This window comes from Streptomyces sp. NPDC048288, assembly GCF_043201555.1.
In the GTDB taxonomy this organism is placed as follows: Bacteria; Actinomycetota; Actinomycetes; order Streptomycetales; family Streptomycetaceae; genus Streptomyces.
On record NZ_JBICZD010000004.1, the window covers coordinates 397,825 to 452,890 of the forward strand.

The following is a 55,066-nucleotide window of genomic DNA, read 5'->3' on the forward strand; positions in this document are numbered from 1 at the left end:
GACCGCCGGGTCGCCCTGCTCGGCCTCGACGACCCCGAGCACCAGACCCAGCGCCGGATGATGATCCCGGCCTTCACCGTCAAACGCGCGAGCCTGCTGCGGCCGTCGATCCAGCGGATCGTCGACGAACTGCTCGACGCGATGATCTCCCAGGGGCCGCCCGCCGACCTGGTGAGCGCCTTCGCCCTGCCCGTGCCGTCCATGGTCATCTGCGACCTGCTCGGCGTCCCCTACGCCGACCACGAGTTCTTCGAGGCGCAGTCCAGGCGGCTGCTGCGCGGTCCGACGGCCGCCGACTCCCAGGAGGCCCGCGCGCAGCTGGAGGGCTACCTCGGCGACCTGGTCGACAGCAAGCAACGGGACGCGGTCCCGGGCGACGCCGTCCTCGACGAACTCGTCCACCAGCGGCTGCGCGACGGCGAACTGAGCCGGTCCGAGGTCCTCTCGCTGGCGATGATCCTGCTGGTCGCCGGCCACGAGACCACCGCCAACATGATCTCGCTCGGCACCTTCACCCTGCTCCAGAACCCCGAGCGGCTCGCCGAACTGCGCGCCGACCCCGCGCTGATGCCCGCCGCCGTGGAGGAGCTGATGCGGATGCTGTCCATCGCCGACGGCCTGCTGCGGGTCGCCCTGGAGGACATCGAGGTGGCCGGCGAGACCATCCGCGAGGGCGACGGCGTGGTCTTCGCGACCTCGGTCATCAACCGCGACGAGTCCGTCTACGAGGACCCCGACGCCCTCGACTGGAACCGTCCGGCACGGCACCACGTCGGCTTCGGCTTCGGCATCCACCAGTGCCTGGGCCAGAACCTCGCCCGCGCCGAGCTGGAGATCGCCCTCACCACCCTCTGGGGGCGGCTGCCGGACCTGCGGCTCGCCGCGCCGCCGGAGAAGATCCCCTTCAAACCCGGCGACACGATCCAGGGGATGCTGGAACTCCCCGTGACCTGGTAAGAGGCTCCTGCCATGCACATCGAGATCGACAGGGACGTCTGCATCGGGGCCGGCCAGTGCGCCCTGACCGCCCCGAACGTGTTCACCCAGGACGACGACGGCTACAGCACCCTGCTGCCCGGGAAGGAGGACGGCGGCGGCGACCCGCTGGTCAAGGACGCGGCCCGGGCCTGCCCGGTGCACGCCATCACCGTCAAGGAACCGACGGGCTAGCCGGCGCGTCCAGCACCGCCAGCTCCAGCCCCCGCAGCCGCGCCGGGTCGGCGACCACCTCGTAGGCCGCCACCCGGTCGCCCTCGACGCTCACCCGCAGGACGTACAGCAGCCGTCCGCACGGGGCGACGACCAGCCCGACCCGGCCGTCCACCAGGGCCGGTACGGCGGACCGGGCGCGCCGGCGCAGCAGCACGGTGCCCTCGGCGACCGCCCGGGCACCGCGCAGCTCCGTCGCCATGCCCGGCGGCAGCACCGCGGGGTCGGCGCGGCGGACCACGTCCGGGGCGAGCACGTCGAGCAGTGCGCCCAGGTCACCGCCCCGGGCGGCGGCCAGGAACGCCTCCACCACCCCGCGGTGCCGGTCCAGCTCGGCGGCCGGCAGCGCGGGCGTGCCCCGCACCTTGTGCCGGGCCCGGCTGGCGAGCTTCTTCGCGGCCGGCAGCGAACGGTCGGTGATCGCGGCGATCCGCTCGAACGGCACCGCGAACAGGTCGTGCAGCACGAACGCCACCCGCTCCGCCGGGCTCAGCGTCTCGAGCACCACCAGCAGGGCGAGCCCCACCGAGTCGGCCAGCACGGCCTCCTCCTCGGGGCCGTCCCCGGCGGCGACCGCACGCTCCGGCGGCTCCTCGCCGTAGGGCAGCTCGCGACGGGCGCGCAGCATGTCCAGGCAGATCCGGGAGACGACGGTGGTCAGCCACGCGCTCAGGTTCCCGACCCCGGCGCCGCCCGCGCGGCTCAGCCGCAGCCAGGCCTCCTGGACCGCGTCCTCGGCGTCCCCCGCTGAGCCCAGCATCCGGTACGCGATCGCCCGCAACCGCCCGCGCCGCGCCTCGAACTCCGCCGCCAGCTCCTCGTGCCCGTCCATGGGTCACCTTTCCGTTCCGTGCTCCGTCACCCCCTCGACGAACCCGAACCGACCGAGGTGACCACCCCATGCTGCTGCACATCGACTCCAGCGCCGACGCGACCGCCGACTCCGTCACCAGGCGCCTCACCGCGGCCTTCGCCCGGAGCTGGCGCGAGCGGCATCCGGCGGCGGAGTACCGCCACCGCGACCTGGCCGCCGTGCCGGTGCCGCCGCTCACGGCCGCCTATCCCGCCCTGGGCCGCCGGGTGGAGCGCGCGGGCCTGGTGCCGCCCGCCAAGGTACCCGCGCTGGTCGAGAGCCCGGCCGAGGCCCGCGAGTGGGAGCTGACCCTGCCGCTGGTCACCGAGCTGGCCGCCGCGCACACGGTCGTGCTCGGCGTCCCGATGTACAACTTCGCGCCACCCGCGGCCCTGAAGGCGTGGATCGACCGGGTGACCTTCCCCGGCGCCTTCGCCCACCCGGACACGGGGGAGAGCCTGCTGGCCGACACCCGCGTGGTCGCCGTCATGGCACGAGGCGGCGCCTACGGCCCGGAGACCGGCCGGGAGGCGCTGGACTTCCAGACCCCCTACCTGAGGGCGTGGTGGGGCCGGCTCGGCGTCCGGCCGGAGCACTTCCACCCGGTCGCCGCCGAGCTGACCCGCGTCGACGTACTGCCCTACCTGGCCGGTCTGGAGGAAGCCGCCGCCGGTTCCCTCGCCGAGGCCCGCGCCGCGCTCGCGGCACTCGCCGCCGGCTGAGGTCACCCGGCGCGCAGCAGCACCCGGGCCGCCTCGCGCGCCTCGGCCGCGGGTTCCGTGCTCCCGTCGATGCCCGCCGTCACCATCGCCCCCTCGGCGAGCAGGAACAGCGGCCCGGTGAGCGCGGCGTCCAGCCCGGCGGCGGCCACCAGTCCCGCCAGATAGTCCCGGAACGCCCGCTTGTGGTCCCGGACCTGGGCCACCACCGGTTCGGAGGTGGCGCCGAGCTCGCCGTACGCGTTGATCCACGCGCACCCCCGGAAGTCCTCCTCGCCGAACCACCGCTCCAGCCAGCCGAAGACGGCGAGCAGCCGCTCCCCGGGATCCGGGTGCCCCTCCACGTACTGTGCGAGCCGCTGCCGCCAGCGCACGTCCCGCCGCTCCAGATAGGCCACCACCAGCTGTTCCTTCGCGGGGAAGAGCTGGTAGAGGCGCTTGAGGGAGACCCCGGAGGCGCCGCGTATGTCGTCCATGCCGACGGACTGCACCCCGCGCCCGTAGAACAGCCGCTCGGCGGCGTCCAGTGCCTGCTCACGCGCGACCGCGCTGTCCATGGGCCACTCCTTGACGAGAGAACGTGCGTTCTCATACGGTAGCAGCGACCGGGAGAACGTACGTTCTCCGATCTGAGGAGGAGACCATGGCCGACCGCCCGCCCCTGCCGCCCTTCACCCACGAGACCGCCGTCCAGAAGGTCCAGGCCGCCGAGGACGCCTGGAACACCCGCGATCCCGAACGGGTGGCGCTCGCCTACTCCGAGGACTCGGTCTGGCGCAACCGCGACACCTTCGTCACCGGCCGCGCCGAGATCGTCGCCCTCCTCACCGCCAAGTGGGAGCGGGAACGGGACTACGCCCTGCGCAAGGACCTGTGGGCCTTCGACGGCAACCGCATCGCGGTCCGCTTCCAGTACGAGTGCCGGGACGCGGCCGGACAGTGGTGGCGGTCGTACGGCAACGAACTCTGGGACTTCGACGAGCACGGACTGATGACCCGGCGCGAGGCGAGCATCAACGACGTCCCGATCGAGGAGCACGAGCGCCGCATCCACGGCCCGCGCCCCGAGTCCGAGCGGGGCCTCACCTTCCCGCTCCGCTAGCACCCGCATAGGGTTCCCGGATGACCGACGCCACCGCGAAACCCTTCCTCTACCTCGTCGTCTGCGCGGCGGGCGTGGCCGCCGGCGCCGGAAAACTGGTCGCGGCGGCCCAGGAGCGCGGCTGGGAGGTCGGGGTCATCGCCACCCCGGTCGCCATGAACGGCTTCTTCGACACCGCCGAGGCCGAGGCACGCACCGGCCGCCCGGTCCGCTCGGCCTGGCGCAGCCCCGCCGACCCGCGCCCCTTCCCGCCGCCGGACGCGGTGGCCGTCGCCCCCGCCACCTTCAACACCGTCAACAAATGGGCCGCCGGGTTCGCCGACACCCTCGCCGTCGGCACCCTGTGCGAGGCCCTCGGCCTGGGCGTCCCGATCGCCGTCCTGCCCTGTGTCGCCGACGCGCTGGCCGCCCACCCCGCCTACCGGGAGAGCCTGACCCGGCTGCGCGGGCTGGGCGTCCGCTTCGGCGCCCGGTACACCGGCGACCCCGAAGCCGACGGCAGGCGCCCCGAGTTCGCCTGGGAACGTGCCCTGGACCTCCTGGACGGGACCTGACGCCGTCCGGTTACCGCCACGCGGCGAGAGACCGGACGCCGAACCGACGTACGCTCGGCTCTGTACGGCATGATCTCGACGGCGGGAGACGACGATGGAGTACGTGAAGCTCGGCCGCACCGGTCTGGACGTGTCCCGGATCTGCCTCGGCTGCATGACCTACGGCCTGCCCGACCGCGGCACCCACGAGTGGACCCTCGACGAGGAGGCGTCCCGCCCGCTGATCCGGCAGGCACTGGACGCGGGCATCAACTTCTTCGACACCGCCAACGTCTACTCGGACGGCACCAGCGAGGAGATCGTCGGCAGGGCGCTCGGCGACTTCGCCCGCCGCGACGAGATCGTCCTCGCCACCAAGGTGCACGGCCGGATGCGCCCCGGCCCCAACGGCGGCGGACTCTCCCGCAAGGCGATCCTCTCCGAGATCGACCACAGCCTCACCCGCCTCGGCACCGACTACGTCGACCTCTACCAGATCCACCGCTACGACCACACCACCCCGATCGAGGAGACGATGGAGGCGCTGCACGACGTCGTCAAGGCGGGCAAGGCGCGCTACATCGGGGCGAGTTCGATGTACGCCTGGGAGTTCTCCAAGGCCCAGTTCACCGCCGAGCGGCACGGCTGGACCAAGTTCGTCTCCATGCAGAACCACTACAACCTCCTCTACCGCGAGGAGGAACGCGAGATGCTGCCGCTCTGCGCCGACCAGGGCGTGGGCGTCCTGCCCTGGAGCCCGCTGGCCCGGGGCCGCCTCACCCGTGACTGGGGCACCGTCACCGAACGCAGCGCCAGCGACAACTTCGGCAACCGCCTCTACCAGGACGGCGACCGCGCCATCGTCGAGGCGGTCACCCGCATCGCCGACGACCGAGCCGTCCCCCGCGCCCAGGTGGCCCTCTCCTGGCTCCTCCACCAGACCACGGTGACGGCCCCGATCATCGGCGCCTCCAAGCCCCACCACATCGACGACGCGGTGGCAGCCGTAGAACTACAGCTCAGCGACAAGGAGTTGGAAGAACTCCAGCAGCCCTACGGCCCCCATCCCATCTCCGGCCACTGAAGCGCCCCTCCAGGGGCGCGGGGAACTGCGCGAGCAACCACATCCGGCCCGCAGCCAGATCACAACCGCTCCGTCCCGCACGGACCGGCCCCCTCACTCTCCAGCAAGGGAACCCTTTCCCCACCCATGCTCAACGTCCGGTAGAACTCCCCGATCCGCACCGCCGACCGCCCCACATAGTGACCGATGAACGACCTCCGGAACCGCCCGGCGGAGCGATTCGGCTGCGACCCGTGCACCAGACTCCCGTTGAAGAACAGCACATCCCCCGCCGCCATATCGACCGGCACCGCCGCCAGCCCCTCCGGCGGTGCCACGTACTCCCGCGCGAACGACAGCTCCGCGTCCGACTCCTCCGGGCAGAACAAGTCCATCCGATGCGTCCCCGGCACCACCTCCAGACCGCCGTTCTCCCGGTCGATCGCCTCACAGGCGACCCACGCGGCGACGCACGTCCCCGGCTCCACCCGCAGATAGAAGTTGTCCTGGTGCAGCGCCTGCCCCCGGGCCCCCGGCGGCTTGAAGTAGAACATGCTCTGCGCGGCCAGCACCTCCTCCCCGAACAGCCCCTCCAGGATCACCCGCAGCCGGGCGTCAAGGAGGAACTCCCGCGCCAGGGAGCTGATCTCGTGCGGCTGCATCACCCGGGGATACCGGTGCAGCGGATCCGCCGTCGGCCCCGGCACGAAGTGCCCCGGCACCGGCCGCCCCGCCGCGTGCAGCGCCGCGAACTCCGCGCACAGCCGGTCGATCTCCTCGTCCCCGAACAACCCCCGTACGACGGTGAACCCGTCCTGCTCGAACTCCCGCAGGACGGTGCTGTCGATGCCCGTGACTGTCATCCCCGCTCCTCGGTCCGGTCTTCCTGTGTCCGTGCCTGTCACGCTAGGCCGACGCACCGGGGGAGAGGATGCCCATGACCACTGACGGACTGCCCGAGAGCGCTGCCCCCGCCCCGCCGCCGGGCATGGTCGTCACCGGCCGGTACGACCAGGGCCCCGGCTACGGGGTCAACCGCCCCCAGGGGTCGGGCAGTTGGCTGTTCACCTGGACCACCGAGGGCCGCGGCCTGCTGCGGCAGGGCGCCGCCCGCACCCATGCCACGCCCGGCGACCTCGTGGTCCTCGCCCCGGGTGTCGCGCACGGCTACGCGCTCGCGCCCGGCGCCGGCCGCTGGCGGTTCTGGTGGGCGCACTGCCAGGCGCGTCCGGCCTGGGCCGCGTGGCTGGGCCCGGGCGCCCTCGGGGACGGGGTGTACGCCGTCGCCGCCCCGGGCGGCACGCACGGCCGGATCGAGGCCGCGTTCCACCGCATGCTCGCCGACTCCCGCTGGACCGGCACCGGCGCGCCGCCCGTCCCGGCACCCGGCGACGACCCGGTCGCCGTGGCGCACGGCAGCGCGGCACGCGAACTCGCCCTGTGCGCACTGGAGGAGGTCGTCCTGCTCGCGACGGCCGGCGCCCGCCGGACCCCGCCGGGGCCGGACGACCGGGTGCGCCGCGCAGAGGAACTGATCGCCGCCGACCCCGGCGCCCCGCACACCGTCGGCTCGCTCGCCGCGCGTGTCGCGCTGTCGCCGTCCCGGTTCGCCCACCTCTTCACCCGGCAGACCGGCGTGCCGCCGATGCGCGCGCTGCGCGAGGCGCGGCTGCGACACGCCGCGCGGCTGCTGGAGAGCACCGACCTGACCGTGGAGCGGGTCGCCGCCGCGTCCGGATTTCCCAGCCCGTTCCACTTCAACCGGGTTTTCCGCGAAAGCTACGGTGTCCCGCCCGGCGCCTACCGATCGGGAGAACGCCCTTAATGGCGAAGGCTATTGGTTCGGGGGAGGCGGTCGGCCGGACGGGACGCGCAGGTCGGGCCGTGGTTCAATGGTTGGTGCCGAGGCCGGGGCGGCCGGTTCTGAATCCCCGCGCCAATTGCGATGTCGATACGGCGACAAAGCGCGGACTCGCTCATTGACGTTTCGTCAAAATAACGCAACCGCCGGGCAATGCGCAAAACCCCGAGATCCCTTGTTCTGCCCTGCTGGCCTGTGCAAAGGTGTGCCGTGTCGGCGTGCGGGCCATTGTTTTTCGCCCCGCATGCGCGAGGTCGCTCCCGTTCACCCCCCACGCTTCAAAAGAGCTGCCGACGGCGGACGCCGGAGCACCGAACCCCCAACAAGCCCATCCGATCTTGGCGTCGGCCGGGTCGCATACCGGTCACATACCAGATGGTATGGACCGAATCCCGCGTTGCGGATGGAAGGAATGCCGCCGTGAATGACGCAGGCCTGGGGAATTCCCCTACCCCCGACCGGCCGTTCGACGTCACCGACGAGCAGCTCAGCGCCGAGCTCAAGCAGTGGACGGGCACCGCGCCCGCGCTGCACCCGGTCGGAGAACTCCTCGACCGGCACTGGGAAGCGGCCTTCGCCTATGCCCGTTTGTGCACCGACAGCACGCGCGGCGCGGGAATGCTCACCACCGCCGCATTCACCCGTCTCTTCGGTGAATCCCTTCGCCAGGCCGGCCCCACCGCCGCCTGGCGTCCCCAACTCCTGGTCACCGTCCGGCGTATCGCCGCCGAATGGGACAACGACGGCCGCGGTGAACTCCTGCACCCCGAACTCCGCGCCGGAAAAGGCGAGCGGGCCGCCTCCCGGCTGCTGCCGCCCGCGAACCGGCGACTGCTCTCCCGGGCCTTCCAGCGGCTGACCCAGTCCGCGCGCGCCGTGCTGTGGCACACCGAGGTCGAGTCCGAGCCCCTGTCGACGCCCGCCGGGCTGCTCGGCCTCGACGAGCAGGACGCGCGGGTCGAACTGCGCCGGGCCCGTGAGCGGCTGCGCGAGGAGTGCCTCCAGGTGCACCGCGAACTCGCCCACGAGGACGAGTGCCAGCGCTACGTCCGGATGATCGACGTGACCTTCCGGCGCGGCGGGATCGACGTCGACCGGGACCTCCAGCAGCACCTGAACACCTGCAAGCACTGCCGGTACACCGCCGACCAGCTCCAGCAGTTCAACGGCGGCCTCGGCCTCGCCCTCGCCGAGGCCGTGCTCGGCTGGGGCGCCCGCGCCTATCTGGAGTACCGGGTCGGCCTCGCCCAGGAGCCCGCCGAACACCGGGCCGCACCCGCCCGCGGGCTCCTGGGCGGCGAGGCCTTCGCGCCGACGGCCGCCCGGCCGGGCAAGGACCTGGAGGTGCACCCCGCCGCCTCCCGCCGCGCCAAGCAGCGGGCCGCCCGCCGGGTGCGCCGCCGCAACCTCACCGTGGCCGTGGGCACCGTGAGCGGTCTGGTCGTGCTGCCGCTGGTGCTGTGGTCGGTGCTCGGCTCCGGCGACGGCGGCGGCTCCTCCGCCACCGCCAAGCCGTCCGCCACGCCCGGCGCGGGCCGGTCCACCTCGGGCCCGTCCTGGATCGGCACCAGCCAGACCACCCAGGGCACCCTGCGCGGACGGCTGCACAACATCGCCTCGGGCCTGTGCATCGGTGTGGTCGGCAAGAAGGCCGTCAAGGGCGCCGAGACCGAACTCGCCGAGTGCTCCTCGGTCGCCAGCCAGCAGTGGACGTACGAGAGCGACGGAGTGCTGCGCAACGGCGCCGACCCCGGTCTGTGCCTCGACTCGCACCTCGGCTACTCCGTCCAGCTGGCCCCGTGCACGGGCGCCACCGGGTCGGCCGGCCGGAGCATCCGCTACGACTTCACCCTCCAGGGCGCCCTGGTGCCCCGCTGGGACCAGGACCTGGCGCTCGCCCCGGCCGCCACCGACGGCGGCGGCGCCCTGGTCGTCAAGACCCGGGCGACCGTCGCCGCGCAGCGCTGGGTGATGGACACCTCCCAGCCCGACCTGCAGATGCAGATCGTCAACTGGGACGCCGAGACCAGCCCGACACCGACCCCGGCCGCGTCCACCCCCACGACCAAGTCCGCGCCGGCCACGACCCCGACGCCCACCCCGTCGGCGTCGACGACGACCGCCGATCCGACCCCGTCCAGCACCCCCAGCTACAACCCGTGCGAGGCCTACCCGGGCTACTGCTACGGCAGCGGCGGCCAGTACGGCGGCGGTTACGGCGGCGGCTGGGGCGGAGGGTACGACGGCGGCGGCCACCACGGCCGCTGAGCCGACGCGCGCTCAGTGACGGTGCGGCGGCGGGGGCGGGATCGTCGTCAGGTCCGGCGCCCCCTCCGGCCACACCAGCAGCACCGGGCAGGGCGCGTGGTCCACGACGAACCGCGCCGCCTTGCCCAAGCTGTGCGGCCCGAGCCGGGACCGGTCGCCGTCCCGGGCCACGACCAGCAGACCGGCCCCCTCGGCGGCGGCCACCACCTCCCGCTCGACGCGTCCGGTCCGCTCCACCCGGGTGCACGGCCGGCCCAGCCGCGCCGCGGCCGCGTCGAGCAGCTCCGCCGCCGACGTATCGCCCAGCTCCACCAGCCGCCGCTCCGGGTCCGGTTCCGAACCCGCCCGGCCGAGCAGTCCGGCGAACGCCCCGTGCGCGAGCCCCGCCACCCCCGGCTCGGCCACATGCAGCAGCACCACCTCGGACGCGTCCCGCGCCCGGCCGCGCGCCGCGTCCACACAGGCGGGCCAGGTCCCCTCGACCAGCCAGACGATCACCCGCATGCCCATGGCCTCCCGTCTAGATCCCGACCACCTGGAGCGCCCCCCACAGTGCCACCACCGCGCCGCACAGGGCGGTCGGCACGGCGAGGAGCCCCAGCCGGGTGAACTCGCCGAGGTCCACGCCGTGGTCGTGCTGGTGCACGATCCTGCGCCACAGCAGCGTCGCGAGGGAACCGGCGTAGGTGAGGTTCGGGCCGATGTTCACCCCGAGCAGCACGGCCAGCACCGCACCGGGACCGGCCGGCGCGGCCAGCGGCAGCAGCACCAGCACCGCCGGCAGGTTGTTGACGATGTTCGCCAGTACGGCGGCGAGCGCGGCGATCCCCAGCAGCGCGGGCAGTCCGGTCCCGCTCGGCAGCACCTTCCCGAGCGCGTCGGCGAGCCCGTTGTCGACGACCGCCCGCACCACGATCCCCAGCGCGAGCACGAACGCCAGGAACGCGGGCGCGGCCGCCTTCACGACCGACAGCGCGGTCGCCTGCCGCCTTACCAGCGCCCGCCCGGCCATGACCAGCGCCCCCGCGCAGGCGGCCCACGCCGGATCGATCCCGACCGCCGAGGTGAGCACGAACCCGGCCAGCGTGCAGCCCACCGTGACCAGGGCGAACAGCGGCAGCTCGGGCGGCTCGCCGGTGTCCTTCGCGCCCGGGGCCGCCGAGGACAGGTCCCGGGCGAAGAACCGCCGGAACACCAGGTACTCGGCGCCGATCGCCACCAGCCAGGGCAGCACCATCAGCGCCGCGAACCGGGTGAAGCTCAGCCCGCTCGCCGCGAACGCCAGCAGGTTCGTCAGATTGGACACCGGCAGCAGCAGCGAGGCGGTGTTCGACAGATGCGTGCAGGCGTACACATGCGGTTTCGCCCGCACCCCGGACCGGGCCGCTGTCGCGAACACCACCGGCGTCAGCAGCACCACCGTGGCGTCCAGGCTCAGTACGGCCGTGATCACCGAGGCCAGCGCGAACACCGCGGTCAGCAGCCGCACCGGCCGCCCGCCCGACCAGCGGGCCATCCACGCCCCGCAGGCCTGGAACAGCCCCTCCACGTCGCAGAAGTGGGCGAGCACCAGGACGGCGGCGAGAAAGCCGACCACCGGTCCCAGCTGTTCGGCCTCCGCCCGGGCGTGGTCGAGGGAGATCGCGCCGGTGGCGATCACCACCCCCGCCGCCGGCACGGCCAGCACCGCCTCCGGCCAGCCGCGCGGCCGGATCACGGCCCAGGCGAGCACGGCGGCGAGCAGGAGGACGGACAGGGTCTCGGCGAGCGGGGTGTTCAGGGCGCGTTCCTCAGAGGCGTGATCAAGTGCGGTCCGCCCATGAAAGCAGACCGGCGCGACTACGAGGCCGGGGTACCCGCCGCGCCGAGGAACTCTCCCCAGCCGCCCGCCGGCTCCTGCCCGGGGTTCAGCGTACGCAGCGTGCGCAGCACCGCCGGGTCCTGCGCCTCCAGCCACGCCACCAGCTGCTTGAAGGACACGAAGCGCACGTCGTCGTGCTCGGCCATCTTGCCGATCGCCTCCTCGACGGCGTCCATGTAGATGCCGCCGTTCCAGCGCTCGAAGTGGTTGCCGATGAAGAACGGCGCCCGGTTGGTGGAGTACGCCCGCTCGAAGCCGGCCAGGTAGCTGTCCCGGGCCTGGGTGCGCCAGGCGTCGTACTGGGTCTTGTCGCCCAGCGGGTTTCCGGCGGACTGGTTGTACATCATGTTGTAGTCCATCGACAGGACCTGGAAGGAGTGCCCGGGGAAGGGTATGGACTGCAGGGGGAAGTCCCAGATGCGGTTGCCCTGCACCTTTCCGGGCCAGATCTGCAGGCCGCCGGGGGAGGAGGCGTCGTACTTCCAGCCGAGCGCGGCGGCGGTGGGCAGCAGGTTGGCCTGGCCCTCCAGGCACGGGGTGCGGCCCCCGATCAGCTCCTTGCGGTAGTCGAAGGGCAGCGGCTCCAGGTCGGTGAAGCCGGTGTTCGTCTTCCACCGGGTGACGAAGTCCATGGCCTGGTCGATCTCGCTGCGCCACTCGGCGGGGGACCAGTTGCGCACACCGTCGGAGCCGCAGAAGTGGCCGTTGAAGTGGGTGCCTATCTCGTGGCCCTCCAGCCAGGCGGCGCGCACCTGCTGGAGCGTGGCGTGGATGTGCCGGTCGGAGAGGTAGCCGATCGCCGAGGCGCCGACCTGGTGCTGCGGCGGGTGGTAGAGGTCCTTCTTGGACTCGGGCAGCGTGTAGATGCCGGACAGGAAGAACGTCATCTTCGCGCCGTGGTCGGCGGCCACCTTGCGGAAGCGGGAGAACAGCTGGTTGCTGAGCTCGCCCGCGCCGTCCCAGGAGAACACCACGAACTGCGGCGGCTTGCTGCCGGGCGCCATCCGGGCGGCCTTCGGCTGGTGCGGCTGCGCGCCGGTGTCCGCGGTGGAGCCGTCGCCGATCAGCTTCAGCGGCCTGGCCGGTACGGCGCTGCCCTTGCCGCCGTCGGCCGAACTGCCGCCGCCCAGCGTCAAGCTGCCGTGGGAGCACGCGGAGAGGGCGCCCAGGGCCCCCGCCGCCGCGCCCGCCGTCAGCACCCGCCTGCGAGAGATACCGCTCATGTCCGTCCCCGATTCCGTCGTCCCGGCCCCTGGCGGAGCCTTCCTGTTGCGTGGTCGACGGGTTCGATGCCGGGTCCGGCGGAAAAGATCGGGTCCGGCGGCGCGTGTTGCACGTCTGTGACAGTTGTGCTCCGGACATGAAGAACCCCGCTGCCCGGGGGAGTCGGCAGCGGGGTTCGGCTCGGGGAAGGGTCAGGCGCCGGTACCGGCGCTGAACACGGTCAGCCGTACCGAGGAGGCGTTCCCGGACACCGGGACCACGCCGCCCGTCCAGGTGACCTTCAGCGAGTCCCGCTCGTCCGGCGGGGTCACCAGCAGGGCGGCCGGGGTCGCGGTCTTGGCGCCGCTGATCTCCGGGTTGGAGAAGGTCAGCCCCGCCCAGGCGCTCTGGCCCGGCTTGAGGGTGACCGTCCCGGCGGTGCCGCCGGACTCGCGCTTCGGGTCGGGACCGAGCTGGGTGCCGGAGGAGTCCACGAAGGCGGCGCCCGGGTAGCCGCGCACGGTGCAGGTGGCGCCCGACTTGTTGGTGAGCACGATCGGGAAGTTCTCCTGGCCGGCCCCCGGGTTGTTGCCGCCCACCGAGGCGCTCAGCTCCGAGGTGTGGCAGCGACTGCCCGCCGCGGCGGCCGTCGTCGCGGTGGAACCGGTCGTCGAGGCGCCGCCCGTCGTGGCGCCGCCGGTGCCCGACGCCGGTGAGGAGTCGCTGCCGGACGGGACCGAAGCGGTGCCCGAGGTGTCCGTACTCGCCGAGTTGCCGGTCGCGGGCGCGGCCGTGCCCGACACCGACTCCGGGGACTTGCCCTGACCGCCGTCGCCGCAGGCGGTCAGGAGGCCCAGGGCGGCGACCGTGCTCACGAGCAGGGCCGCCCCGCGCCGCAAGGACTGGGACGTGTGCGCCATGTCTCTCCACACTCCTGATGTCAGGGCACGCCCGCCGGGCCTGCCCGAGGCGCTCCGTGCGCCGTCACTCTCATCCGATGCGATGAGCGGCGGAAAAGTTCGCGGACGCGCCGAAATTCATCGGGTCAGGTGACCCGAAGGGACCGGAGTATGCCGTCCGTGGCCGCCTTGTCGACGGCACCCTTCTGCCGTACCTGCGCGTACACCTGAGGCTGGCTGTCCCCGCCGGCCGGGGTCAGGGCCGCCTCCTGGATCGAGCCGCCCGCGCCGGAACAGTCGGTCCAGGTGCGGATCCGGCCCTTCCAGTCGTCACTCGTGAACGCGCGGCTGCCGTCGTAGTGGCATCCCGAGTGGGACAGGGCGTTCACCTTGGCGGTGACGTCGCCGTGCTCGCTCACCCCGATGAACACGCCGTTCACCGCGGCCGTCAGGTCCTGCCACTCGGACACGTCGTCGGCGACCTCGAGACCGGGCTCGTGTCCGGACGCCAGCCCCAGCGCCTGCGGGTTCCAGCCGGAGTTCCGCAGCTCGCCCGCCCACCCGGACGGCACCCGCGCCACCACCCGCCCGGTGGAGTCGGCGACCCGGGTCCCGTCGGCCGACGCCGATCCGTGCCGGTCGACCAGCGTCACCGCGAGGGCCGTGCCGCCGGCCGCCAGGACCGCGGCGACCGTCAGCGTGACCACGTTGAGCCGCCTGCGGACCCGGTCCAGCCGCCGCGGCCGGCGCGCCGCCGCGACCGCGGCCAGCCGGTCCAGCTCGTCCGCGAAGGCCTGCGCGGACGGCCAGCGCCGCTGCCGGTCCGGCTCCAGGGCCCGCAGCAGCGCCCGCTGCACATCGTCCCCGAGGTCGGGGCGCAGCCGCTCCGGCCGGACGATCTCCCCGGGTGCCCCCGGCACCGTCCCGGTGACCAGCTCGTAGCCCACCGCGCCCAGCGCGTACACGTCGGCACGGGCGTCGATGCCCTCACCCGGCCGGGCCTGCTCCGGCGGCTGGTACCCCGCCGAACCGGCCGCCAGCGTCAGCCCCGAAGCCTGCGCCAGGCTCTTCGCCAGCCCCAGGTCGGCGAGGAGCACCCGCCGGGTGCCGTCCTGCGCGGTGCGCAGCAGCACATTGGTCGGCTTGATGTCCCGGTGCACGATCCCCGCCCCGTGCAGGTCCGCCGCGCCGCGCGCCGCCAGCGCGGTCAGCCGCAGCGCGTCCACGACCGGCAGCGGACCGTCGGCCAGCACATCGGCGAGGGTGCCCGCGTCGGCGTACTCCATCACGAAGTACGGCCGCCCGTCCGGGAGTTCGCCGATGTCGTAGACCTGCACCACCCGCTTGGAGTCGGCCCGCCGCAGCAGCCGCGCCTCGGACAGGAACCGGTCGTGGATGTCGAGCCGGTGGGACCAGTTGTCGGCGAGCACCTTCACCGCGACCGGGGCGTCCAGCTGGTCGTCATGGGCGAGCCAGACCGTTCCGAAGGCGCCGGTGCCCAGGCGCCGTTCGAGGCGATAGCGGCCGATCCGCTCAAGGGGTTGCATACGACTATCATGCCTGGCCTGAGATCGACTTCGAGGGGGACCTCCCGTGCCGGACGCCGCGCTGACCGAAGACCTCGCCCGGCGGGCCGCCGCCGGCGATCAGGTGGCCCTGAACCAGCTCCTGTCCGAGGTCTGGCCCGACGTCGTACGGCGCTGCGGCCGGTTCCTGCCGTGCCGGGAGGACGCCGAGGAAGCGGCCCAGGACGTGCTCCTCCAGGTCTCCCGGAAGATCTCCACCTTCGAGGGCCGCAGCCGCTTCAGCACCTGGCTCTACACGGTCGTCGCCAACTGCTCCCGGCAGAAGTACCGGGACCTGAAGCGGCGGGCGGCCGAGCAGCCGGCCACCATCGAACCCGCCGAGCACGTCGACCCGCGCACGACCAGCGTGATCGCGGGCTCCCGGATCGATCTGCTGGAGGCGCTGGACCGCCTGGAGCGGGAGCACCCGCAGCTGGTCGCGCCGCTGGTCTACCGGGACATCTGCCAGCTGGACTACGCCGAGGTCGCCGAGCGGGTGGGGATTCCGCTGGGGACGCTGAAGTCCCGGCTGCACGAGGCCCGCAAGCAGGTCCGGCCCTGGCTGAGCGCGCCGTAGAAACACCGATGGCCGCGCATCGGCGGCCCGGGAAACACATGAGGCAAGGAGTTCGTCCACTCCTTGCCACTCTCAACTTATAGCGCACTGGGGGGCTTGCGGCAAGGCCCCCCTCGTCCCGCAGAATCGCAGGCCGAAGCCAGGAACCGCGGTATTTGGGGGATGTGCCACATGCGTGTGCTGTTGATGGGATACGGGTCGCGCGGGGACGTCGAACCGCTGGCCGGGCTCGCGCGGGCGCTGCGGGAACGCGGCGCCGGGGTACGGGTCTGCGCGCCGCCCGACGAGGAGTACGCGGAGCTGCTGGCCCGGGCCGGTGCGGAGCACGTGCCGTTCGGGCCGTCCGTGCGGGCGCTGGTGACCCGGCCGAACCCCTCGCCCGAGGACGCCTTCAAGCTCGCGCCCGAGCTGGTCGCCGCGCACTTCGAGACGGTCGCCCCGGCGGCCGAGGGCTGCGACGCGCTGGTGGCGACCGGCCTGATGCCGGCCGGCGCCCGCTCGGTCGCCGAGAAACTCGGCATCCGCTACGTCCCGGCCTTCTTCCATCCGTTCGGACTGCCCTCCTCGCACTTCCCCCCTGCGGGCCGTCCGGGCCGCCCCGCACCGCCCGACGCCGACCTGCGCACACTCTGGAAGGTGGACGCCGAGCGGGTGAACGCGCTCTACGGCGAGGCCCTCAACACCCACCGGACCGCGCTCGGCCTGCCACCGGTGACCAACGTCCGCGACCACGTCCTCACCGGCCGCCCATGGCTCGCGGCCGACCCGGTCCTCGCCCCCTGGCAGCACCTGACCGATCTCGACCTCCTGCAGACCGGCGCATGGCTCCTGCCGGACGAACGCCCGCTCCCGGCCGACCTGCTGGCGTTCCTGGAGGCGGGCACACCACCCGTGTACGTCGGCTTCGGCAGCATGGCGATGCGCGGCGCGCCCGACGCCGCCCGGGTCGCCGTCGAGGCGGTCCGCGCCCAGGGCCGGCGCGTGCTCGTCGGCCGCGGCTGGGCCGACCTCGCCCCGACCGACGACCACGACGACTGCTTCGCCATCGGCGAGGTCAACCACCAGGCACTCTTCCCCCGGGTGGCCGCCGTCGTCCACCACGGAGGCGCCGGCACCACGACCACCGCCGCCGTGGCCGGTACCCCCCAGGTGATCGTCCCCCAGATCGTCGACCAGCCCCACTGGGCCACCCGCGTCGCCACCCTCGGCATCGGCGCCGCCCACCTCGGCCCCACCCCCACCCTCGACTCCCTCTCACCCCCACTCACCACCGCCCTCACCCCCGAAACCCACACCCGCGCGACCACCGTGTCCACCACCATCCGCACCGACGGCGCGACGACCGCTGCCCAGCTGCTCCTCGCCGGTGAGTGAAGCCCGGCCCGACGGCCCCTGTGAAACCCCGTAAGGGCAGCGCCCCTTTAGGGGCGCGGGGAACGGCGCGACCAGCCACGACGAGCCCGCACTCCTCCACACAACGCAACCCACTACGAATCCGGCCCGACGGCCACGGTGAAGCCCCGTAAGGGCAGCGCCCTTCTAGGGGCGCGGGGAACTGCGCGACCAGCCACAACGGACCCCGCACCCCACCACGCACCGCAACCCACCGCGAACCCCCCGGCCTCCCCACGGAGTTAATGCATTGACGCCCCTCACCACCCACGCCTTCAACCTCCCCGACCGCCTCTCCGCCAAGGCCACCCCCGCCCTGATCGCCGACGACGAGCGGCACTTCGGCGCCATCGCGCGCTGTCTCGACGAGACGATCGCCGAGCTGTCCGACCGCCTCGACGCCGAGCTGAGGGCGCCCGGCGGCACGGGCAGGGCGGCGATGGACCGGGACATCGAGGTGCACCGGCTGACCGGACGGCTGCGCACCCTGCGCCGCTTCGGCCTGGACCTCTGTCTGGGCCGCATGGTCGGCACGGACGCCCCCGAGCCCGTGTACGTCGGCCGCCTCGGCCTCACCGACAGCGAGGGCCGCCGGCTGCTGCTCGACTGGCGGTCACCCGCGGCCGAACCCTTCTTCGCCGCGACCCGCGCCGACCCGATGGGCCTGCGCAGCCGCCGCCGGTACCGCTGGACGGACGGCCGGATCGGCGACTACTGGGACGAGGTGTTCACCGCCGACGCCCTGGAAGGGCACGCGGCGCTCGACGACCAGTCCGCCTTCGTCGCCAGCCTCGGCGCCGACAGGTCGGAGCGGATGCGCGACGTGCTCGCCACGATCCAGGCCGACCAGGACGCCATCATCCGCGCCGGCTCCCGGGGCGCCCTGGTCGTCGACGGCGGCCCGGGCACCGGCAAGACGGTCGTCGCCCTGCACCGCACCGCCCACCTGCTGTACTCCGACCCCCGCCTGGGCCACCGCCGGGGCGGAGTGCTGTTCGTCGGCCCGCACCGGCCGTACCTGAACTACGTCTCCGACGTCCTGCCCAGCCTCGGCGAGGAGGGCGTGCAGACCTGCGTCCTGCGCGACCTCGTGGACGAGGGGGCCGACGCCGGGCCCGAGGCCGACCCGGACGTGGCCCGGCTGAAGTCCTCCGCGGAGCTGGTGCGGGCGATCGACACCGCCGTCCGCTTCTACGAGGAGCCGCCCGCCGAGGCCATGACCGTCGGCACCGAATGGGCCACCTTCCGGCTGAGCGCCGACGACTGGGCCGACGCGTTCCGGGCCCCGGCTCCGGGCACCCCCCACAACGAGGCCCGGGACCAGATCTGGGACGAGCTGACCGCCATCCTGCTGGACAGGTACGACGGCGACGACGTCACCCCCGAGCAGTTCCGCCGGTCCCTGCTGCGGAACCGGGAGCTGGTCGGCACCCTGCACGGGGCGTGGCCGCTGCTGGAGGCGACCGACCTGGTCGGAGACCTGTGGTCGGTGCCCGCCTATCTGCGGATGTGCGCCCCCTGGCTCGACCGCGACGAGGTCCGCACGCTGCAGCGCGCGGACGCTCAGGCCTGGACGGTGTCCGACCTGCCGCTCCTGGACGCGGCCCGGCAGCGGCTCGGCGACCCGGAGGCGGCCCGGCGCGGACAGCGCCAGGCGGCCGTCCTCGCCGCCCAGCGCGAGCGGATGGCGCAGGTCGTCGACAACCTGATCGGGGCCGTCGCCGACTCCGGCGCCGACGGGGACGAGGGCGAGGGCCTGGTGCGGATGCTGCGCGGGGCGGACGCCGAGGTCAGCCTGGTCGACGAGTCCGAACTGGGCGCCGTCACCCCGGACCTCCTCGCCGGCCCGTTCGCGCACATCGTCGTCGACGAGGCGCAGGAACTGACCGACGCGGAGTGGCAGATGCTGCTGCCGCGCTGCCCGTCCCGCAGCTTCACCATCGTCGGGGACCGCGCCCAGGCCCGGCACGGGTTCCCCGAGAGCTGGCGGGAGCGGCTGGAGCGGATCGGGCTGGACCGGATCACCCTGGCCTCGCTCACCGTCAACTACCGCACCCCGGAAGAGATCATGGCGGAGGCCGAGCCGGTCATCCGGGCCGTGCTGCCGGACGCCAACGTGCCGACCTCGATCCGCGCCGGCGGCCTGCCCGTCCTGCACGGCTCGGTCGCCGAGCTGCGGCCGTTCCTCGACGGCTGGCTCGCCGCGCACACCGAAGGCATCGCCTGTGTGATCGGCGACCCCGCCTTCGCACCGACGCCCCGGGTCCGCTCGCTGACCCCGGAACTGTCGAAGGGACTCGAATTCGACCTGGTGGTCCTCGTCGACCCGCAGGACTTCGGCGAGGGCGTCGAGGGCGGGGTCGACCGGTATGTGGCCATGACCCGGGCGACCCGGCAGCTCGTCGTCCTGACCAGCGGCTAGTCCGCCTCCGCGAGGGACAGCTCGGCCCAGATCGTCTTGCCCTCGGGCGTGTGCCGGCTGCCCCAGCGCTGGGTCAGCTGGGCCACCAGCAGCAGGCCGCGGCCGCCCTCGTCCCAGGTCTTGGCCCGGCGCAGGTGCGGGGCGGTGTGGTTGGTGTCGGAGACCTCGCAGATGAGGGTGGTGGTGTCGTGGATCAGCCGGAGCCGGATGGGGTGGGCGCCGTAGCGGATGGCGTTGGTGACCAGCTCGCTGACCACCAGCTCCGCCGTGAAGGCGGCCAGGCTCAGACCCCACTCGTCCAGCTGCTCCACGACCTGCTTGCGGATCGGCGCGACCAGCGCGGGGTCGGCGGGGACGTCCCAGGTCGCCACCCGGGACGGCGGCAGGACCCGGGTACGGGCCAGCAGCAGGGCCACGTCGTCGGCCGCGCCACCGGGCGGCAGCAGGGCGTGCAGGATCCGGTCGCAGGTCTCGTCCAGGGAGTCGCTGTAGGCCGCCAGCGCCTCGTGCAGGAGCCGGCGGGCGGTGTCCGGGTCCCGGTGGCGTGAGTTGACCAGCCCGTCCGTGAACATCGCCAGCACCGAGCCCTCGGGCAGCTCGATCTCGGTGGACTCGAAGGGCAGCCCGCCCAGGCCCAGCGGGGGACCGGCGGGCAGGTCCACCTCGTGCAGGCGGTGGCCCGGGCGCAGCAGGACGGGCGGCGGATGGCCGGCGCGGGCCAGGGTGCAGCGCCGGGACACCGGGTCGTAGACCGCGTACAGGCAGGTCGCGCCGACCTCGCCCGGGCTGCCCTCGCCGCCGCGCTCCTCCGACAGCCGGACCACCAGGTCGTCGAGGTGGGTGAGCAGCTCGTCCGGGGCCAGGTCGATGTCGGCCAGGGTGCGCACGGCGGTGCGCAGCCGGCCCATGGTGGCCGAGGCCTGCACCCCGTGCCCGACGACGTCCCCGACGACCATGGCGACCCGCAGCCCCGACAGCGGGATCACGTCGAACCAGTCGCCGCCCACCCCGGCCCGGGCCGCCGGCAGATAGCGGGAGGCGGCGTGCAGGGCGGCGGTGCGCGGCAGCGTCCGGGGCAGCAGGCTGCGCTGCAGGGCCAGGGCGGTCTCCCGCTCGCGCGAGTAGCGGCGGGCGTTGTCGACGCAGACGGCGGCCCGGGCCGTGATCTCCTCCGCCAGCAGCACGTCGTCCGGGCTGAACGGGTCGATCCGCCGGTGCCGGCTCAGCACCGCGACCCCCAGGGTCACCCCGCGCGCCTGGATCGGCACGGACATCGTGGAGTGGATACCGAACTCGCGTACCCGCTCCGCGCGCGCCGGGTTCCAGCGCACCCACTGCCCGATGTCGGTGGACGGCATCGAGGCCAGGATGGTCCGCCCCGCGATGAGCGAGTCGGCCTGCGCGGAGGAGGCGGGGTAGACCTCGGTGTGCTCCGGCTTCACCACCGCCTCGGGCACCCCGGGCAGCACGGACTGGTGCGCGATACGGCGCAGGGTGACCGGTGCCGTCAGCCGTCCCGGGAGCTCGCCGCCGTCCTCCGGCGGGTCCAGCAGGTCGACGGTGACGAAGTCGGCCAGCGCGGGCACGCAGACGTCCGCCAGCTCCTGGGCCGTACGGGTGACGTCGAGGGTGGTGCCGATGCGCACGCTCGCCTCGTTGACCAGCTGGAGCCGCTCCCGGGCCAGGTAGTTCTCGGTGAAGTCGTGGGCGGCCAGGCTCACGCCCCGCACCTGCCCCGAGGCGTCGGTGATCGGCGCCATCCGGGCCAGCCAGGCGTGCGCCCGCTCCTCGCCGCCGGTGCGCATGTACGTCTGGACGTCCAGCGGGCGGCCCGAGGTCAGTACCCGGAGCATGTTCCGTTCCAGCTCCGCGCTCTGCGGCTGGCCGCCGATCTCGGCGATCCGCAGCCCCTGGATCCGCTCCTCGGGCAGCCCGATGACGTCGGCCATCGCGTCGTTCACCCGGCGCAGCCTGAGCTGGTGGTCGTAGACCGCGATGGCGCACGGCGACTGCGTCAGCGCGGCCGTGGCCAGCGGGTCCTGTGGGACGGCCGGGCCGCCGCCGTCCAGCGGCGAGACCACCAGCCAGTGGCTGGGCCGCCCGTCCTGGGCCGTGCGGTGGTGCGCCAGCAGCCAGACCGGGAGGCTACGGCCGTCCCGGCGGCGGAGTTCGAGGGTGCCGTCCCAGCGGGAGCCGGCGGGGACGGGCGGTGCGGTGTCCCCGGCCAGCAGGAGTGCGGCGGGCCGGCCCACGACCTCGTGGGCCGGGTGGCCGAGGAGCCGTCGCGCGCCCTCGTTCCACTCGACCAGCGTGCCGTTCTCGTCGATGACAGCCCGGGCCGTCGCCGCATCGTCGAACGGATAGACCCGGCTCATCTCGCCACTCCCAAGCGCACACTCAGCGTCAACAGGTGCACCACTGCTGTTCAGCCTAGTGCGTCCGGCCCTGCTGTGAACGGCAACCCGGGTGCGGCCGAACGGCTGGGACCGCGTCCGGTCCGAAGAGCCGAACGGGAACCGGCCGACGGGACGAAAGGGGTGTCCATACGGTACCGGAGTCTTGACGGGCGCACATGGCACACCGTCAGAATCTGTTTGTTCACGATCAGTTGTGAGTAGTTCTGGGCCCTGATGAGGGAGAGCCGCACCATGACGGTCACACGCAGATCGGTTCTGGCAGCCGCCACGGCAGCCCCGACGGCCGGCGCCCTGCTGGGCGCCCCGGGCGCCTGGGCGGTCCCGGAGACGGGTACGTCCCCGCAGGTCACCGGCCGCCGCACGGTCGCCCTGCGGGACGGCTGGCGGTTCGCGCTGGTCAACCCGGGCGGGATCACCGACCCGACCGGCGGCTACGCGGACGCCGCCGACCCCGGGTACGACGACTCGGCCTGGCGGCAGGTCGCCGTACCGCACGACTGGAGCATCGAGCAGACCCCCACCACCGACCACGGCACCACCAGCGGCACCGGCTTCTTCCCGGGCGGCCTCGGCTGGTACCGGCTCGCCTTCACCCTGCCGCCCGGCTACGCCGGCAAGCGGATCTCGGTGGAGTTCGACGGCGTCTACATGGACTCGTACGTCTACTGCAACGGCACCCAGGTGGGCCGTCACCCCTACGGCTACACCGGCTTCGCCCTCGACCTCACCGACCTGCTGCACACGGACGGCAGCACCGAGAACGTCCTCGCGGTCAAGGTGCAGAACCAGCTGCCCAGCAGCCGCTGGTACTCGGGCAGCGGCATCTACCGCGAGGCCCGGCTGGTGGTCACCGAGCCCGTGCACGTGGCGCGCCGGGGGACGTACGTCACCACGCCGGACATCACCGCCGAGCGGGCGGTGGTCCGGGTGCGGACGGCCGTCGTCGACGCCTCCGGCACGGGCGCGGACGTCACGGTCGTCTCCCGGATCGCGGGACCCGACGGCCGCACGGTCGCCCGGACGTCCTCCACGGTCACCGTCAGCGGCTCCGGCGAGACCGCCGAGACCCATGAACTGACCGTCGACAGACCGAGGTTGTGGGACTTCACCGACCCGCACCGCTACACCCTGCACACCGAACTCCGCGTCGCCGGCACCACCACCGACGCCTGCCGCACGGTCTTCGGCATCCGGACCTACCGCTTCGACCCGGACGAGGGCTTCTCCCTCAACGGCGTCCCCGCCAAGATCAAGGGCGTCGACCTCCACCACGACCAGGGCGCCCTCGGCTCGGCGATCAGCGCCGACGCGGTCCGCCGACAGATGACCGTCATGAAGTCGATGGGCGTCAACGCCTTCCGCACCTCGCACAACCCGCCCTCGCCGCAGATGATCGAGGTCTGCGAGGAACTGGGCATCGTGATGATGGTGGAGGCCTTCGACTGCTGGCGGACCGGCAAGACCAAGTACGACTACGGCCGGTTCTTCGACGAGTGGTGCGAGAGCGACGCCACCGAGATGGTCCTCGCCGCCCGCAACTCGCCCGCCGTGGTCCTGTGGTCCATCGGCAACGAGATCCCCGACTCCACCTCCACCGCGGGCCTCGCCATGGCCGACCGGATCATCGCCGCCATCAGGGCCGCCGACGACACCCGCCCCCTGGTCATCGGCTCCGACAAGTACCGCGCTGTGCCGAAGAAGGGCTCCGCCGCCGACCTGATGCTGGCCAAGCTCGACGGTCTGGGCCTCAACTACAACACCGCCAAGTCCGTGGACGCGCTGCACGCGGCCTACCCGCACCTGTTCCTCTTCGAGTCCGAGTCCTCCTCGGAGACCTCCACCCGCGGCACGTACCAGGAGCCGGAACACCTCAACACGGGCGAGAACCACACCCCGGGCCGCCGCGCGACCTCCTCCTACGACAACAACCTGGCCTCGTGGACGATGAGCGGCGAGTACGGCCACAAGAAGGACCGGGACCGGAAGTGGTTCGCGGGCCAGTTCCTCTGGTCGGGCATCGACTACATCGGCGAGCCGACGCCGTACGACGTCTTCCCGGTCAAGTCGTCCTTCTTCGGCGCGGTCGACACGGCCGGCTTCCCCAAGGACATGTACCACCTCTTCCGCAGCCAGTGGGTGGACGAGCCGATGGTGCACCTGGTGCCGATGACCTGGAACCACGAGGAGGGGGACACCGTCGAGGTGTGGGCCTACGCCAACGTGCCCTCCGTCGAGCTGTTCCTCGACGGAAAGTCGCTGGGCACCAGGGAGTTCGACACCAAGACGACCACCGACGGCCGCACCTATCTGGAGACCACCGAGGCCACCGGCGACGACAAGACCTTCACCACCGGCCCCTACCCCGGCAGCTACACCAGCCCCAACGGCAGCGCGGGCAAGCTCCACCTGACCTGGCAAGTGCCGTACCGGCCCGGTGAGTTGAAGGCGGTGGCCCGGCGGGACGGCAAGGTGGTCGCCACCGACGTCCTGCGCACCGCGGGCGAACCCCGTGCCGTGCGGCTCACCGCCGACCGCGACTCCCTCGCCGCCGACGGGCGTTCACTGGTCTTCGTGACCGCCGAGATCGTCGACGCGCACGGCGTGGTGGTGCCCGACGCCGAGCACCTCCTCTCCTTCGGCGTGACCGGCGGCTCGCTCGCCGGGCTCGACAACGGGCGTGAGGAGAGCGCCGAGCGCTACCAGGCCAGCACCCGAACCGCCTTCCACGGCAAGGCACTCGCCATCGTGCGCTCCGGCACGAAGCCGGGCGCCCTCAAGGTGACCGCGCGGGCGGACGGCCTGCGCAAGGACACCGTCACCGTGCACACCACCCGCGCCCGAGCCGTGGCGAGCACCCCCGCCCCGGACTTCGGCCCGGACTACCCGGTTCCCCCGAACTACCCCCACGCGGACGCCAGTTACTCCGGCCGCGAGGACACCCCGCCCGCCGCCGTGCTCGACGGCGACCCGGCGACCGGCTGGTCCAACGCCTTCGCCAAGTCGGCCACCGCCCTGCTGCCCGCGTTCGGCGGGGCCCGGGCCGAGGACTGGGTGTCGGTCGACTTCGGGCGCGACCGCACCGTCGACCGGGTGGACGTCTCCTTCACCGTGGACGCGACCCACGCGCTGCCCGCGGCGGTCGAGGTGGCGGTCTGGGACGGGAAGGCCTACCGGGCCGTGGACGGTACGGCGGTGGACTGGGCCACCGCCTCGGACAGCCCGACCGTCATCACGTTCACCCCGGCCCGCGGCTCCCGGATCCGGCTCACCCTGACCAGCGCCCACCCCGGGGAGACCTCGGGGGCGGTGCGGATCAGCCGGCTCGACATCTGACGACGGCCCGAGAGGTCCGAGCGGTCCGAGCGACCCCAGCAATCCGGCGGGACGGGCGGGACGGGCGACGGCCGCCGGTCCCGCCCGGACCGGCGGCCGACATCCAGTCCTGGTCCACCAACCAGACGGCCGTCGACCGGAACGCCGCCCTGGCCTGGACGGCGTCCTTCGCGGCGGACCAGGGGCGCGGCTAGGACGCGTCGTGGAAGACCAGTCCCAGGGTGCGGCGGCGGCCGGTGCGGACGGTGCTCACCCCGTGCCGCACCGCTCCGGCCGACCAGCCGCGCCGGGTGCGCACGGGGTGGTCGCGGGTGGTGAACACCAGGCCGTGGCCCTGCCGGAGCGGTGTGGCCGTGCCCCGGGACTGGGCGCGGGGGCGCTGTTCGACCATCAGGAACTCGCCGCCCGTGTAGTCCTCGCCGTACGCGTCGAGGCCGATCACCACCTGGAGCGGGAAGACCAGGTCGCCGAAGACGTCCCGGTGCAGGGCGTTCCAGTCGCCGGGGCCGTAGCTCAGCAGGATCTGGGCGGAGCGGTCCTGGCCTGCCGCGTGGCAGCGCGCCAGCCACGCGTCCAGGGCGTCGGGCCACGGGGCCGGGCGGTCCAGCCGGGCCGCCCAGTCCCGGGCGATCGGCAGCAGCCGGGGGTACAGCGCGGCGCGCAGCGCGGCCACCGGCCCGGGCAGGTCGTGGGTGAAGTAGCGGTACTCGCCCGAGCCGAACCGGTGCCGGGCCAGGTCCACCGTGGTGCGGAACAGCTCCGGTTCCTCGTAGCGGGCGGCCAGTTCGCGGCACTCCTCGGGGCCGAGCAGGGGAGCGGTCGGCGCGCAGCCGTGCTCGTCCAGTTCGGCGGCGAGCGCGGCCCAGTCGGTACCGGCCACCCGGCGGCGGGCCTCGGCGGGCGTGAGGGGAACGGCGGGCGTGAGGGGCATGGCGGTGCGGATCATGACGGTGCTCCCTTCCTCCTTTCCTCCTTCCTCAGCCGAGCATCGGCTGCAGCGCGCCCTCGTGGGTGAGCAGCCGTACCTTGTTCTCGACCCCGCCCGCGTAGCCGCGCATCGAGCCGTCGGCGCCGATCACCCGGTGGCAGGGGCGGATCAGGAGCAGGGGATTGGCGCCGACCGCCGCGCCCACCGCCCGGATCTCGGCCCGCTCCACGCCCAGCAGGGCGGCCAGTTCGCCGTACGTCGTGGTGGTGCCGTACGGGATGTCGTCCAGCGCCCGCCACACGCTCTGCTGGAAGTCCGTGCCGCGGGCGGCGCACGGAAGGTCGAAGCGGGTGAGCCGGCCGGCGAAGTAGGCGTCCAGCTGCCGCGACGCCTCGGTGAAGAGCCGGTCGGCGCGGTCGGCCGGCCTGATCGGCTGTCCGGTGAGCGACAGGGCGGTGAGGACGACACCGCCGGGTGTCTCCTCGCCGGTCAGCCGCAGTTCGCCCAGCGGGCTGTCGTACACGGTGGACACGTCCATGGGATCCTCCTCGCTCCTCCATGACGTCGTGAGATCGAGTGTGACGCCGGACGGGCGGCCCGACCGGCGGAAAACGGACGCGGTGCTCGACCGCCGGAGGTACCTCACTGGGTCGGTCTTGACCTGCGGATATTTACGGGTAAGTACCCGCGCGGTACCGTGAAGGGCATGCCAGCTCTCAACGTGGAGTTCAGCGACCGCGAGCTAGAGGATCTCCGGCAGATCGCCAAGGAGCGCGGTACGTCCATGAAGGCCCTCGTGCGGGAGGCGGCCGCCGCCGACATCGCCCGGCACCGGGCGCTGCAGGAGGGGGCGGAGGAGTTCCGCCGCTTCTTCGCGGCCCACGCCGCCGAGTTCGCGGCCGCGTTCCCCGACGACGAGCCGCCCACGAAGGGCGAGGCCGCCTGAGTGATGCCGCCGGTCATCCATATCGACGTGCCGTGGCTGCTCCAGCGCCACGAGGAAGTGCTGCCGGACCAGCCCACGGTGAACGACTTCTCCGCGCTGGTCGCCGCCGTCGCCCGGCACCGGGTCGACCCGCCCCGGCTCGGCGTGGACTCCGACCCGGCCTGGCGGGCCGCCGCGCTGCTGCACACCCTCGCCCTGCTCAAGCCGCTGCCCGCGGCCAACGCCCGGTTCGCCTGCGCGACCGCCGTGGCCTACATGTTCGTCAGCGGCGCCGGCATCGACCCGCCGTACGGCGCCCTGGTCGACCTCGCCCGCGACCTGATGAGCGGCAAGGCGGACGTCTACGCCGCGGCGGACCGGCTCCGTTCCTGGCAGCTCTGACCCGCCCGGACGTGCGGGGAGAGCCGCCACCGCCCTCGAAGGCCGCCGGCCGAGGGCGGGAGGAACGGGGCCGGCGGCCTGTTTCGCGCGGAAGAGCCGCCTTTCCGTGCGGGGCCTTGCGAGGAGGGCCGGACATCAGTGGACTCCTCGGGCAGCCGGGCCGGGAGCGTGCGCGGGGGGCCGGAGTGTGCGCGCTGTTCACACGGGGTGTGCGGAAAGTGAATACGGCCGTGACCGGACAATGGCGGCACCCGCCTTTCTGACATTCTGTCAATGCTGTCGATGTTGTACGGGCGCCTTGTTGCTTGTGTGAGACTTGTGCGAGGGTGAATCATCCACGCGGGGGGAATGGCCGGGGCCTATTCGGCAGTTGGGGAACGAGACCGACACCGTCTCGGCGAATTTCCGCTCTCCGCAAGCGCACCGAAAAAGGTGCGCACCACACGCACCAAAGGAATCCGCTCAGTGCCCACCCCCCACCCGCCTCGCCCTCCCTATCCGCCGCCGGGCGGTGGTGCGGGGGAGTCCGACGAGTCCCTCGCCGCCCCGCTGCGAGCCGGATCCGACATCGAGGCCTCCCGGTCCGCCGCGCTGCTCATGGCCCGGCACTGGCGTCCCGTGCAGGAGTACGCGGTCATCTGCCTCGCGGCCTCCGGTCCCGTCTCCCACATGGTCGCGGCCGCGGCCTTCCACCAGGTCCTCGACCGGGTGACCCTCGGCGAGACCGCCGACGCGCTGCGGCCCCGACTGCTGGTCACGGTCCGGGACACGGTCGCCAACTGGTCCGCGGAGGACCGAATAGCGGAGGTTCTCCCCGACCTCGGGAAGCCGGCCGGCGGCCGTGGCATGCGTGCCACGAAGCCCATGGCACCGGAAAACCGCGCCCTCGCGGAGCGTTCATTCCTGGGCCTTCCGGCGCTCGCCCAGAGTCTGCTGTGGCACACCGAGGTCGAGGCCGAACCCATAACCGTACCCGCCGGTCTGTTGGGCATGGACACGGCAACCGCATCGGCCGCTCTCGAAGACGCCCGGGAGAAATTCCGCGAGGGCTGTGTCCGCGCCCACCGGGACCTCGCGCCGTCCACCGAGTGCCGCTACTACAACCGGCTGCTGGACGTTCCGCTCCGCCGCGGCGGCGCCCTGCTCCCGGACGTCCAGGAGCATCTCGCGGAGTGCCCCTACTGCCGGGCCGCCGCCGAACAACTCGGTCTCGTCGAGGGCGGTCTGGGGGTGCTGCTCGTCGAAGCGGTGCTCGGCTGGGGAGCCCGCCGCTACCTCGACTCGCGCCCGGGACGCAAGGGCGCCGAGCCCGACACCCCGCGTACCCGCTCCTCCTCGCGGCGCTCCGGAGGCGGGCGCCGGCGCGCCACCGCCCGGACGCGGATCCTGGCCCGGATCCCCGTGCAGGTGCGCCGCCCGCCCGGCTCCTGGTCCTCCAAGACCCTGCTCACCAGCGTCGGCGTCGCCGGCGCGGGACTGCTGACCTCCGTGCTCGCGGTCAGCGCGCTCTCGGGCGGCGGCGACGGCAGCGACGCCGTCGCGACCGCCGGCCAGATCCCCGGCGACACCGACCCGGACGTGACGCCCACCTCCGGCACGGCCCGGCTGCCCACCGCCGACCACCAGACCCGGCTGCGCAACGAGGCCGCCCAGCTCTGCCTGGACATCAAGGGCGCGCCGCGGGCCGGGGCGAGCGTCGTCCTCGCCGTGTGCTCGACGTCCGGGACCCAGCTGTGGACGTACGAGAGCGACGGCGAGGTGCGCAGCGCGGCCGATCACGACCTGTGCCTGGACTCGCACGCCGACGGCGGGGTGGTCATCCTCGGTACCTGCGCCGCGGCCGACGCCGAGCGCGGTCAGGACGTGCGCTACGACCTCACCGTCCAGGGCGAGTTGCTGCCCCGCTGGGACGAGACCCTCGCCCTCGCCACGGCCGGGGTGGACCCCGACGCCGACGTCGTCGTCAAGGTCCGCGACCACTCCAGCGGCCAGCGCTGGCTGACCGACGCGCCGACCCCGTCCCAGAGCACCGGCTCCTTCTCCATCGCCGGGACCGGCGGCCCGTCGGCCCAGCCGGCGGAACTGTCCGGGAACTAGGTCCGGGCCGGGGCCCCGTTCACGATGTCGCGGGGTGCGCTGCCCGCCAGGAAGTCCAGGACGTTCTGGACGGCGGCCAGCGCGATCCGGATCAGGGTCTCCCGGGTGACGCCCCCGACGTGGGGTGACAGGACCACGTGGGGGGCGCGCAGCAACCGCAGGGCCGGGGTGGGCGGTTCGGGGTCGAAGACGTCCAGGCCCGCCCCGGCCAGGGTGCCCTTCTCCAGCGCGTCGGCCAGGGCCTCCTGGTCGATGAGCGCACCCCGGGCCGTGTTGACCACGAACGCGGTCGGCCTCAGGAGGGCGAGGCGCTCGGAGCCGAGGAGGTGGCGGGTCTCGGGGGTGAGGGGGCAGTGCAATGTCACATAGTCCGCGGCGGCCAGCAGCTCCTCCAGCGGGACGTACCGCGCACCCCCGTACCGCTCCTCCGTCTCCTCGGACGCTCGCCGGCGCTGCGTGTACAGGACGGTCATGTCGAAGGCCGCCGCCCGCCGGGCGACCTGCTGCCCGATCTGGCCGAGCCCCACGATGCCCAGCGTCTTGCCGGACAGCTCCGTGAGCGAGCGCTGCAGCCGGGGGAGCGCCCAGTCGCCCTCGGCCAACGCCTGGTGCGCGGGGACCAGTTGCTTGGCCAGGGCCAGCATCAGCGCGAAGGTCTGCTCGGCCACGTTCTGCGCCTCGGCCCCGCTGGAGCCGATCGTGCACACGGACACGCCCTGCGCCCGCGCCGCCTCCGTGTCGACGTAGTCGAAGCCGTGGCTCGCGCACTGCACCAGCTCCAGCTCCGGCGCGGCGGCCAGGTGTTCGGCGGTCACCGGGGCGAGCGCGGTGATCACGACGCGTGCCGCCCGCAGCGCCGCCGGGTCCTCACCGGCCGACTCGACGACGGTGACCTTCGCGTCGGCGGGGAACAGGGACGCCATCCCGGCACCGGCCGCCCGGCCGCCGACGTGCGGCGGGATGACGGCGAGGACGTTCTTCGGGGCGGTCACGCGGACTCCTCGATCAGGTCCGCCGCGGTGATCGCGGCAGGGGTGGAGTGTCCGGACAGGGCGAGGGTGAGGTCGAACTCGGCGAGCAGCGAGCGGATCACATGGTCCACGCCGGCCTGTCCGTCGAGGCCGAGCCCGTAGACGTACGGCCGCCCCAGCAGGACCGCCTTCGCCCCCAGCGCGAGCGCCTTGAACACGTCGTCCCCGGTGCGCACCCCGCTGTCGAACAGCACGGTCAGCCGGTCGCCCACCGCCGCGGCGACCCGGGGCAGCGCGTCGGCCGCGGCCACCGAACCGGCCACCTGCCGGCCGCCGTGGTTGGACACCACGACCCCGTCCATCCCGGCGTCGACGGCGAGTCGGGCGTCGTCCGGGTGCAACACGCCCTTCAGGACGATCGGCCCGTCCCAGTGCTCCCGCAGGAAGGCCAGGTCCGGCCAGGTGTGGCTCGGGTTCCCGAACAGGCCGAGGAAGTGCAGCACGGCCGCGTTGGGGTCCTCGTGCACCGGCTTGGCGAGCCCTGCCCGGAACGCCGGGTCGGTGAAGTAGTTGGCGGTGCCCACCCCGTTGAGGAACGGCAGATACGCCTGGTCGAGATCGCGCGGGCGCCAGGACAGCAACGGCGTGTCGAGCGTGACCACCAGCACCGAGAACCCGGCCGCCCGCGCCCGCCCGAGAAAGCTCCTCGTCACCTCGCGGTCCCGGCCCCAGTACAGCTGGAACCACCGCTCCGCGTCCCCCATCGCCTCCGCCACCTCCTCCATCGGCGTGCTGGAGGCGGACGAGAGGACGAACGGCACGCCGTGCGCGGCGGCGGCCCGGGCGGCGGCGGACTCGGCGTCCGGGTGCATGATCGACAGCACGCCGACGGGCGCCAGCGCCAACGGGGCCGGCAGCGCGCGGCCCAGCACCTCCACCGCCAGGTCCCGCTCCCCGACGTCCCGCAGCATGCGCGGCACGATGCGGCGCCGCTCCAGGGCGGACCGGTTGGCGCGCATCGTGCCGCCGTCGCCGGCGCCGCCCGCCACATAGCCCACCGGGCCGGGCCCGAGCCGCCGCTCGGTCAGCTCCTCCAGGCGGGTCAGATCGGTGGGCAGCCGCGGTACCGCGCCCGTCATCCCGTTGAGATAGATCTCGTACTGGAAGTCCGCCCAGTGCTTGGCCATCCGCCCCGCCTCTCCACGTCGAGTACGCGTCGTGGCGACCATACTCGTCGGTATGTGCGGGGCCGTACACCGCCCTTGGGCGGCGGCTCGCGGCGCTCGCCGCAGGCCGGGGGTAGTCCGGGCCTCAGTCTTCCTCCGCGTCCGGTCCCTGGGCCCGGACCCGCTCGACGTGCTCCAGCGACTCGCGCAGTTCGGCGAGCCAGTCGTCCGTGTGCTTCTGCACCAGCCGTACGCACCAGGCCAGCGCCTCGCTGCGGCTGCGTGCCACGCCCCCGGCGATCAGGGTGTCCAGCACCTGGCGCTCGGGCTGGCGCAGCCGGGTCATGACCGGCGCCGCGACATGCGTGAACAGCGCCCGCCGCCCGTCGCACTCCACGCCCCAGGACACCTTGTGCCCGAACCGGTGCTCGGCCTCCCGGGCCACGGCCATCCGGCTCTCCCGGGTGCGCTCCCGGAACTCCTGGATGCGGCCCTGTACGGCGGCCTGCCGCTCGGCGTCCGGCACCCCGTCCGCCAGCCTGGGTCCGGGGATCCGCCCGATGACGGTGACCTCCTCGCGGTCGGCCGTCACCTCGACCAGTTCCTCGAAGAGGTCGTCGGGCAACCGGCCGGCGAACCAGCCGCGCAGCTTGTCTCGTTGCTCCTGAGTAATCATGTAATGACGATTACTCCGTTGCAGTCCAAAGGCAAGGGCTTGCCGGGAACTCCGCCCACAGCGGAAGCGGAATGTTTCAGGACGATTAACGAGGTAGCGGGATCCGGCCATCTGGCCGCTTCGAGCGATCAAGAACCGCTCCGTTGAGCGGTCGACGCGTTCGAATTCCGTGACTTCACGCCACTGATTCAATACGCAAGGTTACTGAAAGCTGTGGGTTCGATGTGTGTTTCGACGCCGGAGTCGGCAGAGTGGCGCCCGCCGCCCCGGCACCCACCGGGCCGAGGGCGGCACCCGTCGAATCAAGCGGAAGGATGCACACAATGCGAACCACCGCGCGCTGGGCAGCGACCCTCGGCCTCACGGCCGCCGCCGTCTGCGGACCCCTGACCGGGGCCGCCGTCGCCACCCCGAGCTCGCTCTACGCTCCCTCGGCCCTGGTGCTCACCACCGGCCACGGCAGCGAGGCGGCCACCGCCACTCCCGAACGCGCCGTGACCCTCACCTGTGCCCCGGGCGCCTCCGGCACGCACCCGGCCGCCGCCCAGGCCTGCGCCGAACTACGCGGCGCCGGCGGCGACTTCGACGCGCTGGCGCCGAGAACCGACGTGTGGTGCACCAAGCTCTACGACCCCGTCGTGGTCACGGTGGAAGGCGTCTGGCAGGGCAAGCGCGTCTCCTACGAGCGCACCTTCGGCAACCAGTGCATGAGGGACTCCTACGGGGCGAGCGTCTTCGCCTTCTGAGAGCCCGGGATCGCATGGTCCTCGTGACTGCCGGACAGGTCCGCAACTGGGGAGTGCGGCCCCTGGAGCGGGGCACCTGCGATCTCGCACCGGAGGTCGGACGGGCGGAGTGGGGCCGCCCGCCGACCTCCGGCATCACCGCCGCTCCCCGGCGCTCCCGTCCCGGGGAAACCCGGGGAGCGGCGGAAACCGCCCCAGCAGCCCGGAGGCCCGTAACAGCCGCGGCACCTGGGGCCCTTCGCACACCAGCCGCAGCCGCCCGCCACGCTCCCTGGCCCGCGCCTCGGCCCGGCACAGCACCCTGAGCGCCGAACAGTCGAGAAACCCGATCCGCCGCAGATCGACCAGCACATCGGGCTCGGCCTCCGCGGTCGCCGCGAGCAGATGCTCGGCGACCAGCTCCTCGGTGGCGATGTCGACCTCGCCGAAGACCTCGACGACGAGGTACGGCCCCCCTCGCCGGGTACGCGCACAGGAGTTGGCGGCGGGCAGCCCGGGGTCAACGGCTTCCGACGTCATCTCAGCGCTCCACCTCGCCGGGGCGGGTATGGGCCCGGTTGTTACCCACTGGGAGCGCGTGTCATCCCTGCTGGCACCCGCGCAAGATCGGGTTCACTCGACACGGTGAATTTATGTCAAATGGCTTGACTGAAGCGCCTCGTAAGGGGCGCGGGGAACTGCGCGACCAGCCACAGCGCACCCGCAGAGAACAACGGCGAGGGGCCACCGTCTCCCTGCTGACGGCGACCCCTCAGTACCCGCGGCTCTGCGGAAGCTACATGTGCACGACCGGCGCCGCGTCGGCATCCTGCTCCGGCACACCCGGCCGGAACAGCAGGAACGCGATCACCGCACCCGCCGCGAACAGCCCGGCCGACCACCAGAACGCGGTGGTGTAGCTCTCGATCGTCGCCTGCGCCTGCACCAGCTTGCTGGTCGCGTCCCGCCCGGCCAGGTAGTCCGTCGCCGCGCTCGCGGCCAGCGTGTTGAGCAGCGCCGTACCGATGGAACCGCCCACCTGCTGCATCGCGTTGACCGTCGCGGAGGCGACACCGGCCTCATCGGCGGTCACCCCGCCCGTGGCGAGCTGCATGGTCACCGGCATGACCAGGCCGAGGCCGAAGCCGACGATGATCACCTGCGGCAGGACGGCGCTGACGTAGCTGGATCCCGTGCCGATCCCGGTGAGCCAGGCCATGCCGGCCGCGGCGATGGCGAAGCCCAGCGGTACGAGCACCTTCGGGCCGATCCGCGGCAGCAGGGCCGTGGTGCCGAGCTGCGCGGCGACCATCAGCGCGGCGACCATCGGCAGGAACGACACACCGGTCTTGGTCGGGCTGAAGCCGAGGTTGAGCTGGAGGTAGTAGGTGAGGAAGAGGAACACGCCGAACATGCCGCCGGCGGAGATCAGGACGGCCAGGAAGGACGCGCCCCGGCTGCGGTCCAGCAGGATGCCGAGCGGCAGCAGCGGGTGCGAGGCCTTGGTCTGCCACCAGGCGAAGGCGGCCAGCAGCACACCGCCCGCGAGCAGGAAGCCCCAGGTCAGCGGCGAACCCCAGTCGTGCGTCTCGGCGTTGGAGAAGCCGTACACCAGGGCGAACAGACCGGCGGCGACCAGGACCGTGCCCGGCACGTCCAGCTTGGAGTTCTGGGCGTCGCGGTGGTTGTGCAGCAGCATCATGCCGCCGGCGAAGGCGACGACGGCGATCGCGACGTTCACGTACAGGGTCCAGCGCCAGTCGAAGGCGTCGGTCAGCACACCGCCGAGCAGCAGACCGACCGCGCCGCCGGCACCGGCGATGGCGCCGTAGACGCTGAACGCCCGCGCCCGTTCCTTGGCGTCGGTGAACGTGGTGTTGAGCAGGGAGAGCGCGGCCGGTGCGAGCAGCGCGCCGAAGGCACCCTGCAGGGCGCGCGCGGTGACCAGCATGCCGAAGCCGTTCGCGGCACCGCCCAGTGCCGAGACGGCGGCGAAGCCGACGACTCCGACGAGGAAGGCGGTCTTGCGGCCGAACAGGTCCGCTATCCGGCCGCCGAGCAGCAGCAGGGACGCGAAGGCGAGGGCGTACGCGGTGACGATCCACTGCCGGTTGCCGTCGGAGAAGCCGAGGTCCGCCTGCGCGGACGGCAGGGCGATGTTCACGATGGTGGCGTCGAGCACCACCATGAGCTGGGCGACGGCGACGACCGCGAGGATCCACCACCGCTTGGACGAGGTGTCCGCCGGTGGCGTTTCTGCGGTGCCGACGTGGGCGTCGTCGGTCAGAGTCTTCTCAGACATGGGAGAACTACTCCAGGGAAGTCGTTCGGGATTCACCAAGAAGCCGCCTCGCCATGACGGCCCGTTGGCGCGTCGCGAACGAAACGGTTTCGTACACATCGAGACTAGACCACTTTCAGCGAAACGGCAACGTTTCGCTGGGGAAGGGGGCCGATCATGGTCGACGGCATGCTCGCGGTGGCCGGCGCGGACCTCTACTACGAGGTCAGGGGTGCCGGTCCGGCCCTGTTGATGATCAGCGGCGCGGGCGGTGACGCGGGCTACTACGCGGCGGTCGCCGAGGACCTCGCGGACGCCTTCACCGTGATCACCTACGACCGGCGCGGCAACTCCCGCAGCACCGGCCGCGACGGCACGCCGACGACCCTCGACGAACAGGCGGCGGACGCCCGCGCGGTCATCGCGGCCCTGGCCGGCGGGCACGCCCTGGTCTTCGGCAGCAGCGCCGGCGCGATCATCGGCCTCACCCTGGCGGCCCGTCATCCGGAGGTGATGTCGGGGCTCGTCGCCCATGAGCCCCCGGCCGTCAACGTCCTGCCCGACGGGGACCCGGCCCGCGCCTTCTTCCCGGAACTGGCCGCGGTCCACGCGCGGGGCGGAGGACCGGCCGCCGGCCGCCACTTCGCACGGGGAGTCCGTGGTGAGGGCACCTACCGCTGGCCGGACGACCTCTGGAAACGGTTCCTCGCCAACCAGGACCACCTCTTCACCGCCGAATGGCCCGCCCTCGCCTCCTTCCGCCCCGACGAACAGGCGCTGCGCTCGGCACCGTTCCCGGTCGTGCTCGGTGCGGGCAGTGAGGATCGTGGCGCGTACTACGCCCGCCCGTCGATCGAGATCGCCCGCAGGATCGACGCCCCGTGGGCGGAGTTCCCCGGCATCCACATGGAGTACCTGCGCGCTCCGGCCCCCTTCGCGGCAGCGATCCGCGCACTGGCAACCCTCCTGAACTGGCAGGCAACGGCCGGTCCCCCCACCTGAGGGGCGCGGGGAACTGCGCGACCAGCCCCCACCGCCCGCAACTGTTCGTATGTCCGTCACGCCTCCTGTGTATTCCTTGACAGGCATATAACCGTGAAGGCATATTGGATCCATGTCCGAAGACACCCTCTGGACCGCCCTCGCCGACCCCCACCGGCGGGCCATAGTCGGCCTCCTCCTGGAGCGCTCCCGCCCCGTCGGCGAGATCGTGGACGCATGCGGCCTCAGCCAGCCGAGCACCTCCAAGCACCTCAAGGTGTTGCGGGAGGCCGGCCTGGTCCGGGTACGGCAGGACGCCCAGCGCCGGGTCTACGCCCTCGACCCGGCCCCCATCGCCGAGCTGGACGCCTGGCTGGCCCCCTACCGCCGGCTGTGGAACCGCGGCCTGGACACCCTGGGGCGCCGCCTCGACGAGACGGCCGCGTCGACGGACGACCCGGAAGAACCCTCCCCGAAGGACTGATCCCCATGCCCGCCGACCTCACCGGCACCTACGTCACCCTCGACGACGGCCGCCCGGCCGTCCGCTTCAGCCGCCTCTACGGCCATCCGGTCGACCGCGTCTGGCACTTCGTCACCGACCCGGACGAACTCGCCGAGTGGTTCCCCTCCCGCGCCGAGATCGACCTGCGGCCCGGCGGCGCCGTCAAGTTCACCGGCGACCCGAACATGCCCGAGTCCCACGGCACCGTGCTCGCCGTCGACCCGCCCCGCCACCTGGCCTTCGACTGGGGCGGCGACGAGATCCGCTTCGACCTGGCGGCGGACGGCGAGGGCCGCACCCGCTTCACCCTCACCCATGTGCCGAGCGAGGAGAACACCGCCGCCCGCGACAGCGCGGGCTGGGAGGTCTGCCTCGCCGCCCTCGACGCCAAGGCCCGGGGCGACCGCTTCGAGGGTCCGCACGCGGGCGTCAACGCGCCCTGGAAGGAGTACTACCAGGGCTATCTCGATGCGGGAGTGCCCTCCGGTGCCCCCATCCCGGGCATCGACGCCTGACCGGTCACGCCAGCTGCCGCCGCACCAGCTCGTGCAGCCGGCCGCCGGTGTCGGCGAGCAGCTGGGCCGGCGGGCCCTGCTGGGCGACCTTGCCGTCCTCCATCACGATCACCCGGTCGGCGTCCATGACCGTCGACAGCCGGTGGGCGATGACGATCCGGGTGGCGTTCAGCTTGCGGGTGCTCTCGATGACCGTGCGCTGGGTGTCGTTGTCGAGCGCGCTGGTCGCCTCGTCGAAGAAGAGGATGCGCGGGCGGCGGATCAGCGCCTGGGCGATCATCAGCCGCTGCCGCTGACCGCCCGAGATCGCGCCGCTGCCGGAGACGATCGTGTGCAGCCCCATCGGCATCCGCTTGATGTCCTCGGCGAGGCCCGCCATCTCGGCCGCCGCCATCGCCTCCTCGGGGGTGTACGGCTCGGTGCCGCAGATGACGTCCAGGATCGAGCCGGTGAACGGCTGCGCGTGCTGGAGCACCACCCCGCACTGGCGGCGGACGGCGGACTGGTCGAGCGCGCCCAGGTCCTGGCCGTCGTACAGGACGCTCCCCGAGACCGGCTTGTCGAAGCCGATCAGCAGCCGCAGCAGGGTGGACTTGCCGCAGCCGCTGGGGCCGACGATCGCCACGAACTCGCCCGGGCGGATGTCGAAGGAGACGTCGTCGAGGACGAGGGGGCCGTCGTCGGCGTACCGGAAGGACAGGCGGCGGGCCTCGATCGCGCCGGACAGCGGGCCGGGGCGGGTGCTGGCGGTGCGGACCTCGGGGGCGGCCTCCAGGACCGGCTTGATCTCCTCGAAGAGGGGGAGCGCGGCGACCGCCGACACGAAGGAGCCGGTCAGCTGGGTGACCGAGGTGAGCAGCATCGTCACCGAGGTGTTGAAGGTGAGGAAGGCCGCCGCGTCCATGGCGCCCTTCGCCGGGCCCGCGAGCAGCATGAACATCAGCAGGGTGCAGACCGGGAGGTAGACCGAGCCGAGGACCGTGGTGAGGTTCTTGATCCGGCCCACCTTCTGCTGGAGTTCACGGCTGCGCGCGAACTCGCCCGCCCAGGCGGCGTACGCGTAGTTCTCGGCCGCCGCCACCCGCAGCTTCGGCAGGCCCCGCAGGGTCTGGAAGGCCTGGTTGTTCAGCTTGTTGCCGAGCACCACCAGCTTGCGCTGCCAGCGCACCTGCCACAGCCCGAGTCCCAGGAACAGCGCGGCGATGACCACGAGCATGCCCAGCGCGGCCAGGGCCATCGGGACGCTGAACCAGAACAGCAGGCCCAGGTTCATCGCGCCGACGGTCACCGACTGGGCGACCACCGGGCCGACGCCCGCGAGCAGCCGGCGGATCGCGCTGATGCCCATGGCCGCGCTCGCCAGCTCACCGGTCGAGCGCTGGGTGAAGAACTTCGTGGGCAGCCGCAACAGCCGGTCCCAGACGGCGGGTTGGAGCGTCGCCTCGATACGGCCCTCCAGCCGGAGGATGGTCAGGTTCTCCAGGAGTGTGAACGCGGCCGACACCACGGCGCTGATCATCACCGCGAGGCAGACCTGCACGATGAGGTTCGTCTGGGCCTTCGGCACGTAGTCGCCCAGCACCTTGCCGGTGGCGATCGGCACCAGCGAGCCGATCGCGACGGTCACCAGCCCGGCGAGGAGCAGCCCGCCGAGGTCGCCGCGGGTGCCCTGGAGGCTGAACCGGAGCAGGCCCAGCGGGCTGAGTGCCTTGTCGGGCAGCGGGCGGTAGAACATCACCGCGCGCGGCTCGAACTCCTCCGCGTTCGCCTTCTCGATCGGCGTCTCCCGGCCGGTCGCCGGATGGACGGCCACATAGCCGCCGCGCCGCCACAGCAGCGCGACCGGCGCCCCGGACAGGGCGCGGTGTCCGACCAGCGGTCCGACGTCGTCCCGCCACCAGCTGCCGTCCAGGCGTACGGCCCGGGTCCGTACCCGGGAGGCCAGCGCCACCCGCTCGATGGGGTCGACGCGGTCGCTCCCGGCCGGTCCCGCGCCGCTCTGCGCGGGCTCGGCGAGGGTGATGCCGGTCGCCTGGGCGACCAGCCTGCAGGCCGCGTAGGAGGCGTCGGCGTCGGCGGCCGTGGTGCGCTTGGCCGCCTTGCCGATGGAGGCGAGGAGCGTCCGGTCGGCCTGGGCGCGGACCGCCTCACCGGCCTTGATACCGGCCGCCGTACGCGTCTCGTGGGTGCGTTCCAGCTGCTCGATCCAGCGGTCCAGGGTGGTCAGCAGCCGGTACTGCTGGTCGACCATGCTCTGCCACAGGGCCGGGTCCATCAGCAGGTCGGCCGCCGCCTCCGCGCCGTACAGCGAGCCGTACTGCACGCTGCCGGGCGGCACCTGCATCCAGAAGACGTCGTCGTCGGTGGGGGCCGCGGCGCGCTCGCTCGCGGTCATCGGGGCCTGGAAGAGGATGGACAGGCCGCGGCCGACGCCGAGGGCGAGGGCGTACTCCAGGGGGCTCGTGGTCGGCGGTACGTACTGGGGGTTGCCGTACTCGTCGTAGGACCAGGTCTGGGTGCCGGCCGGCTGGTACAGCTCGCGCAGGCCGATGCGGTGGACCACGCAGTCCCGCAACGGGCGGGCCACCAGCGTGTGTTGAGGCCCCGAGACCGGACCGAGCAGCAGCGCGCCCGCCTCCAGCCGCCCCAAGTGGTGCCAGTGGCCCTGCTGTTCGGCGTCCACCGCGAACAGGTCCAGGGCGCCGGACGCCACCAGCCACAGCGTCTGCGGGCCTTCGAGGTCGAGGCGGTTGAAACCGGCGCAGTCGATCCGGGAGCCCAGCGAGCCGAGCGCGCCGAGAACGAGGTCGCCTCCGTCCGTGGTCGTCATCTCATCGCTCCCTGACCAGTGCGGCGTACGCCCCGCCGTGTGCCACCAACTCGTCGTGCCGACCGCGCTCCACGATCGTCCCGTGCTGGAGCACGACGATCTCGTCGCTGTCGCGGACCGTGCTCAGCCGGTGCGCGATCACCACGCAGGCGCAGCCGCGCCGGCGCAGGTTGTCCATGACCGTCAGCTCGGTCTCCGCGTCCAGCGCGCTGGTCACCTCGTCGAGGACGAGGATGCTGGGCCGGCGCACCAACGCCCGTGCGATCTCCAGGCGTTGGCGCTGACCGCCGGAGAAGTTGCGGCCGTCCTGCTCGACCCTGCTGTGGATGCCGCCGGGCCGGCGCGTCACCACGTCGTACAGGGCCGCGTCCCGCAGCGCCTCCACCACGGCCTCGTCCGGGATCGACGGGTCCCACAGCGCCACGTTGTCGCGCACCGAGCCCTCGAAGAGGAAGACGTCCTGGTCGACGAAGGAGACGGAGGCGGCGAGCGCGCCGCGCGGGATGTCCTCCAGGCGCTGTCCGTCGATGCGGATCACGCCCTCCCAGGGGGCGTACAGGCCCGAGATCAGCCGGGAGACCGTGGACTTGCCGCTGCCCGAGCCGCCCACCAGGGCCACCTGGCGGCCGGGGCCGACCGTCAGGTCGAAGCCGGTGAGCAGGGGCTTGTCCAGCGGGCTGTAGCCGAAGGAGATGTTCTCCAGCTCGACATGGCCCTGCAGCCGCCGGGTCGAGCCGTCCGCGCCCGGGCGGGCGTAGACCGGGTCGGCCTGGAAGTTCTCCACGTCCTTGAGCCGGGCCACGTCGGCCGCGAAGTCCTGGATGCGGCCCGCGACGCCGTTCAGCCGGGTGAGGGGAGCGGTGAAGCGGGTGACCAGGGACTGGAAGGCGACAAGGAGACCGACCGAGATACCCCCTTCGACCGCCCGCATACCGCCGATCCACAGGATCAGCGCGCTGTTGACGGTCGCGAGCGTCGGCGCGACCACGCCCAGCCAGGCGCTCGGCACCCCGAGCCGCTGCTGCTCCTCCAGGGTGGCCGCGTGCTGACCGGCCCACCTGCGGAAGTAGCCGTCCTCGCCGCCGGTCGCCTTCATCGTCTCGATCAGCTGGAGGCCGGTGTACGAGGTGTTGGTGAGCCGGGCGGTGTCCGCGCGCAGCTTCGCGGTCCGGGTCGCGCGCAGCCGTACGACGAAGCGCATCGCCACGATGTTCAGCAGGGCCACGCCGATGCCGAGGAAGGTGAGCTGCGCGTCGTAGGTGTAGAGGAGCACGGCGTAGAGGACGACGACCACCGCGTCCACGCCGGCCGCCGCGAGGTCACGGGCCAGGGTCTCGGCGACCTGGTCGTTGGACTGCAGGCGCTGGACCAGGTCGGCGGGGCTGCGCTGGGAGAAGAAGGTGACCGGCAGCCGCAGCAGATGGCGCAGGAAGCGGGCGCTGGAGAGGGTGGAGGAGACGATCCGGCCGTGCAGCAGGTTCGCCTGCTGCAGCCAGGTCAGGGCCACGGTGAGGAGTACACAGGTGCCCATCGCGGCGAACAGCACGGTGAGCAGCGAGGTCTGGCCGCCGATGAGGAACATGTCGATGTACTGGCGGCTGAGCGCGGGCACCGCCGCGCCCACGACCACCAGCAGCAGGCTGGCCAGCACCGCCGCCGGCATGGTGCCCGCCGTGCCGCGCAGCCGGGCCGGCATCGCGCCGAGCACGCCGGGGCGGCGGCCGCCCTTCTCGAAGCCGTCGCCCGGCTCAAGTACCAGCACGACACCGGTGAAGCTGCCGTCGAACTCCTCCATGGGCACGAACCGGCGGCCCTTGGCGGGGTCGTTGATGTAGACGCCCCGGCGGCCGAAGCGGCGGCCCATGCCGTCGTAGACGACGTAGTGGTTGAACTCCCAGAACAGGATGGCCGGGGCCCGGACGTCGGCGAGGGCGGCCAGGTCCATCTGCATGCCCTTGGCGGTGAGGCCGTAACTGCGGGCCGCCTTCAGCAGGTTGCTGGCCCGGGAGCCGTCGCGGGAGACACCGCAGGCGATCCGCAGCTCCTCCAGCGGGACATGGCGGCCGTAGTGGCCGAGGATCATGGAGAGGGAGGCGGCGCCGCACTCGACGGCCTCCATCTGGAGCACGGTGGGCGTGCGGACCGTGCCGCCGCGGCCCTTGGGGACCGGTCGCTTGGGCGGGGCGGCGCGCCGGCGGCCGCGGGTCTCCTGGGCGGTGGTCACGGGAGCAGCCAATCGACGGGACGCTGGTCGGCCAGCCGGATCGAACCCGAGGCCAGGGTCATGGAGTCGAGCGCGAAGGGCGGCCCGTCGGCCGAGGACCACTTGTAGCCGCTCTTCGTCTTCTTCGACCCCTCCAGCCGGACCAGGACGGCCACCGGGCGGCCCTTCCTGGTGAACTGGTCGCCGAGCTGGCTGTCGCCGAGGAACGCGGCGATCGACTGGGCCGACTGGGCGGAGCGGTCCACCGACTTCACCCGGCCGCGCAGCACTCCGTACTCCTGGGTCGACACCGACGACACGGTCAGGTCGACCCGGGCGTCGGCCGGGATGGCGGAGGCGTTCTCGGCGGGGACGTAGACCGTCGCGTACAGCGGATCCGAGGTGTGGGCGATCTTCTCCACGGCGGCGACGTTCGCGCCGGTCTGGATGATCTGCCCGATGGTCGCGGCGAGCGCGCTGATCCGGCCCGCGGCGACCGTGCGGACGACGGAGTCGCCCTGGCCGGTGCGGACCTTCAGGACGGGGGAGTTCGCCGGCAGCCGTTCGCCCTGCTCGGCGAGGACGGCCGTGACCTGCCCGGCGACCGGGCTCTGCAGGATGTAACTGCCCTGCCCGTGGGTGAGGATGGCCTGCGCGGTCACCGTGGAGGCGACCGAACCGGTCACCGCCCACACCGAGGCGGCCGCCATCACGACGACCGAGACGGACAGCGCGAGCCAGCCCTGCGGACGGGCGAACCGCACGGGGAGATCCAGCTCCTCCGTCGACTGGAGCTTGGCGAGGGCCTGTTGGCGGAACTGCACGGAACTTCCCTCACCTGGGGGAGAGACACGGGTGTTTCAGAGGGCACGGGCGCTGGGGAACGCCCGAGAGTCCCGGGGCCGGGATCCGGCTCCGGGACTCAGCGGCAACGAGGTGCGGTCAGAGACCGGCGACCAGGTTGGTGACCGGCTGGGTGTTCAGGCCGGTGACACCCTCGACCGTGCCGACGACCGTGTTGACCAGGCCGGAAACCGGGGCAACGCTGTCCACCAGGCCGGTGACGGTGCCGACGGCGTTCAGGGACAGGCCGCCGGAGACGTTGTCGAGCTCGGCGTCGGAGATCTCGACGGTCTCAACCTGGGGGGTGGAGTTCATGATGGAACTTCCCTTCATATGGATATTCACAAGGGGGAGAACGGCCCCCCATACGGCCCTTCGGGACGAAACAACGGCCCTGTGGGGACGAGCGGATGGCCGCAACCGCGGGCGCCGGGCGCCCGTTTCCGGGAGCCCTTGGCGGTCCCTGCGGTGCGATGGATCAAAGCACGCCCGCGGTCCGCGCATCCAATCAACCAGGCGTCTCACCTGGGCACTTGAGCCTCAGAAGGGTTCATCCGTGCAGGCGTGCGCACGCCTTGTCGGCGACTCCTTCACAAGCCGCACCACTTCATCGCCGCGGCGAGGGTTGCCCTCCCGGTGGCGAATCCGGCACTCCGCGCCAAAGGCGCGGCAGGGGGCGTGCGGTTGTGCAGATCCGCTGCCTCCGGTGACTTGGTTGGGTATTGGATGTGCAGATTCCCTGAAGCAAGGATTCCGGTCCGTGATCGCAACGGACCGTCATTGACCGATTGCTGAACGTGTCGGTTCCGTCAGCCCAGCAGGGCGTAGACCGTGCTCGCCCGGGCCGCGAGCGCCCCCGACCGCTCGTCGCACAAGGTGATGTCGGCGAAAGCCATCCGCCGGCCCAGTTTCGTCAGCACCGCTTCGATCAGGACATCCGAACCGCTCACCGCGCGCTGGAACGACGTCGACTGCTGGACCGTCGTCATCGGTACGAAGCCGCCCCGCGCCGCCGAGACCGCGATCACCGTCGCCGTGTCCGCCGCCGCCATCAACGCCTGCCCCGACAGCCCGCCACCCTCCCGGGACAACCGCTCCGACCAGGGCAGACGCAGCACGGCCCGGTCCTCGCCCAGCGACGCGACGGACAGCCCGAGGTCGAGCACCCAGGGGGCGAAGTTGGCGGAGAGGATCTTGTCGGCTTCGGCGGTGGTCATCGTCATATGGGGGATTGTTCCCGGCCCCGCGCCACGCCACGCGCAACTGCCCCGCGCCCCGCGCGCCGTGGCCGATTTCCCATGGGTGAGAGGAAGTCAAGAACCGGAATTGAACGCACCACGTGACCCGCCCGTACCTAGGTGCATCCAGGCGCCGCTCACGAACAACTGCCCTACTACGGCAGACACTCCGTCCCTTGGAGGTCGAGAAGTTTGAGTCACAAGCGAATTCCGAAGCGCAAGGCCGCCATAGCGGTTGGCGGTGTCGTGGCGCTCGGAGCTGCGGCCATTCTGCTGCCGAACGCCAACGCGTCCCAGGACGGCAACAACGACGCCTCCGCAGCCGCTCCCAAGACCCTGAAGGCCTCGGGCGCCTCGGATCTTGCCGCACAGCTCCAAGACCTGCTGGGCCAGGCCTTCGCCGGGTCCTACTACGACAGCGGCAAGCAGCAGCTCGTCGTCAACGTCATCAACGGCGACAACAACGTGATCGTCCAGGCCGAGAAGGCCGGCGCGGTCGTCCGCCAGGTGGCGAACAGCAACTCCGCGCTGGAGGCGGCCGCCGCCACCCTCAAGACCAAGGCGACCATCCCGGGCACCGCCTGGGCCGTCGACCCGAAGACCAACAAGGTCGTGGTCACCGCCGACAGCACCGTCACCGGCTCCAAGTGGGACACGCTGGAGTCGACGGTCCAGAGCCTCGGCTCGAACATGGCCACCCTCAAGAAGTCCTCGGGCACCTTCAAGACCTTCGTCTCCGGCGGCGACGCGATCTTCTCCCAGGTGGCCGACGGCGAGGTCCGCTGCTCCCTCGGCTTCAACGTCACCGCCTCGGACGGCAGCCCCGCCTTCCTGACGGCCGGTCACTGCGGGGTCGCGGCCAAGGACTGGTCCGACACCGAGGGCGGCCAGCCCATCGCCACCGTCGACCAGGCCCAGTTCCCCGGCGACGGCGACTTCTCGCTGGTCAAGTACAACGACGCCACCACCCAGGCGCCGAGCGAGGTCAACATAGGCAACGGCCAGACCGTCGCCATCAACCAGGCCGAGGACGCGACCGTCGGCACGACGGTGTTCCGGATGGGCTCCACCACCGGTCTGCACGACGGCCAGGTCACCGGTCTCGACGCCACCGTCAACTTCCAGAGCGAGACCGACCCGAACGGCGTCGACACCGTCACCGGTCTCATCCAGACCAACGTCTGCGCCGAGGCCGGCGACAGCGGCGGCTCGCTGTTCACCCAGGACGGCGGCGCGGTCGGTCTCACCTCGGGCGGCAGCGGCGACTGCACCTCCGGCGGCGAGACCTTCTTCCAGCCGGTGACCACCGCCCTGCAGGCCACCGGTGCCACCCTCGGCGACGCGGGCGCGGGTGCCGGTGACGCCGGTGCCACGGCCGACCCGTCCGCCACGGACGGCACGGGCGACCAGGCCGGCGGCGACCAGATCGGCGGCGCGGCCGACCCGTCCGCCACGGCAGTCGACCCCTCGGCCACGGCCGGCGACCAGAGCGGCACCGGCACCGGTGACGACACGGGCACCGGCGAGGCGACCGGCACCGGCGACCAGACCGGCACGGGAGACCAGTCCGGGACCGGCGTGAGCGACAACAGCAACGAGTCCTCGCACCACTCCAAGAACCGCTGATCGGCCCAGCCAGCGGTTCCGGTCGAACAGCGGACGGTCCGGCCCTCCGGCGGGAGGGCCGGACCGCGTCCGGTCGGCGGCCTAGCCGTCGTCCTGTGCTCTGAGCAAGAGCACGGCCACGTCGTCGACACGCTCCTGCGCCGCCGCACTGTGTCGCACGAGCGTGTCGGCCAGCTTGTCCAGCGGCTGGTCGCCGCTCTCCGCGAGGAGTTCGCCGAGATCGACCAGCGCGTCCTCGATGTCCACCCCGGGGGACTCCACAAGCCCGTCGGTGTACAGGGCGAGCACCGAACCCGGAGCGAGGGAGACCTCGGTCGTCGGGTAGGTGGCCTCGGCGTCGATCCCGAGCAGCGGGCCCCCGGCCAGGTCGAGCACCCGGACCTGCCCGTCCGGACGTCTCAGCAGCGGCGGCGGATGCCCCGCCCGCGCCATCACCGCCCGGCCCCGCGCCGGGTCCAGCCGCAGATACAGACAGCTCGCGAACAGATCGGCGCCGAAGTCGATCAGCAGCCGGTTGGTGCTGCGCATCACCTCCTCCGGCGTCTGCCCGACCGTCGTGAAGGCCCGTACCCCGGTGCGGATCTGGCCCATCAGCCCGGCCGCCGTCACGTTGTGCCCCTGGACGTCCCCGATCACCGCCGCCGCCAGCGGGCGGGTCGGCACCAGGTCGTAGAAGTCGCCGCCGATCTCCATGCCGTGCATGGCCGGCAGATAGCGCGCGGCGGCCTCGATGCCGGGCGGCGGGGCCAGCGAGTGCGGCAGCAGGGCCGCCTGCAGCCCGTGCGCCAGCTGGTTCTTCGCGTCGTAGAGCAGGGCCCGCTCCAGGGCCTGCGCGATGAGCCCGCCGAGACTGGTGAGCACGGCCCGCTCGTCGGCGGGAAAGGCGTGCGGCTCGGCATAGGCGAGGACACAGGTGCCCACCGGCCGGCCCGACGCGATCAGGGGCAGATACGCCCAGGCGGCGAACCCGTCCGGGGTCTCCCGCCGGTCCGGGTACAGCCGCTCCAGCTGCTGCCGTGACTCGAAGAACGCGGGCACACCGGTGTTCAGGACATGGGTGCCGGGCGTCCGTTCGGCCAGCGGAACGCCGTCGAACCGCTCCACGGTCCGCGGATCCTCGTACCCCCGGTGCCCCAGGACGTGCAGCCGGCCGCCCCGCGACCCGAGGACCACCAGGGCCTGGCTGCCGACGGCCGGCACCACCTCGTCCGCCACCAGCTGCACCACGTCCTGCACCCCGACCGCCTCCGTCAGCGCCCCGGCCAGGCTCAGCACCTGCGAGATGGTGACCAGCCTGGGGGAGGCCGCCGCCTCGGCACGCGGCAGCGCGCCCACCATCTCGGCGACCGCCCGCGCCCGGCTGATCCGGGTGGTCAGCCCGCTCGTGCTCGGGTACATCCGGAACGACAGCCAGTCGCCCGGCGGCTTCAGCGCCACGAACGACGTCACATGCTGGCTGATCAGCGCGGCCCGGTAGCGGTCCTCGTACATCGGGTCGTTCAGCCACGGCACCGACACCCACGGCTGGGTGCCGAGCAGATCGTCGACCCGGACGCCGAGCAGCTCCGCCGCCGCCCCGTTGGCGAAGACGACCCGCCCGTGCACATCGAGCGAGGCCAGCCCGTACGGCAGCCGGCCCACCATCCGCGCCGCCTCCACCATGGCCGACGGGCCCGTGGCCGACGGCGCCGGCTGCGGCTCCGGCGGCTCCGGCTCGGCCCACAGCGCCCGGTTCTCCCGGGCCGCCCGCTCCAGCCGCACCGCCAGCCGGTCGCACCCCGCCGTCAGCACCTCCCGCTCCCGGTCGGACAGCACCGTCGGATGGGCGCCGGGCCAGGTCACGTACACCGCCCCGAACACCGTCTCCGCCGTCGCCACGGGCAGCGCGGCCAGCGCGAACGGATACGGCAGCACCACCGCGATCCGCGGGTACCGGCGCGCCATGTCCTCCTCGCCGCCCACCCACACCAGACGCCGCTCGCGCACCGCCTCCGCCACCGGGATCGGCGCGCTCAGGCCGACCCGCTCCCAGGGCGCCGCGAAGACCCGGGGCAGCCCCGCGGCCACCGCCATCTCCAGGACCGGCTGGTCGGCCGCCATCAGATAGACCGCGCCGGAGTGGGCCTGGACCTCCTCCATCATCGAGGCCAGTGCCAGTGACAACAGGGGCCGGCCGGCCCGGGCGCCGTCGGCCGCCTGCGCCCTCACGCCCGCCCGCACCGGGGCCGGAGGCGCCCCCATCCCTTCGGACACGCCCGACCACCTCCTCGTCCGGCCGCGCGTCGCGTCCTCGGGATCAAGGCTCCCTCCTGGCGGCGACCGGCGCACGGCGAGAGCGGCACCGGCTCGCGCACGCACCCCCTTCGCACCGGCGCATGCCCCCGGAGCCGAAGCCCAGCCCGCAGCGGCATCCGGGCGAGGGGCGTGCGCCCCCGCGCACCCCGATGGCCGGAACTCCGCACCGCAACGCGCACCCGGCCCCTGCCCCCCGTCGAGCCGTCGCAGCCGGAGCCCGGCGGCCTCGACCGCGCCCTGTGTGAGCCCGCCCGCGGCCGCCGCCGTCGCCGTCGCCGAACCGGGCCATGCCGCTCTCCGAAGCGGCGGAGGCGACCGTCCCTTTCCCTTCGCCATCGAGTACCGGAAGCACGGCCAGTCGGCCTCCCGGCACTCCCAGCCGTCGAACGGGTCGCGGACAGTCATGTCCGTCACCGGCTCGCCGTGCGGAACGCTCGGGTCACGTCATGGCCGGTGCCTTTCGAGCGCGGTGGCCCCGGCGCCTCCACGGAACGGTCACAGGGGCTGCGCAGACGCCTCATAAGCGCTGTAATGGCGGCGTGGTCAGTGAGGGCGCTGCGGTACGCGGAACGAGAACGGATCGCGCCGAAATCGCCCTCGAAACGCTCACGGGCGATCCCGGCGCACCCGATCGACTCCGCCGCGTCCTCGAACAGGCACTGGTCTTCGCCGGCGCGGCCTTCGCCGGGGTGTACACGCCCGGCGACGACGGGACCGTGCTGCGCCTCGCCGAGTCGGCCGGCCTGCCCCGCACCCTGTACGGGCTGCGGGACGCCTATCCGTCCGTGGGGCAGTCCCCGGCGGCGGAGGCGTACGGCACCGGGCGGCCCCTCTGGCTCGGCCCCGACGAACTGGCCGACTGCCCGGAGGCGCGGCGGACCCCGTCCCAGGAGTTCTGGCTGGGCGCGCTGCCGGTGCCCGGCGCCGCCGGACTGCTGGTCGTGACCAGCGAGCGGGACGACGGGTTCGGACCGGAGGACCGGGCCTGCCTCGCCCTGGTCGCCGACGCGATCGCCCTGCCCGCCCCGCCGCCCGCCGTCGAGACCGGCGAACTGTCCGCCCACGCGTTCAGCCTGGCCATGGACACCGGCCGGATCGACGTCGGCGACGGCCTCCTCGGCCTCTTCGACATGGACCGGGACGAGTTCGACGGCAAGGTCGAGACGCTGCTGGGCCGTACCGTGCCGGACGACCTGCCCGCCCTGATGTCGGTCGTCGAGGCCGACCACATGTCCATCGGCGACCGGGAGCTGGAGTTCCGGGTCCTGCAGCCGTCCGGCCCGCCCAAGTGGCTGCGGCTGCGCGGCCGGCTGATGCCCGGTGGCGAGGGCCGCCCGGCCCGCCTGGCCGGCACCGTCGCGGACGCCTCCACGCTCCGCTCCGACGTCAGCGACGTGGTCCGGGTGCAGCGGCTCGCCGCCGCCCTGGCCACCGCCCTCACGGTCAAGGACGTCAGCCAGGCCGTCGTCACCGCCCTGCGCGGGCCGCTCAAGGCCGACCGGATCGCCCTGGCCGAACTGGAGAACGAGCGCCTGGTCGTCACCGTCCTCGACCCGCCCGACGCCGAGTCGTGGCCCGACCTGTGGCGCAGCGAGTGGCGCACCGAGTGGCCCGACGCCCCCGTGCGCACCATGCCCACCCTCGCCGCCGCCCTGCGCGAGGGCCGGGCGCAGATCTGGCCCGCCGCGGCCACCCTGGAACCCGCCCTCGCCGAGGTCGGCCCCGGCGGCCTCGCCATCCTCCCGCTGCCGGCCGGCGGCCGGATGGCCGGGGCCTGCCTGATCGGCTGGGACAGCCCGCACGACTTCGGCTCCGACGAACGCGCCCTGCTCACCGCCGCCGCCGGCCTGGCCGGCGAGGCCCTGATGCGCGCCCACGCCTTCGACGCCGAGCACGAGCTGGTCGGCATGCTCCAGCGCGCCCTGCTGCCCCGCCGGCTGCCCCCGCTGCCCGGCGGCGAGGCCGTCGCCCGCTATCTGCCCACCACCGTGGGCCTGGAGGTCGGCGGCGACTGGTACGACGTGATCCCGCTGGCCGACAACCACGTGGCCCTCGTCATCGGCGACGTCCAGGGCCACAGCGCGGCCGCCGCCACCCTGATGGGGCAGATGCGCACCGCGCTGCGCGCCTACGCGGCCGAGGGGCACACCCCCGACGTGGTCGTCTCGCACGCCAACCGGCTCCTCATGGACATGGAGAGCGACCTCTTCGCCACCTGCTGCTATGTCGACGTCGACATGGAGGACGGCACCGCCTGGTGCGTGCGCGCCGGACATCTGCCGCCCGTCCTGCGTCACCCGGACGGCGGCACGGAGATCACCGAGACCGAGGGCGGCCCCCCGCTCGGCGTGCTCGGCCGGGCCGACTTCCCCATGACCCAGATCGGCCTGCAGCCCGGCACCGTGCTCGCGCTCACCACCGACGGCCTGGTCGAGTCCCCCGACGCCGACATCGACGACGGCATGGCGCGCTTCGCCCACGGCCTCGGTGCCGCCGACCCCGGCGACCTCGGCCTGGTCGCCGACGCCCTGCTCGACAACGCCCACCGCGCCGACGACGTCGCCCTGCTGCTGATGCGCTACGACGGCATGGCCGTCCGCCCGCTGCGGGAGAGCTGGACGGTGTGGCGGGTCCCGGAGGCCGCCCGGCACGCCCGCCGCTTCAGCAAGCGCACCCTGCGCTCCTGGGGGATCACCGACGACACCATGGACACGGCCCTCCTGGTGGTCTCCGAGCTCGTCACCAACGCCCTCATCCACACCGACGGGCCGGTCCGGCTCGACCTGACCCTGCTCGACCACCGGCTGCGGATCGCCGTCGCCGACGCCTCGCCGCGCAGTCCGGTGAAACCCCCCAACATCGGCTGGGAGGCCACCGGCGGGCGCGGCATCCTGCTGGTCGAGGCGATGTCGGTCGCCTGGGGGTCGGTCCCGGCCAGCGGCGGCAAACAGGTGTGGGCGGACCTCGTGCTGGACGCCGACGCGGACTGAGCCGGCCGTCTCGGAGCCGGCCGTCTCGGGAGGCGGCGGAGGCCGGTCCTTCTTAGGGTCTTGTCGTGGCACACACCTTCCAAGAGCTGGTGGCGAAGCACCGCGCGGCCGACGCGGCCCACGACAAGGTGCTGGAACTGCGCGACGCCTACGGACCGCCTGCCCTGCAGCAGCCGGGCGGCGCCCAGTCGGAGACCTACGAGACCGCCCTGCGCGCCTGGCGCGACCTGGCCCGCGACGAACAGACCGCGGTGAGCGAGTACGCCCGTGACGAGGGCAGACCGCGGCCCGAGGTGGAGGCGGAGGTGGAGCGCGCGGCGGCCGAGCCGGAGAACTCCTGACCGGATTCTTACCGTGCGCTGAAATAAACGTACAAAACGGGCAAGATGCCTGTTCGGGGCACCTCGTGGTCACATGACATCCGCACCAAAGCCATACTGTCGTAACCCATCAGGAAAACAGAAGAACGTCTCAATCAGATGTTCACCTATAAGGTGTAGCGAATGAAGGCTTTGGTGCTCTCCGGCGGTGCCGGAACCCGGCTGCGGCCGATCACCCACACATCGGCGAAACAGCTCGTACCGGTGGCGAACAAACCCGTCCTCTTCTACGGGCTCGAATCCCTTGCCGCCGCGGGCGTCACCGAGGTCGGGATGATCGTCGGCGACACCGCCGCCGAGATCGAGGAGGCGGTCGGCGACGGGTCGAAGTTCGGCCTGGACGTCACCTACATCCCGCAGGAGCACCCGCTGGGCCTCGCCCACGCGGTGCTGATCGCGCGCGAGTTCCTCGGGGACGACGACTTCGTCATGTACCTGGGCGACAACTTCATCGTCGGCGGCATCAGCGGACTGGTCGACGAGTTCCGCGAGGCCCGCCCGGACGCCCAGATCCTCCTCACCCACGTGCCCAACCCGCGCGCCTTCGGCGTCGCCGAACTGGACGCCGACGGCCAGGTGATCGGCCTGGAGGAGAAGCCGCAGGAGCCCAAGAGCGACCTCGCCCTGGTCGGCGTCTACCTCTTCACGCCCGCCATCCACGACGCCGTACGGGCCATCAAGCCGTCCTGGCGCGGCGAGCTGGAGATCACCCACGCCATCCAGCACCTCATCGACCAGCGCGCCGACGTGCGCTCCACGGTGATCAAGGGCTACTGGAAGGACACCGGCAACGTCGTCGACATGCTGGAGGTCAACCGGACCGTCCTGGAGAGCCAGGAGCCGCGGATCGACGGCGAGGTCGACGAGGCCAGCCAGATCGTCGGCCGGGTGGTCGTCGAGGCGGGCGCGACCGTCACCAACTCCCGGATCGTCGGGCCGGTCGTGATCGGCGCCGACAGCGTCGTCGCCGACTCGTACGTGGGCCCCTTCACGTCGGTCGCCGAGAACTGCCGGATCACGGACAGTGAGCTGGAGTTCTCCATAGTGCTGCGGGACTCCTCCATCGACGGGGTGGGCAGGATCGAGTCCTCGCTGATCGGCCGGCATGTCGAGGTGACCCCCGCGGCCGGCACCCCCAGCGCCCACCGCCTCGTTCTCGGAGACCACAGCAAGGTGCAGATCCGTTCATGAATCTCCTCGTCACCGGCGCGGCCGGCTTCATCGGCTCCACGTACGTCCGCGGCCTGCTCGCCGCCGACGGCCCCGACGCGCCGCACATCACCGTGCTGGACAAGCTCACCTACGCGGGCACCCTGACGAACCTGCCCGAGTCGCATCCCCGGCTGACCTTCGTCGAGGGCGACATCTGCGACGCCGAGCTGGTCGACAAGCTGATGGCCGAGGCCGACCAGGTCGTGCACTTCGCCGCCGAGTCGCACGTCGACCGCTCCATCGACGGTGCCGGCGCGTTCGTCCGCACCAACGTCGTCGGTACCCAGACGCTCCTCGACGCGGCCCTGCGCCACGGCGTCGGCCCGTTCGTGCACGTCTCCACCGACGAGGTCTACGGCTCCATCGAGACCGGCTCCTGGCCCGAGAGCCACCCGCTCCAGCCGAACTCGCCGTACTCCGCCTCCAAGGCGTCCTCGGACCTGCTCGCGCTGGCCTTCCACCGCACCCACGGCCTGGACGTCCGCGTCACCCGCTGCTCCAACAACTACGGGCCGCACCAGTTCCCCGAGAAGGTCGTCCCGCTCTTCGTGAGCAACCTCCTCGACGGCAAGAACGTCCCGCTCTACGGCGACGGCAGCAACGTCCGCGACTGGCTGCACGTCGAGGACCACTGCCAGGGCATCGACCTGGTCCGCACCGGCGGCCGGGCGGGCGAGGTCTACAACATCGGCGGCGGCACCGAACTCAGCAACAAGGAGCTCACCGGGCTGCTCCTGGAAGCCTGCGGCGCCGACTGGGAGCGCGTGGACCGGGTCGCCGACCGCAAGGGCCACGACCAGCGCTACTCCGTCGACTGGAGCAAGATCCACGACGAGCTGGGCTACACCCCACAGCACGACTTCACCTCCGGCCTCGCCGACACCGTCGCCTGGTACCGCGACAACCGCGCCTGGTGGGAGCCGCTGAAGGAGCGCGCCGCCCTGGAGTCGCGCAAGGAGCAGGGGAAGCACTGATGAAGTGGCTCGTCGCCGGAGCGGGCGGGATGCTCGGCCACGACGTGGTCGAGGAGCTCACCCGCCGGGGTGCGGAGGTCGTGGCCCTCGGCCGCGCCGACCTCGACATATCCGACGCCGACTCGGCGGAGTCGGCGCTCGCCGGGCACACGCCCGACCTGGTGGTCAACTGCGCCGCGTACACGGCCGTCGACGACGCCGAGACCGACGAGGAGCGCGCCCTGCTGATCAACGGCGAGGGCCCGCTCCTGCTGGCCCGCGCCGCCGCCCGGCACGGCGCCCGTCTCGTCCACGTCTCCACGGACTACGTCTTCGACGGCGAGGCCCGCACCAGCCCGTACCCCGAGGACCACCCCACCGCCCCGCGCACCGCCTACGGGCGGACCAAACTCGCGGGCGAGCGGGCGGTCCTGGCGGAACTCCCGGGCGCGAGCGCGGTCGTCCGCACGGCCTGGCTGTACGGCACCCACGGCAGGAACTTCGTGCGGACGATGATCGAGCTGGAGTCCCGCCGGGACACCCTCGACGTCGTCGACGACCAGCGCGGACAGCCCACCTGGAGCGCCGACCTGGCCGCCCGGATCGCCGACCTCGGCCCCCGGCTCGGCCGGGACGAGCGCGCGCACGGCGTCTTCCACGGCACCAACTCCGGCGCGGCCACCTGGTGCGAGCTGGCCCGCGAGGTCTTCCGGCTGCTCGGCGCCGACCCGGCGCGGGTGCGCCCCACCACCAGCGAGGCCTTCGTCCGCCCGGCACCCCGCCCCGCGTACAGCGCCCTCGGCCACGACCGGTGGTCCGAGGTCGGCCTGGAACCGCTGCGGGACTGGCGCGAGGCCCTGCGCGAGGGGCTGCCGCTCATCCGCAAGGAGATCTCCGCCTAGGACACCGGATATCCACTCCGCCACAGGGCGGGGGGGGGGGGCGCGCCCCCCCCCCCCCCGGGCCGCCCGTGCGCGGGGGCGCCGGAACGGGGGGGGGCGCCCCGGGCTTTTTGGGGTGGTGTGTGGGGCTGCCGGGGGGGGGGGA

General features: G+C 72.8%; 47 protein-coding genes (1 of these 47 cut by a window edge). 25 read left to right on the forward strand and 22 right to left on the reverse strand.

All coding sequences use genetic code 11. The annotated features are described in order from the left end of the window. Together ACGFZS_RS17245 and ACGFZS_RS17250 are read left to right on the forward strand one after the other, a co-directional pair. Window positions 1-957: the 3' portion of a cytochrome P450 gene (locus ACGFZS_RS17245; protein ID WP_393795761.1), read on the forward strand. It extends 279 nt beyond the left edge of the window; 957 of the gene's 1,236 nt are visible here — the last part of the coding sequence; the start codon falls outside the window, past its left edge; the stop codon is at window positions 955-957. A gap of 12 nt (window positions 958-969) precedes the next feature. Next, window positions 970-1,170 (forward strand): ferredoxin, encoded by a 201-nt coding sequence (locus ACGFZS_RS17250; RefSeq protein WP_355709379.1) that lies wholly within the window; start codon window positions 970-972, stop codon window positions 1,168-1,170. On the opposite strand, the gene ACGFZS_RS17255 is transcribed toward ACGFZS_RS17250, so the two are convergent. Beyond that, window positions 1,151-2,041 (reverse strand): sigma-70 family RNA polymerase sigma factor, encoded by an 891-nt coding sequence (locus ACGFZS_RS17255; protein ID WP_393795762.1) that lies wholly within the window; start codon window positions 2,039-2,041, stop codon window positions 1,151-1,153. The two genes, ACGFZS_RS17250 and ACGFZS_RS17255, sit on opposite strands and share 20 nt — an antisense overlap. A 68-nt stretch (window positions 2,042-2,109) precedes the next feature. On the opposite strand from ACGFZS_RS17255, the gene ACGFZS_RS17260 reads away from it, so the two are divergent. Further along, window positions 2,110-2,784 carry an FMN-dependent NADH-azoreductase gene (locus tag ACGFZS_RS17260; RefSeq protein ID WP_393795763.1) on the forward strand — a complete coding sequence of 225 codons (675 nt, stop codon included), beginning with the start codon at window positions 2,110-2,112 and terminating at the stop codon, window positions 2,782-2,784. A 2-nt stretch (window positions 2,785-2,786) separates the two neighbouring features. Here ACGFZS_RS17260 and ACGFZS_RS17265 read toward each other — a convergent pair whose 3' ends face one another. Next, window positions 2,787-3,338, reverse strand: a complete 552-nt coding sequence (locus ACGFZS_RS17265; protein WP_393795764.1) for a TetR/AcrR family transcriptional regulator — start codon at window positions 3,336-3,338, stop codon at window positions 2,787-2,789. Between the two features lie 86 nt (window positions 3,339-3,424). On the opposite strand from ACGFZS_RS17265, the gene ACGFZS_RS17270 reads away from it, so the two are divergent. From ACGFZS_RS17270 to ACGFZS_RS17280, 3 genes are all read left to right on the forward strand, one after another. After that, the gene (locus ACGFZS_RS17270; RefSeq protein ID WP_365694976.1) at window positions 3,425-3,883 is read left to right on the forward strand and encodes a nuclear transport factor 2 family protein; all 459 of its coding nucleotides are present in this window, start codon (window positions 3,425-3,427) and stop codon (window positions 3,881-3,883) included. A 20-nt stretch (window positions 3,884-3,903) separates the two neighbouring features. Then, window positions 3,904-4,437: a flavoprotein gene (locus ACGFZS_RS17275; protein ID WP_393795765.1), complete on the forward strand. Its 534-nt coding sequence runs from the start codon at window positions 3,904-3,906 to the stop codon at window positions 4,435-4,437. 94 nt (window positions 4,438-4,531) lie between these two features. Continuing rightward, entirely contained in the window at window positions 4,532-5,500 is a 969-nt protein-coding gene (locus ACGFZS_RS17280) for an aldo/keto reductase (RefSeq protein ID WP_393795766.1), read from the forward strand. 59 nt (window positions 5,501-5,559) lie between these two features. On the opposite strand, the gene ACGFZS_RS17285 is transcribed toward ACGFZS_RS17280, so the two are convergent. Beyond that, window positions 5,560-6,342 carry a phytanoyl-CoA dioxygenase family protein gene (locus tag ACGFZS_RS17285; protein ID WP_393795767.1) on the reverse strand — a complete coding sequence of 261 codons (783 nt, stop codon included), beginning with the start codon at window positions 6,340-6,342 and terminating at the stop codon, window positions 5,560-5,562. 74 nt (window positions 6,343-6,416) lie between these two features. Here ACGFZS_RS17285 and ACGFZS_RS17290 point away from each other — a divergent pair, with 74 nt between their 5' ends. Together ACGFZS_RS17290 and ACGFZS_RS17295 are read left to right on the forward strand one after the other, a co-directional pair. Further along, window positions 6,417-7,304, forward strand: coding sequence for a helix-turn-helix domain-containing protein (locus ACGFZS_RS17290; protein WP_393795768.1), 888 nt, complete (start codon window positions 6,417-6,419; stop codon window positions 7,302-7,304). Window positions 7,305-7,760: 456 nt separating this feature from the next. Beyond that, window positions 7,761-9,608: an RICIN domain-containing protein gene (locus ACGFZS_RS17295; RefSeq protein WP_393795769.1), complete on the forward strand. Its 1,848-nt coding sequence runs from the start codon at window positions 7,761-7,763 to the stop codon at window positions 9,606-9,608. Between the two features lie 12 nt (window positions 9,609-9,620). Here the strand turns inward: ACGFZS_RS17295 and ACGFZS_RS17300 are convergent, their stop codons facing one another. The 5 genes from ACGFZS_RS17300 to ACGFZS_RS17320 form a co-directional block, all read right to left on the reverse strand. Further along, window positions 9,621-10,112, reverse strand: coding sequence for a universal stress protein (locus ACGFZS_RS17300; protein ID WP_393795770.1), 492 nt, complete (start codon window positions 10,110-10,112; stop codon window positions 9,621-9,623). Between the two features lie 16 nt (window positions 10,113-10,128). Beyond that, window positions 10,129-11,388, reverse strand: coding sequence for an arsenic transporter (locus ACGFZS_RS17305; protein ID WP_365695018.1), 1,260 nt, complete (start codon window positions 11,386-11,388; stop codon window positions 10,129-10,131). 59 nt (window positions 11,389-11,447) lie between these two features. Then, window positions 11,448-12,692 (reverse strand): hypothetical protein, encoded by a 1,245-nt coding sequence (locus ACGFZS_RS17310; protein WP_393795771.1) that lies wholly within the window; start codon window positions 12,690-12,692, stop codon window positions 11,448-11,450. A 192-nt stretch (window positions 12,693-12,884) separates the two neighbouring features. Further along, entirely contained in the window at window positions 12,885-13,592 is a 708-nt protein-coding gene (locus ACGFZS_RS17315; protein ID WP_393795772.1) for a DUF4232 domain-containing protein, read from the reverse strand. A 125-nt stretch (window positions 13,593-13,717) separates the two neighbouring features. Beyond that, window positions 13,718-15,118, reverse strand: a complete 1,401-nt coding sequence (locus ACGFZS_RS17320) for a serine/threonine-protein kinase (RefSeq protein WP_393795773.1) — start codon at window positions 15,116-15,118, stop codon at window positions 13,718-13,720. A gap of 46 nt (window positions 15,119-15,164) precedes the next feature. Here ACGFZS_RS17320 and ACGFZS_RS17325 point away from each other — a divergent pair, with 46 nt between their 5' ends. The 3 genes from ACGFZS_RS17325 to helR all read left to right on the forward strand — a co-directional run bounded on the left by ACGFZS_RS17325 (window position 15,165) and on the right by helR (window position 19,527). Beyond that, complete coding sequence (locus tag ACGFZS_RS17325) at window positions 15,165-15,713, forward strand: sigma-70 family RNA polymerase sigma factor (protein ID WP_355709403.1); 549 nt, start codon at window positions 15,165-15,167, stop codon at window positions 15,711-15,713. Window positions 15,714-15,884: 171 nt separating this feature from the next. Further along, the gene (locus ACGFZS_RS17330; RefSeq protein WP_393795774.1) at window positions 15,885-17,087 is read left to right on the forward strand and encodes a glycosyltransferase; all 1,203 of its coding nucleotides are present in this window, start codon (window positions 15,885-15,887) and stop codon (window positions 17,085-17,087) included. A 268-nt stretch (window positions 17,088-17,355) separates the two neighbouring features. Continuing rightward, complete coding sequence (helR, locus tag ACGFZS_RS17335; protein ID WP_393795775.1) at window positions 17,356-19,527, forward strand: RNA polymerase recycling motor ATPase HelR; 2,172 nt, start codon at window positions 17,356-17,358, stop codon at window positions 19,525-19,527. Here helR and ACGFZS_RS17340 read toward each other — a convergent pair. Further along, window positions 19,524-21,902, reverse strand: a complete 2,379-nt coding sequence (locus tag ACGFZS_RS17340; RefSeq protein ID WP_393795776.1) for a SpoIIE family protein phosphatase — start codon at window positions 21,900-21,902, stop codon at window positions 19,524-19,526. The two genes, helR and ACGFZS_RS17340, sit on opposite strands and share 4 nt — an antisense overlap. Before the next feature lie 273 nt (window positions 21,903-22,175). Between ACGFZS_RS17340 and ACGFZS_RS17345 the strand changes: the two genes are divergently transcribed. Beyond that, entirely contained in the window at window positions 22,176-25,277 is a 3,102-nt protein-coding gene (locus ACGFZS_RS17345) for a glycoside hydrolase family 2 TIM barrel-domain containing protein (protein ID WP_393795777.1), read from the forward strand. A 190-nt stretch (window positions 25,278-25,467) separates the two neighbouring features. On the opposite strand, the gene ACGFZS_RS17350 is transcribed toward ACGFZS_RS17345, so the two are convergent. Both ACGFZS_RS17350 and ACGFZS_RS17355 read right to left on the reverse strand, forming a co-directional pair. Next, a complete protein-coding gene (locus tag ACGFZS_RS17350; protein WP_393796023.1) occupies window positions 25,468-26,208 on the reverse strand; it encodes a 2OG-Fe(II) oxygenase in 741 nt (246 codons plus the stop codon). A gap of 46 nt (window positions 26,209-26,254) precedes the next feature. After that, the gene (locus ACGFZS_RS17355; protein WP_393795778.1) at window positions 26,255-26,743 is read right to left on the reverse strand and encodes a methylated-DNA--[protein]-cysteine S-methyltransferase; all 489 of its coding nucleotides are present in this window, start codon (window positions 26,741-26,743) and stop codon (window positions 26,255-26,257) included. A gap of 168 nt (window positions 26,744-26,911) precedes the next feature. Between ACGFZS_RS17355 and ACGFZS_RS17360 the strand changes: the two genes are divergently transcribed. The 3 genes from ACGFZS_RS17360 (at window position 26,912) to ACGFZS_RS17370 (ending at window position 29,629) form a co-directional block, all read left to right on the forward strand. Beyond that, entirely contained in the window at window positions 26,912-27,151 is a 240-nt protein-coding gene (locus tag ACGFZS_RS17360; RefSeq protein ID WP_355709416.1) for a hypothetical protein, read from the forward strand. 3 nt (window positions 27,152-27,154) lie between these two features. Continuing rightward, window positions 27,155-27,532, forward strand: a complete 378-nt coding sequence (locus ACGFZS_RS17365) for a toxin Doc (protein ID WP_359225082.1) — start codon at window positions 27,155-27,157, stop codon at window positions 27,530-27,532. Window positions 27,533-27,997: 465 nt separating this feature from the next. Beyond that, the gene (locus ACGFZS_RS17370; RefSeq protein ID WP_393795779.1) at window positions 27,998-29,629 is read left to right on the forward strand and encodes an RICIN domain-containing protein; all 1,632 of its coding nucleotides are present in this window, start codon (window positions 27,998-28,000) and stop codon (window positions 29,627-29,629) included. Here ACGFZS_RS17370 and ACGFZS_RS17375 read toward each other — a convergent pair. The 3 genes from ACGFZS_RS17375 to ACGFZS_RS17385 all read right to left on the reverse strand — a co-directional run bounded on the left by ACGFZS_RS17375 (window position 29,626) and on the right by ACGFZS_RS17385 (window position 32,442). Then, on the reverse strand, window positions 29,626-30,621 hold the full coding sequence (locus ACGFZS_RS17375) for a 2-hydroxyacid dehydrogenase (RefSeq protein ID WP_393795780.1): 996 nt from the start codon (window positions 30,619-30,621) through the stop codon (window positions 29,626-29,628). The two genes, ACGFZS_RS17370 and ACGFZS_RS17375, sit on opposite strands and share 4 nt — an antisense overlap. Further along, window positions 30,618-31,787, reverse strand: a complete 1,170-nt coding sequence (locus ACGFZS_RS17380; RefSeq protein ID WP_393795781.1) for a lactate 2-monooxygenase — start codon at window positions 31,785-31,787, stop codon at window positions 30,618-30,620. The genes ACGFZS_RS17375 and ACGFZS_RS17380 overlap by 4 nt, the downstream gene beginning before the upstream one ends. A gap of 124 nt (window positions 31,788-31,911) precedes the next feature. Beyond that, complete coding sequence (locus ACGFZS_RS17385; protein ID WP_393658855.1) at window positions 31,912-32,442, reverse strand: hypothetical protein; 531 nt, start codon at window positions 32,440-32,442, stop codon at window positions 31,912-31,914. A 323-nt stretch (window positions 32,443-32,765) separates the two neighbouring features. Between ACGFZS_RS17385 and ACGFZS_RS17390 the strand changes: the two genes are divergently transcribed. Continuing rightward, window positions 32,766-33,188 (forward strand): protease inhibitor, encoded by a 423-nt coding sequence (locus ACGFZS_RS17390; RefSeq protein ID WP_355719868.1) that lies wholly within the window; start codon window positions 32,766-32,768, stop codon window positions 33,186-33,188. A gap of 135 nt (window positions 33,189-33,323) precedes the next feature. Here ACGFZS_RS17390 and ACGFZS_RS17395 read toward each other — a convergent pair whose 3' ends face one another. Beyond that, window positions 33,324-33,707 carry an STAS domain-containing protein gene (locus ACGFZS_RS17395; RefSeq protein WP_393658859.1) on the reverse strand — a complete coding sequence of 128 codons (384 nt, stop codon included), beginning with the start codon at window positions 33,705-33,707 and terminating at the stop codon, window positions 33,324-33,326. A 256-nt stretch (window positions 33,708-33,963) separates the two neighbouring features. Next, the gene (locus tag ACGFZS_RS17400; protein ID WP_393795782.1) at window positions 33,964-35,469 is read right to left on the reverse strand and encodes an MFS transporter; all 1,506 of its coding nucleotides are present in this window, start codon (window positions 35,467-35,469) and stop codon (window positions 33,964-33,966) included. A gap of 156 nt (window positions 35,470-35,625) precedes the next feature. Here ACGFZS_RS17400 and ACGFZS_RS17405 point away from each other — a divergent pair, with 156 nt between their 5' ends. The 3 genes from ACGFZS_RS17405 to ACGFZS_RS17415 all read left to right on the forward strand — a co-directional run bounded on the left by ACGFZS_RS17405 (window position 35,626) and on the right by ACGFZS_RS17415 (window position 37,449). Further along, window positions 35,626-36,450, forward strand: a complete 825-nt coding sequence (locus ACGFZS_RS17405; protein WP_393795783.1) for an alpha/beta fold hydrolase — start codon at window positions 35,626-35,628, stop codon at window positions 36,448-36,450. A gap of 112 nt (window positions 36,451-36,562) precedes the next feature. Continuing rightward, complete coding sequence (locus tag ACGFZS_RS17410; RefSeq protein WP_393658865.1) at window positions 36,563-36,913, forward strand: ArsR/SmtB family transcription factor; 351 nt, start codon at window positions 36,563-36,565, stop codon at window positions 36,911-36,913. 5 nt (window positions 36,914-36,918) lie between these two features. Continuing rightward, window positions 36,919-37,449 carry an SRPBCC family protein gene (locus ACGFZS_RS17415; RefSeq protein ID WP_393795784.1) on the forward strand — a complete coding sequence of 177 codons (531 nt, stop codon included), beginning with the start codon at window positions 36,919-36,921 and terminating at the stop codon, window positions 37,447-37,449. A gap of 4 nt (window positions 37,450-37,453) precedes the next feature. On the opposite strand, the gene ACGFZS_RS17420 is transcribed toward ACGFZS_RS17415, so the two are convergent. From ACGFZS_RS17420 to ACGFZS_RS17440, 5 genes are all read right to left on the reverse strand, one after another. After that, complete coding sequence (locus ACGFZS_RS17420) at window positions 37,454-40,279, reverse strand: NHLP bacteriocin export ABC transporter permease/ATPase subunit (protein WP_393795785.1); 2,826 nt, start codon at window positions 40,277-40,279, stop codon at window positions 37,454-37,456. 1 nt (window position 40,280) lies between these two features. Continuing rightward, window positions 40,281-42,503 (reverse strand): NHLP family bacteriocin export ABC transporter peptidase/permease/ATPase subunit, encoded by a 2,223-nt coding sequence (locus tag ACGFZS_RS17425; RefSeq protein ID WP_393795786.1) that lies wholly within the window; start codon window positions 42,501-42,503, stop codon window positions 40,281-40,283. Beyond that, window positions 42,500-43,306, reverse strand: coding sequence for an HlyD family efflux transporter periplasmic adaptor subunit (locus ACGFZS_RS17430; protein ID WP_365695003.1), 807 nt, complete (start codon window positions 43,304-43,306; stop codon window positions 42,500-42,502). Before ACGFZS_RS17430 ends, ACGFZS_RS17425 begins: the two co-directional genes overlap by 4 nt. 118 nt (window positions 43,307-43,424) lie before the next feature. Then, a complete protein-coding gene (locus ACGFZS_RS17435; protein WP_293991413.1) occupies window positions 43,425-43,640 on the reverse strand; it encodes a type A2 lantipeptide in 216 nt (71 codons plus the stop codon). A gap of 494 nt (window positions 43,641-44,134) precedes the next feature. Continuing rightward, the gene (locus ACGFZS_RS17440; RefSeq protein WP_393795787.1) at window positions 44,135-44,548 is read right to left on the reverse strand and encodes a PaaI family thioesterase; all 414 of its coding nucleotides are present in this window, start codon (window positions 44,546-44,548) and stop codon (window positions 44,135-44,137) included. A gap of 207 nt (window positions 44,549-44,755) precedes the next feature. On the opposite strand from ACGFZS_RS17440, the gene ACGFZS_RS17445 reads away from it, so the two are divergent. Further along, on the forward strand, window positions 44,756-46,189 hold the full coding sequence (locus ACGFZS_RS17445) for a S1 family peptidase (protein WP_393795788.1): 1,434 nt from the start codon (window positions 44,756-44,758) through the stop codon (window positions 46,187-46,189). An 81-nt stretch (window positions 46,190-46,270) separates the two neighbouring features. Here ACGFZS_RS17445 and ACGFZS_RS17450 read toward each other — a convergent pair whose 3' ends face one another. Beyond that, window positions 46,271-48,430: a SpoIIE family protein phosphatase gene (locus tag ACGFZS_RS17450; protein ID WP_393796024.1), complete on the reverse strand. Its 2,160-nt coding sequence runs from the start codon at window positions 48,428-48,430 to the stop codon at window positions 46,271-46,273. Window positions 48,431-49,023: 593 nt separating this feature from the next. On the opposite strand from ACGFZS_RS17450, the gene ACGFZS_RS17455 reads away from it, so the two are divergent. The 5 genes from ACGFZS_RS17455 (at window position 49,024) to rfbD (ending at window position 54,921) form a co-directional block, all read left to right on the forward strand. Further along, window positions 49,024-51,474, forward strand: coding sequence for a SpoIIE family protein phosphatase (locus ACGFZS_RS17455; protein WP_393795789.1), 2,451 nt, complete (start codon window positions 49,024-49,026; stop codon window positions 51,472-51,474). A gap of 65 nt (window positions 51,475-51,539) precedes the next feature. After that, window positions 51,540-51,815, forward strand: coding sequence for a hypothetical protein (locus ACGFZS_RS17460; protein WP_393658880.1), 276 nt, complete (start codon window positions 51,540-51,542; stop codon window positions 51,813-51,815). A 162-nt stretch (window positions 51,816-51,977) separates the two neighbouring features. Continuing rightward, window positions 51,978-53,045 (forward strand): glucose-1-phosphate thymidylyltransferase, encoded by a 1,068-nt coding sequence (locus ACGFZS_RS17465; protein WP_393795790.1) that lies wholly within the window; start codon window positions 51,978-51,980, stop codon window positions 53,043-53,045. Next, window positions 53,042-54,040 (forward strand): dTDP-glucose 4,6-dehydratase, encoded by a 999-nt coding sequence (rfbB, locus tag ACGFZS_RS17470; protein WP_393795791.1) that lies wholly within the window; start codon window positions 53,042-53,044, stop codon window positions 54,038-54,040. Before ACGFZS_RS17465 ends, rfbB begins: the two co-directional genes overlap by 4 nt. Next, window positions 54,040-54,921 (forward strand): dTDP-4-dehydrorhamnose reductase, encoded by an 882-nt coding sequence (gene rfbD / locus ACGFZS_RS17475; protein ID WP_393795792.1) that lies wholly within the window; start codon window positions 54,040-54,042, stop codon window positions 54,919-54,921. The genes rfbB and rfbD overlap by 1 nt, the downstream gene beginning before the upstream one ends. The last annotated feature ends 145 nt before the right edge of the window (window positions 54,922-55,066 follow it).

Excerpts from the sequence above, each read along its gene's own strand:
- ACGFZS_RS17290 (WP_393795768.1), top strand. The coding sequence starts at position 6,417 with ATGACCACTGACGGACTGCCCGAGAGCGCTGCCCCCGCCCCGCCGCCG.
- ACGFZS_RS17260 (WP_393795763.1), top strand. The coding sequence starts at position 2,110 with ATGCTGCTGCACATCGACTCCAGCGCCGACGCGACCGCCGACTCCGTC.
- ACGFZS_RS17285 (WP_393795767.1), bottom strand. The coding sequence starts at position 6,342 with ATGACAGTCACGGGCATCGACAGCACCGTCCTGCGGGAGTTCGAGCAG.
- rfbB (WP_393795791.1), top strand. The coding sequence starts at position 53,042 with ATGAATCTCCTCGTCACCGGCGCGGCCGGCTTCATCGGCTCCACGTAC.
- ACGFZS_RS17345 (WP_393795777.1), top strand. The coding sequence starts at position 22,176 with ATGACGGTCACACGCAGATCGGTTCTGGCAGCCGCCACGGCAGCCCCG.
- ACGFZS_RS17390 (WP_355719868.1), top strand. The coding sequence starts at position 32,766 with ATGCGAACCACCGCGCGCTGGGCAGCGACCCTCGGCCTCACGGCCGCC.
- ACGFZS_RS17355 (WP_393795778.1), bottom strand. The coding sequence starts at position 26,743 with ATGGACGTGTCCACCGTGTACGACAGCCCGCTGGGCGAACTGCGGCTG.
- ACGFZS_RS17400 (WP_393795782.1), bottom strand. The coding sequence starts at position 35,469 with ATGTCTGAGAAGACTCTGACCGACGACGCCCACGTCGGCACCGCAGAA.
- ACGFZS_RS17255 (WP_393795762.1), bottom strand. The coding sequence starts at position 2,041 with ATGGACGGGCACGAGGAGCTGGCGGCGGAGTTCGAGGCGCGGCGCGGG.
- ACGFZS_RS17365 (WP_359225082.1), top strand. The coding sequence starts at position 27,155 with ATGCCGCCGGTCATCCATATCGACGTGCCGTGGCTGCTCCAGCGCCAC.
- ACGFZS_RS17465 (WP_393795790.1), top strand. The coding sequence starts at position 51,978 with ATGAAGGCTTTGGTGCTCTCCGGCGGTGCCGGAACCCGGCTGCGGCCG.
- ACGFZS_RS17420 (WP_393795785.1), bottom strand. The coding sequence starts at position 40,279 with ATGACGACCACGGACGGAGGCGACCTCGTTCTCGGCGCGCTCGGCTCG.
- ACGFZS_RS17300 (WP_393795770.1), bottom strand. The coding sequence starts at position 10,112 with ATGCGGGTGATCGTCTGGCTGGTCGAGGGGACCTGGCCCGCCTGTGTG.
- ACGFZS_RS17310 (WP_393795771.1), bottom strand. The coding sequence starts at position 12,692 with ATGAGCGGTATCTCTCGCAGGCGGGTGCTGACGGCGGGCGCGGCGGCG.
- ACGFZS_RS17280 (WP_393795766.1), top strand. The coding sequence starts at position 4,532 with ATGGAGTACGTGAAGCTCGGCCGCACCGGTCTGGACGTGTCCCGGATC.
- ACGFZS_RS17415 (WP_393795784.1), top strand. The coding sequence starts at position 36,919 with ATGCCCGCCGACCTCACCGGCACCTACGTCACCCTCGACGACGGCCGC.
- ACGFZS_RS17340 (WP_393795776.1), bottom strand. The coding sequence starts at position 21,902 with ATGAGCCGGGTCTATCCGTTCGACGATGCGGCGACGGCCCGGGCTGTC.
- rfbD (WP_393795792.1), top strand. The coding sequence starts at position 54,040 with ATGAAGTGGCTCGTCGCCGGAGCGGGCGGGATGCTCGGCCACGACGTG.
- ACGFZS_RS17350 (WP_393796023.1), bottom strand. The coding sequence starts at position 26,208 with ATGCCCCTCACGCCCGCCGTTCCCCTCACGCCCGCCGAGGCCCGCCGC.
- ACGFZS_RS17330 (WP_393795774.1), top strand. The coding sequence starts at position 15,885 with ATGCGTGTGCTGTTGATGGGATACGGGTCGCGCGGGGACGTCGAACCG.
- ACGFZS_RS17270 (WP_365694976.1), top strand. The coding sequence starts at position 3,425 with ATGGCCGACCGCCCGCCCCTGCCGCCCTTCACCCACGAGACCGCCGTC.
- ACGFZS_RS17380 (WP_393795781.1), bottom strand. The coding sequence starts at position 31,787 with ATGGCCAAGCACTGGGCGGACTTCCAGTACGAGATCTATCTCAACGGG.
- ACGFZS_RS17275 (WP_393795765.1), top strand. The coding sequence starts at position 3,904 with ATGACCGACGCCACCGCGAAACCCTTCCTCTACCTCGTCGTCTGCGCG.
- ACGFZS_RS17320 (WP_393795773.1), bottom strand. The coding sequence starts at position 15,118 with ATGCAACCCCTTGAGCGGATCGGCCGCTATCGCCTCGAACGGCGCCTG.
- ACGFZS_RS17250 (WP_355709379.1), top strand. The coding sequence starts at position 970 with ATGCACATCGAGATCGACAGGGACGTCTGCATCGGGGCCGGCCAGTGC.
- ACGFZS_RS17410 (WP_393658865.1), top strand. The coding sequence starts at position 36,563 with ATGTCCGAAGACACCCTCTGGACCGCCCTCGCCGACCCCCACCGGCGG.
- ACGFZS_RS17315 (WP_393795772.1), bottom strand. The coding sequence starts at position 13,592 with ATGGCGCACACGTCCCAGTCCTTGCGGCGCGGGGCGGCCCTGCTCGTG.
- ACGFZS_RS17360 (WP_355709416.1), top strand. The coding sequence starts at position 26,912 with ATGCCAGCTCTCAACGTGGAGTTCAGCGACCGCGAGCTAGAGGATCTC.
- ACGFZS_RS17435 (WP_293991413.1), bottom strand. The coding sequence starts at position 43,640 with ATGAACTCCACCCCCCAGGTTGAGACCGTCGAGATCTCCGACGCCGAG.
- ACGFZS_RS17405 (WP_393795783.1), top strand. The coding sequence starts at position 35,626 with ATGGTCGACGGCATGCTCGCGGTGGCCGGCGCGGACCTCTACTACGAG.
- ACGFZS_RS17395 (WP_393658859.1), bottom strand. The coding sequence starts at position 33,707 with ATGACGTCGGAAGCCGTTGACCCCGGGCTGCCCGCCGCCAACTCCTGT.
- ACGFZS_RS17265 (WP_393795764.1), bottom strand. The coding sequence starts at position 3,338 with ATGGACAGCGCGGTCGCGCGTGAGCAGGCACTGGACGCCGCCGAGCGG.
- ACGFZS_RS17450 (WP_393796024.1), bottom strand. The coding sequence starts at position 48,430 with ATGGGGGCGCCTCCGGCCCCGGTGCGGGCGGGCGTGAGGGCGCAGGCG.
- ACGFZS_RS17385 (WP_393658855.1), bottom strand. The coding sequence starts at position 32,442 with ATGATTACTCAGGAGCAACGAGACAAGCTGCGCGGCTGGTTCGCCGGC.
- ACGFZS_RS17440 (WP_393795787.1), bottom strand. The coding sequence starts at position 44,548 with ATGACGATGACCACCGCCGAAGCCGACAAGATCCTCTCCGCCAACTTC.